Genomic DNA, 53956 nt, shown 5'->3' on the forward strand with positions numbered 1-53956 from the left:
CGTGCAGATTCCGCACCAGCTTGGGCTTGCTGGGCTGATTGTTGGGAAGCCGCGCCCAACTCATCCATTGTGATTGTCGTTTGATTTACAGAGCTCGATTGCTGTGCGGCTGTGCGTTCCTGCTGTTCTACTGTGGCCGCAATTTCTGTGGAAGAACTAACAATCATATTGACTGACTGATTCATGCTCTTTGCAATGCCTGAAGCAATCCCCAGAGCGATCGCAATTGCCGTAAGTGCAGCTACAGCAGTGCTTAAAATCACCACTGTAGTCAGGAACTGCAAAGCTTTAATTTGCTCTTTTTCTTGCTCAATTAAAATCCCTTCCTCGGTGCTTTGAAACTCCTTAGCTATAGCATCAACCTGACGAAGCTTTGGTACAATTTGTGTCTTCCATAAGTTAAGTCCCTCGTCTTGCTTACCTTGAGCAACCAAAGAAAAGGCTTGTTTATAGCCTTGGTCTATCTGATTTTTTAAGACCTTCATTTCCTCTAGCCGCTGGCGCTGTTGCGGGTTTTGTGCCCGATTAAGTAAATCCTGATAGGATTTGTCAAAGCTGTTTGCCTCTTCATTGTATTCAGTTAAGAAAGCACTATCTTTGGCCAAAAAATACCCACGAGCCGCTTTTTGCATACCTGCAAATCCTAGCTGTTGCTCTTTCAAATCTATAACAACAGCATGAGAATTATTTAGCACTTTTGCTTTTTCTTCGACTTCTTTAGCATTAAAGAAAACCAAAGTAGCTGCTCCAACTGAAAGCAAAATCGGTAGGGAATATCCCCACAGAATACGCTCTCTTAATTTGGTGCCTTTGAAGTTAATCATCTTAAATTTTTCCTATCTTTAAAAAACCCACAAATTAATCCCCTTCAAAGCAATGGGAAGTGCATATCCTAGTCGCATCCCGTTTCTCAGCTTTAAGTTGGCAAACATGGCAATGTCTCCTGTTGGGTTAGGTAGCGGAATTATCTCATTCTCAACCATTGACTCAGACTCATCAAGAAAAACCTGAAAAAACTTAATATCGAGCAAGCTATGCAGGTCAAAGCCTTGAGAATTAAGGGTTGTTTTACCTGCTTCGATTTTGGATAAATCCTGTTTATTCGATTGTAGCGAGAAATTCAGGAACCAAACCCAAACATCGTCAATCGATTTTAGATTTTCGATTTTCGATTTTCGATTGAGCCCACGGATAAATGCGGGGGCTCTTCTGATTTTCGATTTTGGATTGATTCCACGGATAAATCACGTGGCGGGTACCACCTTTGAAATTCGTGGTCAAATTCTCTCCCCCACTGTTTCTCTTTCCCAGTGTTCCTCTCTCCCACTATTGATTGGGGTTCAAGTCGATCGCATAAATGTTACAACCTAGTTAAGCAACACAATTTTGAGTTCATGGAAATAGTAGTGACGCTGGTGCTGGGTTCGGTGCTGTTTGTCTGGGGAATGCGCTTCGGGCGGGTGTTAGTTCGATCTGGAGTGACGGCTAACGATTTGTTTAAGGGCAGAAACTCGATCGCCCTGCTGTTTTTGGGTTTTTATATTGCCTTGCTGCTACTGGCTTTAAATATGCCTCAAATGCCTGTTTTGCCGATCGAGTGGCGTTTTCACGGGATGCGAGTTACTTGGACTTTGCTCAGAGTGATGCTGATGGGAGTCTGCGGTATTGGCTTTAGTATAAGTTGGTTGACAGCGCGATCGCAAGTAATCGCAGTAATCTTAATTGGTTGCTTGGGATTGGGAGGATTTACAGGCGCTGAAAACTATTTTATGGCGCCAATTTACGATGATTTAATAGATAATTTGCTGCCAAACGGTGTATTTCGGCAAACATCTAACAGCAGTTGCGCCCCCGCCGCCCTAGCAACAGTGTTAAGGCGTTGGGGAATCGATGCGACGGAATCGAATGTAGCGCGTTTTGCCGGCACGAGTCGCTTGGGAACTTCGATGCCGCAGTTAATTATAGCAGCAAGAGCTTTGGGCGTAAATGCGATCGAACTAACGCCAACTTGGGAGCAAATTCAGCAAATTAATCGCCCCGGAGTGCTAGCAGTTTGGCTATTTGACGGCCCTCGGAAGCTACCCCACGCGGTCGCTTTGCTGGGAATGAATGACAGTGTAGCTGCCATTGGAGACCCGGCGCGGGGCCGGATTTTCTATTTAGATAGAGCAACTTTTGCCCAGGTTTGGCGCGATCAATACGTGCCGATTTTCCGATCGGCGGATATCTTGTTAAGTGACAAACAAGCTATTGACTATTTGAGTAAATTAGGATATAATAGCGGCAATTTAAAAGCAGATATCGAGCGCTTTCAAACAGATAAAAAATTGCAAGTCAGCGGCAACTTAGACCGGATGACTGAGTTAATGTTGAGCGGCAGTTTTTTGCAAGAAGTCCCCAGATTGGATGGGAAATAGTTATTGAAAATCGTCAACCGCAGAGGCACTATTGACCGACAGAGAAGAGGAATCATGCGGTTTTTTTCAAACAATCTTTGAGTCATATTATTTCCGGTCTATTACCCATAATACGGTAGGGGCGGGTTCACGGAAAATATCTGCCAATAATTGACAATCTCAAAAACCCGCCCTTTTAATCGCTCGATCGGACATGATATCATCCGTTCCTAGCGCTGGCAAAGATTCGATCGCCCCAGCCGACGATCGACGATCGCACCTTCGTAGCGTGGCTGCATGAAATTACCGTAAACGTAGGCAGTTGCATCTAATTCCTGCTATATTTTTACGGTCGATCGCACCTTGGCTACGACTCACCGTTTTTGACAATTGGGAACAGTTGAATCGCCCATTTTAGGCTCAGACAGCTTGACTTCCCATCCCGGTAAATTCCACCAATTAACTCGCTGATTCGGCTGAATCCAAAAGTCTAGTTGTGTGATCTTGCCCTCCTCAAATCTGAGTGTAGGAAAGTTAGGATAACTGGTATCATCGGTTTCGCGATAAGTGCGTCCAAGGTAATTTAGGCACGTCGTTAATCCGTCAGTAATTCCCAATTCTTCCACTCCTTTTCCCTTCAATTTGGCATCATCGTAGCTGAAAGAACCGTTGAATGAATTGCCTGCTAACCCGCCTTTGGTAACAGTGATGGTGAAATCGTAGGTGACGGGAACTGCGTAGGCTTGGGTTGCAGTGACAACTGTGCTCAGAAGAGTCGTGGCGATCGCCACCGATAGTTTTGAAATTGCTCGCACACTCGCCTCCCGAAACAGAACCACACTATAAATTTCGCTTTCAATCATCGGGAAACTCCTTGATTACACTTCTCTAGTAAGTGATTTAGCGGATATGATATCATAAGTAATCAGTTAAATGCGATCGCAGCAGAGTGCCAAGCAAACAAAAATTACCGCCTAGGGTTCATAATGTATACTTTTTTTGCACTGAAAACCCAACAGAAAACCAACGTCTTTAATCGCCCAAAATTAACTGAGTAGATTTAACCACATTCATTCCCGCCGCCGCAAATTTTTGATAAGCTGCATCTGCTTGTTCCGTAAAATCAACAACACCCGGAACAACCACAGGCGAAGTGCAATCTTCCAGCAAATAAACCTTCTTTGCCAAATTCGGATCTCGCGCCAAAATTTCCGTTAACAAATCATCAATTGTCCAAGCAACGCAGTGACTTTTGGCTTGTCCGGCAATAATTACCGCATCAAAATCGAGTAATTTATCAATAAACTTAGCATTCTTTTCCGCAATCGGATTGCCGTCGAATCCATCTAACACTTCTGGCCGCAAAACCGAATAGTTTTCAGTCAGTGGATTCCCGCCTTTGATTTCAAAAAGTGCTTGGCTGTTGCGGGCTATAGTATGAAAAAATATTGCTTCTTCCACCGCAGAAACCAGCGCGTGTCCGATGCCACCCAGCATCGAGTGATAGGGCCAAATTGTCAGGGGATATTTCCCATCGGCGCTGAGTTTTTTGACGTAGTGGCAAGCCTGTTTTTCCAGTGCTGAAAAATTGCCCCCGCTGATGCTATCGGCGACGGCTGGATTGACTTTCCAAATGCCTTTTTGGACATCTTCGAGTGTAATAGAAGTTGCGGCGGGTAGGGGGTGTTCGCCAGCTTCGTTTATCCAAAAGATTGGATGAAAAATTTGCATGGCGGTGTGGGTGTCCATTGTCGGCGCTATGGTTGTAATTGCGTTTAAATTGCGGTAAATAAATTCGCACAGCCGCAGGTTATCATCAACTGCACCGCTACCGGAACGCCCGCCCACAAATAATTCAAATTCGGGCAGACAAAAGGTATTTTGGGCATCGATTATCATCAAACAAATGCGGTTTTTGTCGCTGGTTGCTGGTTGGATGTGGTGCTGCTTTGCCCAATTTTTCGCTTGGGCGGCGCGTTCTTGGTAGGGTACTCGCCAGACTTCGCCTAATTTTTCGGGGTCAAAATGTTCGGGGATTGGAAGTTGGGCTTTTGGTGTCATGACGCTCGCTTTTAGGGTAGTTTACAGTAATAATTTAAGTTTGCAGTATAATGCTGATAAATATTTGCGGGTTAATCATGACAAAAGCACGAATCCAAGATTATGCTAGGGTAAAATTTAAACGCATAGTGTTGTTTTTTTCGATCGCACTTTTGCTCGCTCTCTTAATTGTAGCAACTAGATCCGCCTACGTTCAAGATGTTTTGAGAACTCTGTTAATTCGGATCGAGGATTTAGGGTGGTGGGGGCCAGTGGCTTTTGTAGCTACTTATAACTTGGCTACTGTGCTGTTTGTACCGGGTTCGGTACTGACGCTGGGAGGGGGGGCGATTTTTGGTTTGTGGTGGGGTTCGGTTTACGTCTTTGCGGCGTCCACTTTAGGTGCTGTATTTGCTTTTGCGATCGGGCGCTATTTGTGCCGCGATCGCGTGGTAAAATATATGGAATCTCACCCCAAGTTTAAAGCTCTCGATCGCGCAGTTTCCCAACAAGGATTAAAAATAGTTTTTTTGACTCGTCTTTGTCCTTTATTTCCTTTCAATTTATTGAATTACGCTCTGGGAATCACTCAAGTTTCTTTGAAAGATTATGTGCTGGGTTCCTTTGGCATGATACCGGGTACAATTATGTACGTTTACTCCGGTTCTTTGGTGGGAGAGGTGGCTGCGATAGGCACGGCAACTGTGTATGCAAGTCCTCAAGATTCCGCAGTAAAATGGTTGATTAATATTATCAGCTTTCTTGCTACTGTCGCTGTTACTGTATTTATCACTCGCATAGCCAGCAAAGCTTTGGAAGAAAGTATTTAATTAGGATAATTTGCCAATGTCGCAGTCAAAAGTCGATCGCGTAACTGTCCCCCCGATGGACGAGCACAACCAGAAATTAGTCTCCTATTTGCATCCCCCCGATTGGGTAAATCCGCAGCCGGCTAGCAGTTATAATTTAGTAGTAATTGGCGCGGGGCCCGCTGGATTAATTGTTGCTGCAGGTGCCGCAGGTTTGGGCGCGAAAGTTGCTTTGATTGAAAAACATTTGATGGGCGGCGACTGTTTGAATGTCGGTTGTGTGCCGTCAAAAGCTTTAATTCGAGCGTCTCGCACTGTTGGCGATATCTGGGAAGCCAATAAATTTGGTGTTAATGTTTCTAACGGTGCAGAAGTGGATTTTGCCGCTGTGATGGAACGGCTGCGCCGCATCAGGGCGGGAATCAGCGATGTTGATTCTGTTGAACGCTACCAGCACAAATTAGGAGTTGATGTTTTTTTAGGTTCTGGTCGTTTTACTAGCAATTCTACCATAGAAGTTGCAGGTCAAACTCTCCGCTTTAAAAAAGCAGTAATTGCCACAGGTGCAAGGGCGCTACAACCACAAATTCCCGGTTTACAAGAAGCTGGATATTTGACAAATGAAACTGTCTTTAACCTCACACAAAGGCCTCAGCGTTTGGCCGTAATTGGGGCAGGGCCGATCGGCTGCGAATTGGCTCAAGCCTTTCGGCGGCTGGGTTCGGAAGTCGTGTTGCTGCACAAAAATGCTCAGATTTTAGACAAAGAAGATGCGGAGGCTGCTAAAATCGTGCAGCAGGCTTTTCTACGCGAAGAAATTCAACTAATACTAGAATCCACAATAGAGCGCGTTGAGAAAACAAATGCAGGCAAAGTAATTTATTATAAATGTCAAGGTAAGGAAGGATCGGTAACAGTAGATGAAATTATTGTGAGTACAGGGCGATCGCCCAACGTGGAAAGATTGAATCTGGAGGCTGTGGGTGTCGAATACGATACACAAACGGGCGTCTTTGTCAACGACAACTTACAAACTACTAATCCCCGCATTTATGCCGCTGGGGATATTTGCATGAAACATAAATTTACTCACGCTGCTGATTTTGCCGCGAGAATGGTAATCCAAAACACTCTATTTTTCGGACGCAAAAAGCTCAGCGCTTTGACGATACCTTGGTGTACTTACACAAACCCAGAAATTGCGCGCGTGGGATTGGGCGATCGCGAGGCTAAGGAAAAAGGCATTGATATCGATACATTTTTAATTCCTTTCAGTCAAGTCGATCGGGCAATTATTGACGGCGAAGAGGAAGGATTTGTGAAAATTCACGTCAAGAAAGGCAGCGATAAAATATTAGGTGCAACTATTGTAGCGCGACACGCTGGGGATATGATTAGCGAAATTACTTTGGCAATGGTTAACAATATTGGTTTAGGAAAAATTGCTAGCACAATTCACCCGTATCCGACACAAGCTGATGCAATTCGGAAAGCAGGAGATGCTTACAATCGCACTCGTTTGACGCCGTTTGTGAAAAACTTGTTTAACCGCTGGCTGGCTTGGACGCGATAAGTAAATAATTGTGGAACAGGCATCTTGCCTGTTCATTATCGGCTTTTATGGGCGGCGTCGAAGCCCACCACAAAATAAAATTCACTCTCTGTAGAACAGGCATCTTGCCTGTTCATAAAAAAGCTGCAGAATTAGGTGTGTTTTTATCCTTCTGTTTCTGTTTCTGTTTCCAATCCAACACCTTCATACAAAAGTGCGATCGGCAAATCAAACTCAATGCTTGATAAAGTTACAATCTCCCCAGCAGTGTAAGAATAGTAAAGCCACATTCTCCCCTCTCCCCGACAGTAACGCTCAACAAAAATCTTTTGTGAATCAATCAAGATATACTCTTGCAAAGTCGGAATTTTCAGGTAACAAGTAAATTTTTCATCCCTATCTTTAGCACTTGTACTGGGTGAAAGAACTTCGACAATAATTTTAGGATTCTGAATGAATGTGCGGGAATTGAGGTCTTGAGGGTCGCAACTGACTATCACATCAGGGTAGTAGTAACGGCTTTGAAAACTGACTTGCAATTTCACATCTGACACGTTCATCCGACAGCCTGTGGAACGCAGATGTGGGCGCAATGCAGTGTAAAAGTTAAGTGCAAGATCGTTATGAGGAATTGTACTGCCCGTCATGGCAAAAACTTCGCCATTGACATATTCGTGGCGAATCTCTTGTTGAGCTTCCCATTCGAGATATTCCTCAACGGTCATTTTTTGGGGCGCTTCGGGAATGGCTATCATAACAAAATTTTTTGCAATGTTACTTTGATTGTAGCATTAGGGATGGGACAATGGTTGGAAGTTGCGATCGCCCCCACCAACAAACCCTGCCTTAAAAATCCCCTTCATCTACTTGGAATACCGTCAATCCCAAGCTTCTCCACATATCAACAACTTGCTGGCGATCGTCCAACACAAACTTAACATTATATTTCCCTTCAATATGCCGCCGATAGAACTCCTCTTTAATAATCGAATCCTTCCTCATATCTCCGGTTTTCCGCATATAAAGACTGGCATAATTAACCTCGTACTGCTGCAACCATTTTTCAGTTTGAGGCTGACAGTCATCCGTTCGGCCCGACACTACAATAATATGGGCGCTAGACTGCCACTTGCGAACGGTATCTAAAACTGGCTGATTTGGCAAATCGCGATCGCACGTAGAAGCATCAAAAGGATTTCTGCCATTGAGAAGTGCCAGCGTACCGTCCATATCGACAATAATTGCATCCGGCAAATCCGGGTTATATTCCGGCGGCGCAACGGGAACACGCACGTACTTATTGTACATCTTCATAATCACATCTTTGCCAACAGAATTAAGCCTTTTTAAATCCCGTTTAATACATTCCTCAACCGGAACTTGCAGGAAAGAATCATTAACTTCGACAACAGCTTTACCTTTAACCAACTCCTTGATATGCTCGATGTGAGGGCCAAAATTAGTATCATCAACAATGACGTGCTTGCCACTTTCCAAAGCCATCAAAATAATCGTATCTCTCAACTTCACGATAAACTTTTCATTTGCAGGCGACCAATGAGAAGCGTGAGCCATTTCTCTGAGCAAATCTTTATTGCTACGCACCCACTTTGCAGGTTCAGACAGCAGTAATTCCCTAGCAAATTGAGATTTTCCCGAAGCAGGTAAACCGACCAGTACAATAACTCTTTTCATGGCAATTGGTAATTGGTAATTGGGCATAGGGCATTGGGCATTGGGCATAGGGCATAGGGCATTGGGCATTGGGCATTGGGTATTGTTTAAATACTTACCTCTTCATTCCATCCGTTACATCCGTTACATCCCGTACATTGCTCGTTGCCGAACTTCCCTCTTCCCTCTTCCTTCAACATCTGCCTCACGCTCGATCATTAATCCGTGTATCCGTGTCAAAATCCGTGTCGTGCCTTCCTTCTTCTACAAACCTAGATGGATGTAATCTAAACCCAACAACTCCTCTATTTTATGAATAGTAACATCCCGGAGAGCTTCTTTCACTCCCGCAACTCTTCGGGCCCGCAAAGAAAACAAAATCCCGGAATACGGCAAATGTTTCACAGCTAATGCAAAATCTTTCTGAACTTCGATATGTTCATGCTGTCGGTAAGCTTCCTCGATTTCTTCAACCAAAGATTGATATTTGTCCTTAACTTGTTGATACAACTCACTCCACTCAGGAAAATAAGCTAAAAACTCTTCTCCTTCATTAGTTAAAACAATTTCTATCAGGCGGCGGGTGGAAAACCCTTCGCGGAGATGGGAAATCGCGACATATTGCGGAGACTTAACTTTAACTCTGTTGAAGTTAGCATCGCAGATTATATACCCTTCCGAATCCATCGGATCTAAATGTTGAGCCGCTTCAATAACTTCTTTCCAGCTAGTTAAAGGATAGGATGCGACCAATTCCCATCCGTATTTATTTGCCCAAAGACTTGGGTCTGTTTCTAGCAGCGTTTGAGTGTTGCGAACCCCATGCAGCACGATTTGATTGTTTTGTTGCTGGACAACTATTCTATTGTAAGGCGTCATCAACTCAAAGATAAAACACTGGTCGGTTTCTTGGGGCAATTGATATGCCAATTCTTGCCAGACTTTCCAAAAAAGTTCGGCAAAGCTGAACCCAAAACCATTAACTTCGCCGGCGGCGTCGGGAGTGCCGCTAGATTGCACTCTCCATTCTCCCTTGTAAAAATACAGTACAGTCAGAGAACCGTCTAGTTTTTCATAAACTTTGGCATTTCTCCAATCAATTGCAGCAGCGTGAATTTCTCCGTAATTAAAAAATTTGTCGTAGGGATAAGAAACTATCTGCCAATCTTGAGATGAATCTAAAATAATGCCTCGGCACTGCTGCACTATTTTTTCGCCCAGGGGAGATTCTATCTGCGAGTATTTCAGACAGACTAAATCGGGATATTGGCGGTGGCGGGTAACTTTGATATGATAAGTTTCGGACAAAGTTTCCAATCCGTGCTGGCGCAAATACTCTTGCAGTTCCACGATCGACTCCTAAATTGCTCGCCTTCTCTATATTAGATATAACTTCCTATTCTGGCAACCTTGTCAAGATAGTTAAAAAACATTTTTCCCGGAAAAGCGAGTGTGAATTTTGTATTTTGAATTATGGTTGTGCATAAGTGAATGCGGTTCGCCGCCCAACTAAACCCTTGGAATATTAAGGAAAAAGACAGTGAAGAAGAAATTATTATTTTTGGCTACTTCTGCTGGTGTATTGACTGCTTTAGTGCCTCTCTCGGTTGTTTTGGGATCTTCGCAATTGTCGCTGCGACAATCGGGAACAACACAAATTGCTCAAGGAGGCACTGCGGTTCCGGTAAGTGAAATTTTGCCAAAGTTAAAAGGCAAAACGCAAGTGCCTATTTTTATTCCCAGCAGGATTCCGGTTTCGCAAAAAATGTACTATCCAACTACAGCAAAAGCTGACAGCTATACTATTTCAATGGAGTATACAGCAGATTGCCGAGGTGCAGGAGCTTGCAGTTTTGGGGAAATTCGAGGTCAGAAAGGCGGGGAGTTTACTACAAAACTAGAAGGGGTAACTAAGACATTAAAAAATGTTCAACTTGCGGGCGGAGTGAAAGGAGTTTTTCACAATGGTTGCGGGGCTTACTGCACAGCAACTCTTGAGTGGAAAACTCAGGGTTTTATGTATACCGTAGCCATTAAGAACGGACGGGAATCTGATTTAATTTTAATAGCAAATTCTGCTATTCAAGCTGGAAAGCGTTAAGTTTGGCAGTCTGGGAGGCACAACTTCTATATGTATGGTGGGTAAGCGCGCACTTTACCGTTATTGTATGATATATCTTAACTGGCACTCGCCCCTTACAAGATGCTATGGTTTTTTTGCGCTGACCTACTTAGGGGGAAATCAGGATGAGGAGAAGATGGCTATTTGCGGCGATTTTTGCTTGTGTGGTGACTGCTTTTACCATCGCACCTTTGACACCAAACTCAGCGTTAGCAAGGACTGAACTCCCGATTACAGAAATCCGCTGGTTTAATTATTCCCCTGAAGATAGCTGGCAACCGATACAATTTATTGTACCCGATCGCAACACTGCAAAATCTGCCGGCGGCCGCAAGTTGCGGTTGTACGATGTTCATATTGCCAAGATGTTTGAGATTTCTCATTTTCTGTGCGATCGCGATCGTGCTTCTGAGGGTTACACTTGGTCTTATCAAGCGGAAAATGGCAGTATTGAGATGGGACGCTTCAAAATTAGCTGTAATCTCGCCCGTTCCATAGCCACAGCTTACGGCTTAGGCAAACCCGAAATTACAGTGATTCGCCGCAACTTCAACCTGACAAACGGTCGCCCTTCTTTTGCGCTAGAAAAATACTCGATTCCCACTTTTAACATTGCTAAAAATAGAGTTGTGCAGTGGAGGAATTTTGTGCAAAAGTTGCCCCCCATCCCCGATAACTTAGGTGCAAACCAAGCTAACAGTCGTTTTCCTGCGAGTAACATTTCTAGACAAATCAAAGGCAAAACGCGAGTGCCTGTTTTTCTTCCGAGTAGACTTCCTTTATCAGACATTCAGCAACTTGATTTTGATGTGCAAGCAGGTTCCCACGGTTACATTGTGGGAATGTATTTAGGCAAAGGATGCCGCGCGGGAGCCTGTTATTTCGGCACAATCGAAGCTAAAAGAAATGAACCGTTTTCGCCTCCTTCGCGATTGCCGCAGGATACTTACAGAAGCGTTGAATTGGCGGGCGGATTCAGGGGGATTTATTTCAATAATTGCGGTGCTTACTGCACTGCTTTTGTTGAGTGGCAAAGGCTGGGGGTGCTGTACCGAGTCACAAGGAAAAACGCACGGCAGCAAGAAGTTGTCCAGATAGCAAATTCTGCACTTCAAGCAGGGCAACGTTAAATTTGGGTGGGAAATGGAAAAGGTCGATCGACCTTTTTCGCATTAAATATCCCGTTGCTGTACACTTAAAAAGTACCTAAAAAACTAATGAGATGCCTGCGATTAGCCTTGAAGAAGCCAAGCAGAGTCTGCAAGCTATCTTGGAAAAGGTGGCCAAAGGAGAAGAAGTGACGATCGTACAGGAAGGCCAAGTAGTAGCTCGCGTAGTCCCGCCGCTATCCAAGGAGCAGCGGTTAGCTAGGCGTAAAGCATTCCGAAACTCCATTAATGTCAAGGGCGAGCCGATGAGTGCAACAGTCATTAGGCTAAGGGAGGAAGCACGGTATTGATTTATATAGATATTATTAAAGTAAAATTCAGTTATTAATTGCCGTAGCTGATGGCTAAAAGTTCGATCGCCCTTTTGTCAAGGAAGCTGCACTTATGCCTCCACCAAAGGTGCATAGCAGGATTTCATATCCTCGCGGGAGATGATTTTAGTTGATGTTTCCGCAGGTTCTAATCCCTTGCGAGCGTTGAGCCAAGGTGTCTCTGATTGCGTCAATTCTGCAAGATGTTTAGCACTTAATTCTCCATAAGCATTCCAAACTTCTTCGAGAACCTCGATTTCATCTTCATCAAATTTTTCTTCAAAATTATCTGGAGCTGGAATATCGCTATATTTGTAAGCTGTGTACTCATGCCAAACATCGCGGACAACTGGGCCGGAAACCCAAGCTTCAATATCTTGATAAAATAGCGGCTGGCTTCTAAAGACTAAACTCCAAGCTTGTGCATAATACACGAGCTTTTGCAGTTTCAGCCCAGAAATGGTATCGCCTGCTTCTCTATCGACACGGCATAAAAAGTAACGAGCTACATCAAGAGCACTTTTCATAGTTTTAGGATTTGAGTAATTTGACAAATTCACTTTTGATGCTAAGCTATTTGGTTGCTTTAGAAGTACGATCGCAATTACGATCGCCCTTTTCCCCTCACAACTACATTTCTCTCCCCAAATCTCGCAACCTTTGAGCTAATCCTTTCTCGCTGCAGCTAAGCTAACTCCTCATGTCAACCAGGTTCATCCGGCTAGACCCTAGGTAAATCGTACACCGCCGGCAGCCTTTGCTTCGGAATGTCGATCGCCCCCGTGCCAGCCAAGCCCACTGCTGGATGGGAAACATCATCAAGAATCAGTGCTACTGGCCGTCATACGATTTTAGATTTTAGATTTTAGATTTTAGGTTGGCAAGCGCTTATTATGTAAGCGTTTCGAGCTTGCCTACCGTTGCGTCCTTTTTTCAAACAGGCGGTCAAAATCTGGTATTTCTATTTTATCGCCCGAATTATCCCAACCAGCAATTAAAGTCCCCACCTGCGGTACGCTAGATCAGGTGAATATATTGGCTGATTTCAAGCTATCCTCCGATCGATCTTATGTCCCCAACCACATCTGCCCCTTCCCGAACCGTTCGCATCGGTTCCCGCAAAAGCCAACTCGCTCTCGTGCAAACCCACTGGGTGCAAGAACAGCTACAGAAACACTTCCCGGAACACACTTTTGAAGTCCACACCATGTCCACCCAAGGGGACATAATTCTTGATGTCGCCCTCGCTAAAATTGGCGATAAAGGACTTTTCACCAAAGAATTAGAAACGGGAATGATTAACAATGAAACGGACTTTGCCGTTCATTCCCTCAAAGATTTGCCTACCAATTTGCCCGAAGGTTTAATTTTAGGATGCGTCACCGAACGGGAAAATCCCGCTGACGCCCTGGTAGTTCACTCCAAGCACAAAGACAAGCAACTCGACACCCTCCCAGAAGGTTCAGTAATCGGCACTTCTTCCCTGCGGCGGCTGGCTCAACTGCGGCACCATTTCCCTCATTTTGAATTTAAAGATATTCGCGGCAATCTCAATACTCGACTCGCTAAATTAGATGAGGGCGGTTATGACGCGATTATTTTAGCAGTTGCCGGATTGGAAAGATTGGGAATGGGCGATCGCATCCACCAAATTATCCCTGCTGATATCTCCCTTCACGCCGTCGGACAAGGTGCTTTGGGCATCGAATGCCGCGCCGGAGACACAGAAATCATGGCACTGATTAAAGCTCTCGAACACTCGGAAACCGCCCAAAGATGTTATGCTGAACGCGCATTCCTGCGGGAATTAGAAGGTGGCTGTCAAGTGCCGATCGGCGTCAATACCAAAATAGAAAACGGTCAATTAACCTTAACCGGAATGGTATCGAGTCTCGACGGCCAGCGATTCGTCAAAGATAGTGTTTCCGGGGCCGCCGAGACTGCTGAAATGATCGGAATTGACCTCGCTCACCGACTGCGCCAACAGGGTGCTAGTGCAATTTTGGAGGAAATATTTGTCGAAGTTCAACGTGGTTCCTAAAACCGCTCCGCATCTCTTTGTCAATGCTTTTAGATGCGATATATCGCCTTTTGTACAATAATAAAAATAACAGGCGTTTCGCGGCAAAACAGATAGAGTAGCAGTCTGATTGTAGATTTTTGATGGGATTTTAGGTAGGACTTGCGCGATAGATTTCAAAAATACCTGACTAATTTAGGACGCTCCGCACGGGTGTTAAGCAACCCGGTTTCTGATGTAAGTCTCGCTGTATAGCCCAAGATTTATGGTAAAAACCGGTTTTTTTCGTAAGTCCTATAATTCTTAACCTACCCATCCACAATCTACAATCAAACATCCAAAATTAATCAGCAATTTATTTCAGGTAAAAGCCAAATATGAGCGCTAGAGAAATTCAATTAAAGCTGGAATTGAAAAAGGTTCAGCAACTTTATAGCAAAATGCAGGCCGACCAACAAGCTTTGCAGAAGCAATTGAAAGAGTTCAAAACTCAAGCAGGAAATTTTTCGGATGTAGTCGAGCAAGTCTTGCCATCCGTAGTGTCAATTTACGTCATGGATTGGGATACAGAAGAAGAGATTTCTTCAGGGAGCGGGTTCTTTGTATCGCCGGACATAATTGTCACGAACTATCACGTTGTAGAAGATATTGCCGATCAAGATTACTTCTATGAAGAAGATGAACTCGAACAGGTTTTAGTCGAAACTCACGACGGAAAATTGAGATTGGCAGAGGTGGTGTTTACTGGGAATGCTGAAGAAGATTTAGCATTACTCTTAATTAGCGACTTTACCTTCGACCCGAACACAGGGGAACAAGTGGAATCTCCCCAAGAATATCCTCCCCTAGAGTTGTCTTTTGATGTGAAAGTGGGAGATAGAGTAATTGCTGTGGGCAATCCTTTAGGGCAGTTTGCTTCAACTGTAACTCAAGGTATTGTGAGTGCAATTCGCGAACCCGAAGAATATGAAGAAAGCGATGACGACGAAGATGATGTGGGTGAGGTGAAGGTGTTGCAAACTGATGCGGCGATTAATCCTGGAAATTCCGGCGGGCCACTGATTAATATGGCAGGTCAAGTGGTAGGGGTGAATACGTGGGGATGGGAAGATGCTGATAATATTAATTTGGCGATCGCCTCTGAAGCTTTGGATGATTTTCTAGCGGGATTTGAGGAGACTTTTGAGGACAATTCTCAGAATTAGTCGGGAGTTATCCGTAATATGTGATTCGGGCGATCGCACTTTTTCTGAGAGGGGATGGAAAAGGCGATCGCTATTTCCTTAACTCAATTGGCGTAAGTCCCACGCTGTAATTGTACTCAATTGGGCGTTGGGATATAAGCCAAGCAAGGTATATGAAAAAGAGCGACAATTTACTGTTTCTCTAGCACAAAAACTTGTAAGATATAAGTGGTTGCGACCCACCCACTCGACTGCAAACAACAGGTCACAGTAGCAGTAGTATGCTTACCAAGGATAACTGCGAGAGAAAGGGGGAAAAAACAGACCGCTGGTTGGCAAGGTAATGCCCTACCGTAAAATATAAACCATGTTTGTTGTACGAAAACAGTTTTTGGTCTTGGGAAACAGGACTTCTGCGTGGGTTCCCTACGAAGGGATAAAGGCTGCAAAGCTAGAGATGCAGTGTCAGACTCGGATCGTCTTCAGTGACGAATCTCAGTAATGAGATACCTAACAGAGCAACGGCAGATGATACACGAAGCCTACACGCTGACCGAAGGTCAGTGCTAGGTATTTCACTCTAGACTAACAATCTCAAGGAACACAAAAAAATAATGCGTATTTTATTTGTATCCGCCGAAGCATCACCCCTCGCCAAAGTGGGCGGTATGGGCGATGTCGTCGGCGCTTTGCCGAAATTTCTGCGGCGCATGGGCCACGATGTCCGCATCTTCATGCCCTACTACGGTTTCGTCCCCGACAAAATGGACGTTCCCAAAAAACCTGTTTGGGATGGGTCTGCCATGTTCCAAAGCTTCTCGGTGTTTGAAACTGTTTTGCCGGGAACCGATGTACCTTTATACTTATTGCAACATCCATCTTTCTTACCGCGCCGCGTTTACGGCGGTGTAGATGAAGATTGGAGGTTCACTTTCTTTGCCAATGCTGCGGCTGAATTTGCCTGGAATCATTGGAAGCCCCAAATTATCCACTGTCACGACTGGCATACGGGGATGATACCTGTTTGGATGAGCCAAGACCCCGATATCAGCACGGTTTTTACTATTCACAATTTAGCTTATCAAGGGCCGTGGCGCTGGCGTTTGGAGCAGATGACTTGGTGTCCTTGGTATATGCAAGGTCACAATACAATGGCTGCCGCAGTACAGTTTGCCGATCGAGTAAATACAGTTTCACCGACTTACGCCGAGCAAATCAAAACCCCAGCTTATGGGGAAACTTTGGAAGGTTTGCTGTCTTATCTCGGCGGTAAAGTATCGGGCATTTTGAACGGAATTGATACAGAATCTTACAACCCAGCAACTGACAAGTACCTCCATCAACAATTTAGTGTTGATACTATTGAAAAGCGCCCCGCTAATAAAATTGCGCTGCAAGAAGAAGTCGGCTTGGAAGTAAATAAAAATGCCTTTTTGATCGGCATGGTGACAAGGCTGGTAGAACAGAAGGGATTGGATTTGATAATTCAAATGCTCGATCTGTTCATGGCCTATACCGACGCTCAATTTATTGTACTCGGAACGGGCGATCGCTACTACGAAACCCAACTCTGGCAAATGACAGCCCGCTATCCCGGTAGGATGTCCACCCAACTACTTTACAACGAAGCCCTCTCCCGGCGTGTTTACGCAGGCTGCGACAGCTTCCTGATGCCCAGCCGTTTCGAGCCCTGTGGCATCAGCCAAATGCTCGCCCTCCGCTACGGGTGCGTGCCAATGGTTCGTCGCACCGGCGGTTTAGTCGATACCGTTTCCCACAACAACCCGATCGACAATACCGGAACCGGTTACTGTTTCGATCGCTACGAACCCCTGGACTTGTTCACCTGCATGATCAGAACTTGGGAAGGTTTCCGCTACAAAGATAAGTGGAGAGAACTGCAACAGCGCGGCATGAGAGAAGATTTTAGCTGGGATATTTCGGCACGGAAATACGTCCACTTGTACAGCGATATTTTGGGACTGCCGCCGGAAGGAATCGCACCGGAACCAGAGCCAGAATTGAGCGTTGGCAAGGCTTAATTTTAGTAAGGTGCGTCAGTCGGCGTTTGATTCAACTGAATCGAAGGGCGATCGGCTGACGCAACCTACAGCTTAGTAAGGTGCATCAGTCAATCGATTTTAGATTTTAGATTTTAGATTGAAGCATTGACCCCACGGATGAGTTCGGGGGCTTGTATCCTATAGATGCTTTCAGTCAGTTTTTGATTCAATTTAATCGATCAACTGACTACTGACTACTGACTACTGACTACTGACAAATTAATCAACAAATAAATCGAGAGGTAAATGACCGTAAGTGCCAGTAACTCCATCTTCTGAGGCCGATTGGCACGACACCAAAACGCCCCGGTAAGTTCCGGGATAGCCGTCAACATAATACGACCCCTTCAAAGTATTGAACTTAATATAAACCGAACCAGCAAAGGTCGAGACAGCATTGGGATCTAAAACAGCTTGATATCCCAAAGCTTTTAAATAAGCTTCTAAAGCTAAAAACCCCTCATCCGTCGAAGAAGCGCACACTCCCAACATTTGATAATCCGACAAACTTGCTACCAGCAAAATCGCTTGACGGAGTGCCTGTTTTTCCAGCGGCGATGCTACAGATTGCATATCCAGACAAGTGAAATCTTTGAGGATTTGCTGTGCTTCTTCAACAGTTAGGGTAGTCGGGTTTTGAGTAGACATGAATTGCTCTGATATTTCCCAAAATTACGATCGACCATCGGGCACTCGTCAACGAATTTCTGTCCTTGCAACCCTCGATCGACGGCGGTAACACTTGCACAAGTCTTGATTATAGCCCATTGTGGACTCTGGCAATCAATTCGGGCGATCGTCTTCAATGGCTTAGCCAACGCCCGAATCGCACAAAAAAGCTAGTAGTTTTTACCGATGTTTTCAACTTTAGATCAGTCCGCGTTTTTTCAGCTTTGCTAGCGCATCTTCTGCCGCATTTTTCTCCGCATCTTGTTTGCGACGGCCCCGGCCAACACCGTACATTTTATCCCTGACATACACTTGAGCAGTGAACTCTTTGGCATGATCTGGGCCTTCCTCGTCAATTATTGAATATTCCGGGTTTTGACCGAATTTTGCCAGAGCCCACTCCTGAAATCGATTTTTAGAGTCTACAAGGTTTTTTTGCTCAGTATCGGACTGAGGATAAACCATGCTATCAGCAACTGGAATAAACAGCTTTTTAACAAAGGTGCGGACAGATGTCATGGTTGAGTCGAGATAGTACGCGCCAATAATCGCTTCAAAAGTATCGCAAAGCAAAGAGGGATTTTGGCGACCTTTATCTCTTTCTGCCCCTTTTCCCAGGCGCATTAACTTGCCTATACCTAGTTGCTCAGCAAACTTTGCTAGCTGATCCTGATCGACTAATCCAGAGCGCAAGCGAGTTAATTGAGCTTCGCTAAAATCTTCATAGCGCTTGTACAAGATTTCGCCGACTAGATAACCTAACAGGGCGTCGCCGAGGAATTCTAGTCGCTCGTTGTGTTCGCCTGCTTCGGGGTGTTCGTTAACGTAGGAACGGTGAGTGAGTGCGCGAATGAGGAGTGATTCATTTTTAAATTTTGGAATTTTGTACATTTTTATGTCTTGACTTGCTGGGAAATTAATAGCATCGAAAACGTCTCTATATTAACCGGACTTTTCTCAGTGCGTCTTCAGCCGCACGTTTTTCAGCTTCTTTTTTACTGCGACCACTTCCTTGACCGTACACCTTACTATTTACGCGCACTTCAACAGTAAATTCTTTAGCGTGATCTGGCCCTGCCTCGTTGATTGTGATGTATTGAGGGGTAATTGGCCCGATATTCTGCTGTACCCATTCCTGAAACCGATTTTTTGGGTCTACAGGAATGTTAGAGTCTGGTTCTGGCCCAGAAGAAATAATTTCTTCCACTACTAGGGTAAATAGCGGTTCTACAAAATCGCGGACTGCCTCAATGCCAGAATCGAGAAAATACGCGCCGATAATTGCTTCAAAAGTGTTGCTGAGCAACGACTCTTTAGCAGTACCTCCACTTGTTGCTTCACCCCTGCCTAGCAGCATCCACTGGCCGATATCCAAGGCGGCAGCAAACTTTGCCAATTGCTTGTCTTCCACCAACAAGGAACGCAGGCGAGTTAGATCGCCTTCATTTTTATTTGAGTAATGGCGGTAGAGATATTGGCCACTTAGAAAAGTCAGCAAGGCATCGCCTAGAAATTCTAATAGCTCGTTGTCTTTGCTGACTGCTTTAGGATTTTCGTAAAGGTAAGAGCGGTGAGTGAGTGCCTGATTTAGCAGATCGGCTTCCTGAAAAGGTAGCCGTTTTAGTAAATCGCTCAATCTTTCTCTAATGCGGTCTTCTTCAGCAGAAAAATGGCGATTTTCTTGACGAGTTTGTTCTTGAGAGAGGAGTCGCAGGACTTCTTGCTGTTGTTTTTCTACTTCTTTAATATCGGCTTGTGGTGCGGAGACAGCTTTTAGTAGTCGGGCAATACTATCCAGGGCGCGATAGGTGTTAGCGGTGGAAAATGGGACTTGGTGTGCCCAATCGTTGCGGACTTGGATAAGTTCAGTTACCAGGCCGTTTCCTGTAGAATTTAGCTTTTCGTTGAAAACTTTATCCCACTGCTTTGACATGACTAACAGCAGCATCGCAACATCTTCACTCAGAATACTGTCTGCTGATTTTTGTTTCAATGGTTTATGCTTAGGTAAGCAGGACTTAGCCTCTTTTTCCCAGCTATTGCTGTAAACTCCCTGCATTTCCTGTTTAAGATAAGGATACAATCCCTGACATAAGAGGTTTAAAGCTCTGTCAACTCGTTCGCGATTGCTAATAGCCATATGTTGTTTTTACTTGCCTTTCTTATTGCTACATTCAGAGTTGTGAGTTTTTCGTAAAAGCTGATTTTTTCAATAAACCGGCTTATATTTAATTAGTTTATAATCTTTTGCCGATCGCCCTGAACGATCGACTGCTGCGGAGGAAGTCTGCCAAGTGCGAGCGTTTCTTCATTCTGCACGATCGTCGCATCAATTCTCAGCTATAGTCTATTAGGGGAAATTTTACACCAAATGGGATGATACCATAATCCTAAAACAGTGTAATTTTTACCCTATGTTGCGAACTTGCAGAACGTCGCGACGCGACAAATGGTTTAGCTGGCTGAGTGAGTCAATGGAAGCTTGGGATTTTTGCCGTCGGTGGTTCCACGCCACACAAGAAGAAGAAAAAGCCAGAGGCTACAAAGCGCGTTGCAACCTGCTTCTGGTAAAGGTTTTAGGCGTTAATATTGATGCCGTCAAGCGGTGGGGGCCGAGTTTTGAAAAAATGCCTGACCACCACAAGCGTACCTTGTCATACGCTGACACGCTGCGAGAGATGATAGAGGTTGCTGGCAAAAATGAAGATTTTTTGGAGGAGGTACTAGAACGAATCAAAAACAAATCTAAGAAAATAGGGGAATATTTACACTGAATTGGGGTGTCAAGCGGGCTGGGTGTTGTATTTTTTGGATGTAGCACTCAACTAGCAAAAGCCTTTAATCACTGTGACACAGAGTTTTTTATCGAATTCCAGCAGCGACGCCATTCAACTTCCCGCGTCCCTGCTAACTCCCGACGCAGCAAATCCTGAGAAAGAACCCCTCAAACATCTGCTGATAGGTTCTCCCCAAGCTGTCAGGAGTACAATTTACCTACTCCACGCGCGCGGGTACGCTGAGGTTGGTGTCTGGAGTCCCCTGCTACCAACTGCTAAAAGTGGTGAGGTGATGAGTATTTTTGTGAAATACCTTCGCATCTAATAGATTCAGATTGCATGGTGCCCCGGAATTATGCTGTGTGCGAAACAATTAGGGTTTGCTCTTCCGGGGCACCCCAGGCGGAGTGTCACTAGATTTTTGCTATTTTATATTAACTAAAAATTATTTTTCTGACATCCTTCGACCCACGCGCCCTGACCTCAGAAACCGGGTTTCTACGAGATTTTGCGAGGAGTCACGAAAAATACAAGAAGAAACCGGGTTTCTCGCCTCCGATGCGATCGCCCCTCTCCCTGCGGGCCCATCCCGCTTATCTCCGGCATTTGAACAGTAATTGTAAAAATATGTTGCAAACTTGGTACTGCTGTGTTAAGTTTGGTTACATAAGGTTGAAATTAAACGAGGTTTCTGGTCATGGAAAACAAAGACGCAAAGTTGGGCTTCACTGAGTTCGCTGAAACCTGGAACGGCCGCTTGGCAATGTTGGGCTTCGTTATCGGCCTAGCTACCGAATTCCTCACCGGTCAAGGCATTCTCTCTCAAATCGGTTTGATGTAATCAGCTTAACTGCATACAATAGCTGAAATTCAGTCGGGCGATCGACCCCATCACAAGTACACTCATCCCCCCGCTAAGAAGTCCCCTTCACTTCACACGGAAAGGGATGAGTGCATTTTTTATCAAAAAATCCCACAGAGGGCACAAACAAAAATCTTTTCAGTCTTAATATTTATCGCGAGACTAACTCCAGGAAACTAAGCCATTTCTACAGAATCAAAAATCCTCAATTTAGGAGTAAAAGTCGCAACCTTCACCAAACCGTCGCGTTTGTGATTCCCCACGCTGTTACGTGAAATCATCTCCGACAGATCCGGCATTTCCTGCCAGCACTGCGAGCAGAACCAATAAAGGCGATTGTGGCGAGCGTGGCGGAGCAATTTAGAGGAGCAACAAGGGCAACTATTCATGATATTTTAAACCTTTTTTGAAGATATGGAGCGATAACCCAATCATTAGAGAGATTCACGACTGCCTGCACATCTCAATTCCAGCAGGCACCAAAATAAAAAATCTCTTTCACTCACAGCTTTGAGCGTCGCGCAAGTAGCACTTTTGGAGGCCCAAGAGTAACATCACAATCAAAAGCTGAACGCTCCAAGGTGCCCAAGAGAAACCCCAAATAAAACAACCCAGCCCTGCCCAAGCCACAAGAACAAAAATATCTTGAGAGGTTTGCCAGTAAACCCAGACTGCTGCCAGAGAAACTATTAGTAGCAAAATGTAAGCTGAGGGCATAATCGTCATCTCCCAATGTGTCTGTCAACAGTCAGGAGCGATCCCTGACGTTCTGCTTAAACATAAAACTAAAACCTGAAGAACTTATGAAGACGAGTGAGTTGTTACAAAAAGTAAAATAATCCTGCCAGCTTATATTTGCCCGATAAATCAGTAGGAATACTGAGCTCATGGCTGAGCCCGAATCCGGTTAAATGAACGCACTAGAAATAGGGACTTAGGCATCATCTATTTGTGTCAATTTCACCTCAAAGATCGGCAGGGTTGAAACGCCTAAACGCCTGCCGGACTGCGGTTTTTAGTCTTAAGCTGACAGGACGAAAGGCACGGCGCCTAAGCCCCTACATATATCCTGTCCGATCGACCGGATTTTATCTAAGGAACCAGACCACAGAAACCAAGTTTTTTTAACTCTCTTTGCCTGCAAAACTACTGCTTAAAAAGCTGCACAATTCAAGGGGGGCGATCGATCTATTCTTGCTCCCAGCCCAAAGCTTCAGCGACCTGAGCCGCCAAAAACATCGGTTCAAAAGGCTTAGCAATCACGCTCACCACCCCCAAATCCGCGAACATCCGCCTGTCCCCAGCCAGAGCCTTAGCCGTTAATAAAATTACCGGAATGTGCTGCGTAGCCTTATTAGCTTGTAACTGTAGAAAAGTAGTAGGCCCGTCTTGGTCAGGCATCATCACGTCCAATAGAATAGCATCAGGCTGTTCGGCAAGAGCCTTAGCAACCCCCTCGCGGCCCGAACTCGCTGTCAGGACTTCCCAGCCCCCCACCAGTTCAAGACTGACTTGAGCTACTTCCCGAATATCTTCCGCATCGTCAATAACCAAGATGCGCTTGGCAGTCAAAATTAACATTTTTTTAGAAATGAGAACTGATCACAGATTAGAGGCGAAATGTGAATATTTTGTAAAGCAAATTATTTTAGCCGATCGGACTTTACAGTAAATTTTCAAAACTGTATAGCAGATGTTGAAGAAAGAAGGAACAAGGAAGACCGAAGCTGCAATCGAGCGGCAGGATTTCAACTAAGAACATCCTAACCGTCTGGCGCGGTTGCTGTAAAATATCCCACCCAAAAAAGCCGCTTTTCCACCTCAAATCGCGATTTTTGCCCGCAGTCCCCAAACTGCAGACAAGGCTGAGATTGTTTGTCGATGACTCGATCGAACAATCTGCACAAAATTAGTAACGTTGGGTACACCTGGGTAGAAATTAACTTTCATTTGCCAGCCCCTCCCTGAGAAGTGGCAGACTTAAGAAAAAAGTGCTCCCCTCCCCCACAACGCTCTCCACCCACATCCGTCCCCCGTGCTGCTGCACGATACTGCGACAAATAGCCAGCCCCAAACCAGTACCTCCCTTCTGGCGAGAATCAGAAGCATCAACTTGTTGAAAGCGTTCAAAGACCATCTCCAGTTTGTCTGACGGAATACCCCGCCCTTGGTCTGTCACAGCAATCACGATGTACCACGAGCTCGGGACTGGCAAGTGCGGAGGCGCGGCTGCAGGCTCAGGAGACAACAAAGACGGAGACGACATCGACTTGGGCGCTGCTTTTTCTGCCAAATCCGGATTGTGGGTCAACTCCCCGCTCAGCCAAACCGTAGCGCCGGAGGGAGAAAATTTAATAGCATTACTGAGTAAATTTGTCAAGGCTTGAATTAGCCGATCGGGAACAGCTTGCAATTGCGCCCCCACAGGCTTCACCGACAGAGTAACTCCCGCCTGCTGAGCCATTCCCTGCATCTCGTCAGCCGCCTGCAACATCAGGTCAGCCACATTGCAAGTTTGTTTGATGGCAGTGCTGTAACTCGACTCCATCCGCTCTAAATCTAGGATGTCGTTGACCAAGCGCACCAAACGGTCAGTGTTAGTGACAGCAATCTCCAGCATCCGCTTAGCTTTCTGGGGGTAAGCGTCCAGCAGGCCGCTGTTGAGGAGGCCGAGGGCGCCGTGAATTGAGGTCATGGGCGTCCGCAGTTCGTGGCTGACAACAGAGATGAATTCATCTTTCATGCGCTCGACGGCAAGCTGCTCCGTGATATCTTTAAAAGTCACCACAGCTCCAATAATTTCGCCTTGTTCTCGCATCGGAGCGACAACGTACTCAACCGGAAAACTGCTGCCGTCTCGCCGCCAAAAAATCTCATCGGTGACGCGCCGCGCCTCTCCGTCTTCCAAGGTGGCTAAAATTTGAGAACTTACCCGCTTCGGCAGCAGTTTGCCCGCCTGCGGTGCGGCGCAGTGTGGGACAAGTTCAGAGCCTGAATTGATGTCTGTTGCAGGTGACAGTTGCTTGATCGCCCTTGAGCATTCTTGCTGTGCACGGTGTAAGCTTTCATAGAGCGGTCGATCGATCAATTGCTTCGATTCGCACCCAGCCATTCTCACCGCCGCAGGATTGACAAAAGTTACTTTTCCCTGTTTGTTCAACCCGCAAATTCCTTCTCCTGCGGAGAACAAAATCATTTCTGTTTGGTGGCGGAGTTGTTCAAAGGCTTTTTCCACTCGCTTGCTGTCGCTGATGTCGCGAGAGATTGTCGAAACGCCCGTTACCGCTCCAGTCGCGTCTTTAATCGGAGAAATCGTCAGGGACACATCTATCTGTTGGCCATCTTTCCGCAAGTGCACGGTTTCGTAATGGTCGATGGTGGCTCCAGCCCTAATATTTTCCAATATTTGAGGCATTTCCTTGGGGCGTTCGGGTATGGCTAAAATCTCGATCGACTGCCCCTTGATTTCCGCCGCACAGTAGCCGTAAATCTTCTCTGCTCCTGCGTTCCAGCTCTGAATTGTCCCGGTGAGGGTTTTGCCGACGATGCCGTCGTCGGAAGACTCGACAATCGACGCCAAGCGCACGAGTTCGTCTCTAGTTTGCTTGTATTCCGTGATGTCGCGGCCCAAAATCACGATACTTTTGCGTCTGCCGTCGGGGTGAAATACGGGTACTTTAATCACGTCGTAGATTTTCACAGTACCGTCCGATCGGGGAATCATTTCTTCCCCCCTAGAAAGCTTACCTTTTGCCCACGCTTCTTGATCGCTGACCTCGCACGCCTGTAGCGCCTCGCGGTAAAAAATGCTGAGTTCTCCTAGCTGAAAATCTTTGAGGCCGCGGTAGTCTATTTTTTCTAGCTCGAACACTTCCAATATCGCTTGATTTGCCTCCTGCCACCTGCCCTCGCCATCTTTGAAGCAGACAATATCTGGCATGGCATTCATCAGCGAGTCGAGATAGGAGTTTTCTCGCGCTGCAGCTTCTACCTCGGCCCGCTTGGCGATTTCCCGTTGCAGGTTTTCGTTTGCCGTTTGCAGCGAGTCCTTTAACAAACTTTCTGTAAAAGTCTGTTCTTTAATTATTTCCTGAAGTCTGTGGAGTTCTAGCGACTGCCGCCTGCGCGCCAACAAATTCTCTACCCGCAAGTGCAGTTGGGCGGGTTCGGCGGGAGTTACTATCCAATCGTCTATTCTGCCTTCGAGTTGTTTTGCCTGCTGCGAAAATGGCTGCTCAAAAAGAGCAGACGTTTGGGATTTACTAACAAGCAAAAACGGTAAAAATATCGGCTCGGCGGCAGCTTTTAATGATTCTACCAGCGGCCCGATGCGATCGAAATTTGCCTCGTCGAGAATGCACAAGTCAAAAGCGATTTGGGGAAAGGGAAATTCGGAGTTGGGATCTAAAGCGCGATCGAGTACGATCACCTCATGCTCCGTGTTGAGGTGGGCGATCGGCAAATTAAGTTGTTGGTGGCGATCGACCAATAGTAAAATGCGGCTCATTAGTGTGTTAATTTCCCCATGACTAATGATATGATGTCCGGTAAATTAACCATTCTATGTTTTGTAGTGAGGACTTAAGTCCTCTTTTTGAGGAGGGATGAAGCCCTCACTACAAACAAATTTTATAGCCCTCGATCGACCGGACGCGATCGAAATGATCGAGGCATTAGGTAGCCAGAGTTGAAGCCCCAATTTAATAAATTTTGATAATTATTTAATTGTTTGTTCCTTCAAACAATGACTAATGACTAATGACTAATGACTAATGACTAATGACTGTTGACTGTTGACTAATTCTGTTGGCGGGGGCGGGTTTATATTTATTTGGGTTAGCAGTTCTATGAAAGCTGGTGAAACCCGCCCCTAAAGCCTAATGACTAATGACTAATGACTAATGACTAATGACTAATGACTAATGACTAATGACTAATGACTAATGACTAATGACTTTTTACGGCATTCCGATCGGAATAAAAGCATCTTCCGGCATACAGGTAGAGTAACGCTGCCCTTCCGATAAAACTGCAATCAGCCTCATCTGCCAGTCGGGCATAATCTGCAAATCCGCCCAGGGCACTGCTACCTCCAAACATTTATCCACTCCCACTTGGGCGCGGCTAATGCGGGGCTGCCACCGATCGCCCTCTTCTGCTTCCTGAAACCAAATCGATTTCGTCAGCAAATTAATCTCTAACTGATGGTGGTACCGATAGTTTAGCGGTGCTTCGTCAGGCAAACCCGACAGCGGAATCAGACTGTTGTGCATCGTGCGATCGGGATAAAACCAGAACAAATTTAACTGCTGCGGGCAATCAATTCCCGGCCGCACCCCTACCTTGAAGTCGGCACGAATGTAAAAATTCAAGTGGTCAACCCCGTACCAAAGGCGCTGAATTGCCGAACTCCGGTGCATCGTACCCCTTGCTCCCCCAACTTCAATGCGACCGGCTTTGTCCCAATCCTGTTCGTTACCGATACCGTCAATCACCGGGTGAATAAAGCTCAGCGGCAGGTGGTCGCCTTGAACCTCGTGCACCTCTACTTGCCGCCGCACTTCCGGGGGTACGGGCTCGCCGAGAGCTTCGTAAATTCCCGCTACGTGTTCCCGAAATAGCTGGTCGAACATGGCATCTTGGTTCGACGTGTGGCCTTCGCCAAACCACCAGAACCAGTCGGAACCTTCGGCCGCATAAAGCGCTTCCCAAGCTTCAGGGTTGCTTTCTTCTGTGGCCTCTGGATGGTTTGCCAGCATTTGTCTGGCGGGCCCTAACAAGTCCCAAGCGCGATTTTTCGCGGGATCGCCGATCCAAGTTGTGAGGGAACCGTCCACCCACGAACCGGTGTGCAGTTGGGCTGCGGGAATTGTTTCGGTTGCTGGGAATTTGTCGAGAAATTCTGAGACTGTGACTAATTTGATATCAGGATTATCGCTGAGAGTTTGATAGAGGGATTCTAAGAACGGTTTGCCGTCTTGGGGATAGAATTCCCAGCAATTTTCGCCGTCTAGGGCGATCGTCACTAACCAGGGATTTTCTAAAGCTGTTTGGCCGTCGGACTGTCGGTTTTTGAGAGTTCTGCCGATCGCTTCTAAGTGTCCCACTAAATCTGATGCTGCTTTTTCCGGTTCCATCGAACCGTAGGTAAACCCGATCAAGTCGGATAATCTGTGGTCTCTAAATACTATGGCTAAATCGCCGTCAGGAGTTTCTAAACGGTAAGGGCGATATAACAATTCTGGTTCGTAGACATTCCCTGTCGCGTCGCGGTTGAAAAAGTGTTTAATTGTCCACCCCAAAACTGCTTCGTCCGAGACTATCCATTTAAAGCCTTGTTTGGCAATGTAGGGCAAAATTTCCGGGCTGACTGCTTGTTCCGACGGCCACAAACCGCGCGGTTGGCAATCAAACCGGTCTTGATACATTTCCCAGGATTTTCTCAGGTGTCGGGGAATATCTTCTTCCCACTGAAACCGGTGTTGTGGCAGCGTCATGTTTGGAATGGCTATGCGGCCGCCATTCGTGTCGGCAAGCAGCGGTAAAATCGGGTGCGTGTAGGGGGTTGTGGAGACTTCCAACTGTCCCTCAGCTTGCATTTTACGGTGCTGGGGAATGATGCGAGCGAGGATTTCTTTTTGTTTTGAGTAGATATTTTTTCTGTCTACCAAACTAAAATTTTGTCCTTGTTTCAGCCACCCTGCAATATCGGGGTCGTCCCAAAACAGCGGGTCAATCCAAGCTAAATTGTGCCACGCCAGCAAGTCGCTAAAATCCTGCAATTTCCAGTTTGCCAAACACCACTGAATGCCTTTTTCCTGCCGCTGAGTGTAGAGTTGAGCGTAGCGGGGGTGTGGCTGAATCAGAGTGTGGTAATTGGCGTCAAAGAAGTGTTCTAAAATGAACTCTTGTTCTTCGATGTTTAAAGTTTCTGTTGGCTTCAGAGTTACCGCCAAGTAAGGGTCTAATGCTCGGTCTGCTATGCAGTCTTCTATCTGCAAAATCAAGGAGGGAACCAGGTTTACGGTTTGATGCAGTTTAGGATATTTTGCCAGAAGGAGCACTAAATCCAAGTAGTCTTTGACTCCGTGCAAGCGCACCCAAGGCAGTCGGTACTGGGCTGCTGCTGTGCTAGCTGATACTCTGGATTTGTAGAGCGGTTGGTGTTGGTGCCAAATGAAGGCTACATAAAGGGGGTGAGACATTGAATTTAGTAATTGGTAATTGGTAATTGAATTTGGTAATTGGTAATTGGTAATTGGTAATTAAATTTGGTAATTGGTAATTGGCAATTAAATTTGGTAATTGGCAACAGTCAACAGTCAACAGTCAACAGTCAACAGTCAACAGTCAACTGCCAACTGCCAATTGCCAACTGACTAATTACATTACCTGTTCGACTTCGGCAATTTCTGGGATGGCCTCGCGCAGGCGACGTTCAATGCCCATTCTCAGAGTCATTGTGGAACTCGGGCAAGAGCCACAAGCTCCTTGCAGTCTCAGGTGTACCACTGGGCCGTCAATTTCTACGAGTTCGACGTTGCCACCGTCGGATATCAGGTAGGGACGCATTTCATCGAGAACTGTTTCGACGTTATCTCTGGTTAGTGCTAGTGTCATATTTCGCCTCTGTGATGATTTCTTGTAGTTGATGAAAGTTCGATTTGACTCAAGGGCAGCATTCTCAACCGCGCCAGATTTAAGAAACCGGGTTTCTTGACAAAAGACTTGCACGCTCAGGTGAGCTGGCTACAGGAAACCCGGTTTCTGTCACGCTGATGCTCGATTTCAATTCGCTCTCTGGTTCGATCGTAGCGTTACTTGCCGCCAAATCAAGTTGATTCTGATACGTTATCCAAAAAAACCCGTTTTATTTAAGAAATCGGGTTTTTGAGGCCGCTACACTACTGCTGGTTCTAGCAGTTTGACGTTGGAGTAGTTGAACTCGGTTGTTGTCAGTTGACCTTTTTCTTTGGCTCGAACTACTTGCTTGGTCATGACATAATAGTCGCCTATCTTGTCAAAGGTATCTTCAAATTCGAGTTCTTTGATGATTTCGTCTGTTTGGGGGTTGCGGAAAACAGCATCGTAGTGGGTTGCCAAAGAACCTTCGGGTGTCTCTAAGCTTTTGTGCGTGTCAATTACGAAAGCCATACGACCCATCACCCGGCTGACTTGACAAATTGAGAGACCTCGGATTTTATAGTTAGACCCCATTGAGTCGCCTTGCACCAAGATGTCCACAGCGTCTGTGCTGTCCTTCTCGCCGAGGGTGAAGCTATTTTTGCCGTGAGATTTTTCAAATGTCGAGCGCTTGCGGTGGGTGACAATATCGCGCATTTGGGTGTAGACGCTTTGCTGCACTTCCTCGTCTTCAATGCCCGTGACTTCCACGCTCATGTCGGGTTTGATCCAAACATGACCCGTATATACTTCGTCGCCCTGTTTGAGTTCAATATCGGCACTGTAACCGGGAAAATTGGCGTCCCAGGTATAGCGGTGTTCGTAAGCAGCGCGAAACAAATCGCGAGCGTTGGCTTGCTCTGTCATAAATCCCTCTTTCTCTTGACACCCATCTAGTTTAGCTTAATCGCGAGAAGCCCCACATTCACTGGGTAGGGGAGTTACCCGCACTCCTAGCGAGCACTTCTTGGGGGTGCGGCTGGGCTGGCAATTAGGGCGCAACAAGAATTTACTTTCTCTATCGGTTGCTATGATTTGAAGATAAAGTCCCAAAATGCCTGGTTATTGAGAGGGCGATGGGTCGATCGCCAGACACCAGTCTTAGTTATGGGTTATGTTGAAAAAACTTGTGTCCGCTTTTTAGGGGTTGCACCCGCAGGTAACTATTAGATTCCCCCCTTAATAAAATGCTAGAAACTGTCTACAAACACTTAGAAACATTGCAGGAACAAGCTAGGGAATTGCCACACCCGCAACAGGCAATTTTCACAAAAATTTTGGAGGATTTATCAAATTCTTTGCAGGAAATAGCAGCAAGCCACCTGTTTGAAAGCGCGACATATAACGCGGCAAAGCTGGTTGAAATTGAAAAAAGTAATCGCCTCTTGGAACGCACTGTAGCCCAGCAAGTAGGGCAAATCAGACAGCTACGGGAGCAGTTGGAAAAACAAATCAGCCAGCATCGCAGGGACAATCAAGCATTAACTAAAAGTGAAGCCAAACTGCAAGCTATGCTGCGTAATTCTCCCGATCTAATTAGCATTGTCGGCTCCGACGGGCGAGTTCGATACCACAGCGGAGCTCTACAGCGGCTTTTGGGTTACAACCCAGAAGAAAGAATTGGGAAATTTCACGGCGAGTTAATCCATCCAGACGATTTGCTGGCTTGGCAGACGTATTTTGGTAAGTTGTTAGAATCTCCCGGAATTGGGGGGGCAATCGAATATCGGAAACGCCACGCTGACGGTTCTTGGATCTACATGGAGTCGATAGGTAACAGTTTGCTTTACGATTCTAGCGTGCAGGGGATTATAATTAATTCGCGGGAAATAGGGGAACGAAAGCAAGCCGAAATCGCAGTCCGAGAGTCGGAACTCCACTACAGAGTTATGTCGCAAATTACTTCGGATTTTGCCTATTCTTTTAAGGGACTGCCCGACGGCAAGTTCGCCTGCGAGTGGGCGACAGAAGCTTTTGAGCGCTGCACCGGGATCGTTCCTGAAGAATTAGAATCGTTTGGTTGGTGGAACTCCGAACTCGTTCATCCCGACGACAGGGAAATGTTAATTAACCAATTAGAAGGCTGTACTTTCAGTCGCACTGGAGCTAATGAGTATCGCATTATTAATCAAAAAGGCGAGGTGCGCTGGGTGCGGGACTACTGGCAAGTGGTGTGGGACAAAACTGCTGAACGGGTTGTCCGTTTGTGGGGCGCTTGTCAGGAAATTACCGATCGCAAGCAAGTAGAATTGAAACTGCAACTCGTTAACCAAGTTTTGCAAGCCCAGATAGCATCGGCGCCGCTGGCGATTAACTGTACCAGCAATGACGGCAATACCGTTGTTTGGAACCGCGCCGCCGAACAACTTTTTGGCTGGACTGCGGCTGAGGTTTTAGGGAAACCTTTACCGAATATTCCTGAAGGCCAAAAGCAAGATTTTTACGCGCTGCTAAAGTCTGCGTCTAATGGCAAACCGCAAAACGGTTTGGAAATATCTTTGTTGAAAAAAGACGGTAGTTCGATCGATGTTTGGCTGTTTGCCGCACCCGTGCGAGATGCGGGGGGCCAGACTGTCGGCAGTATCAACATATTTTCTAATCTTTCAGAACGCAAGCGCATAGAGGAAGAGCGCCAAAAACTAGCAGCGATGAAAGATATGGAGGAACCTTTTTGGGCGCGCTATGTCAGCCCTCCAAAAACTCCGAAAAAAAAGGGCGGTGGGTAATTGTATCAAGCACAAGTTAAGAGCATTAAAAGTGCGAAAGTGTAATCTTATGCTGGCAATATCCTTTCCGGTCAAATAACCTCTTTGATGGGAGTCGTTTGAGCGAACATAATATGATAAATACACCGGGCTACTACGTGTGGTAGTTGCTAGGCTGTACTGTGTAAAACTATAATTTCCTAAAAAAAATTGATGAACTAGCTACCGAAGTTAGTGAGGGAATCTATCGATAAAGTGTCAGCTTTTTCAGGGGTAAAACTTGTGGGTACGATAAATATTATACTTGTTAAATACGCCACTAGAAGGTTTACTGAGGTTCCGATTTTTCCTGGTTCCTGAAAGTGGCTAACTCTGCGTGAGTTTGGCAAGCTTCACTTAACTCAATGTAATCTAAGATATTAGAAATTACCTTAGAAAGGTGAATAGCCGAACGGTGAGCTTCTTGGATAAAATCTCTCTCCTCTATCGGATCGTCAGCTTGATCGTCTATGGTTAGTTGTAGATAACCGATGATGTGATTTAGGGGAGTGCGGAGCTCGTGGGACGCCTTCAACAAAAATTGCTTTTTGAGCTGGGATAGTCCTTGTACTCGCTTGCTGCGCTCTTGGTAGAGGGTGGCGAGGGCGATCGCACTTCCTACTTGATCGGCAAGTTCTTGTGCGAAATCGATCTGGGATTGAGTCCAAGGTCGATCGGTCTTACCCTTCCGCGACGATCGGCCCTTGCACTGATGCAAGCTAATTATGCCGTTAGCTTGCTCTTGATAAGCGGTAGCCACCACTAGCAGCGACTGTGGCCCAAAAGGGTCATTGGCTGCAAAGGACTCTACTACCACCGGTTCGAGGGTGGCTAGAGCTTGAATGAAATGAGGTGCTGCTGTGAGCGAGATTTCCATTCCCAGCATGGGTAAAAATGGTTCTTGGCAGTATTCAGCAGCTACTTTGACTTGCAGGCTAGAACTTTCATAGGGACAAATGATGCAGCGGCTGACGCCTAGTGTTTCTCCCAGACTGTTAACTGTTTGCTGCCAGATGCTATCGAGATCCAAGGTTCGACGAATCTTTCTGCCAATTTGGAGTAAAAGTTTTTGCGATTGAGCTGATATTTGCTGATTCATAGCAACCCTTTTTCTAATAGACTGGCAAAAGTTTACCATTCTGCCAACTGAGCAGGAATTTACTGAATTTGCCAGCCTGCCGCTGCCCGACTTAGGGATTACGTAATTCTACTTAAATCTTCCCACACCCCGTCAAACATTACTAAGTAGTTTCGGTGTCTTTACAAGATCTTTATGATTTTCACAGAGAACTGAGAGCGTCCAGTATGCTTAATAATCCTTTACAGTAGGGGGTTGGGAAGCTTAATCAGTCGTATAAGCTGGCATTAAGTTTTTGTAAAGCTGGCGGTGTGCGCGGGTTTACTCGGAGGTGTGAGAGCCCAGCGGACAAATAAAGATGAGCTTTGTTATCCGTACCCCGGATTTGATTTATGCGAATTCTGGGTGGGGATTGGAAGTGGCGGGGGCGATCGATCTCAGTTGCAAGCCCCCAAGGAGGGAGATTGGCGATGGATAAAAGTTAAAATTGATACAGGGGCGATCGAACTGTGTTTGTAGGATAATTACCAATTATCGATGACTTTTATTCACGCAACGGAACTCACGGATACAGGAATATAGTAATTTTTAAGTGAGTAAGGTACAGTTGGGTAATTGGTAATTGGTAATATCAATTCCGGCTGCGCCGGAATGATATCAAATCCGCGCTTCATCGTGGGGCGTAAAGTGGAATTAAGCGGCCAAGAAATAATTCGCGCAATTTTCATTTTTTTACTCACAGTCAACAGTCAACAGTCAACAGTCAACAATGATAAGGAGTGCAACCGGAATCGATATGATTAATTTTTAAATAGTGGTTCTTGATAAAGCGGCACAGTAAAAGTAACCGTCGAGCCGAGTCCTTCCCCCATACTGTAAAAATTTACTGTACCCCCCATTGCTTCTACGAGTTTTTGAGAAATAGCCAATCCCAAACCGGTGCCGCCGTATTGCCTGGTACGATCGCCGTCCACCTGAAAAAAGGACTCAAATAATTTATCTTGCTTGTCGAGAGAAACGCCAATGCCAGTATCAGCGACTCGAATTTTTACCATTCCGGGGAACTGCTGGTTGTGAACAGTCACCTTTTTCTTAATAACCTCGGCACTGATGCGAATTCCCCCTTCCCCGGTAAATTTAATGGCATTGCCCGTGAGGTTCAAGATTACTTGAAGCAGACGTTGGTAGTTGCCATACAAAATAATCTCGTCCTCCACAGGGGGTTTTTGGATTTGAAATTGCAATCGCTTTTGCTCGACTTGAACCCGTGTAAAATCCTCAACTTGTTGCAACAGTTCACCGAGTTTGACGGGAGCGAGGTCTAACTCCATTTTGCCAGCTTCGATTTTAGCGACATCCAAAATATCGTTAATCACATTGAACAAATGTACTGCTGAGCGGTAAGCTTCTTCGATAAATTGGTGCGCTTCTTCGGGGTCATCTGCCATGCCGTCCATAAGCAGTTTTAGGAAGCCGAGGATGCCGTTGAGGGGGGTGCGGAGTTCATGAGAAGTATTAGCAAGAAATTGACTTTTAAGTTGGGAAAGAGCCACGGCTTCGGCGCGAGCCTGTTCTAATTCTTGGTAAAGTGTAGCGTGGGCGATCGCACTGCCGACTTGAGCGACTAACTCGCGGGCGAATTCGAGTTCGACAGGACTCCATTTCGGGGAACTGCCGCAGCGGTGCAAACATATCAGTGCATTGGGTTGGTCTTCATAGGAGGTAGCTGCTACGAGCACGGAATGGCGGTGGAAGGGATCGGCGGCGGGGGAGGCGTAATCGACTGCTACTGGTTTTAAGGTGGCTAAAGTTTGAATCCACCCTGGCTGTTCGGCTGCGCGCAGTTCTAATCCCAGCATAGAAGAGTAAGCTTCTTGGCGGTACTCAGCTACTACTTTAAAAGTTTTCGATTGGAGATTTTCGATTTGAGCAGGGGAAAGCGGGAGCGAGGGGTCGCTAGCTATTGACTGGTGTAATTCGGCGGCTGCCGTCGAATTTTGCTGATTTTCAGAGGCAAGGAAGGGGGAGGTTTCCAGATTTTCGCTGTCTTTTTTGTAGGAACAGATGATGCAGCGACTCGCGTTCAAAACTTGACCCAAGCTGTTAACAGTTTGTTGCCAAATTGTGTCTAAATCGAGGGTTTTGTGCAGGTTTTGAGCGATTTGGGAGATGATTTTACGGTCGATTTCCGAGTAGGGAGGGAGCGATCGACCGGGGATACGGCTCGCTGGAAGCGACATTTGTTGGCGGGCGTCCCAGGGGGATGGCAAAGCTCGATAGAGCATAAATTCTGGGGATTCGGGCCGTCTGTCTGTGGGTTTGTCAGACAGCAGCCTTCCCATAACTAAGACTTTTGTAGCTTTGCCGTTTGAGTCGATCGCCGGAGTGAGTGTCAAATCGAAGAGAAAATATTGTCCGCCGTGGCAAAATGGATAGCTGAACCGTTGCGGTACGAGGGTTTCGAGCGCCCGCCGCAGGATATCGAGATAAGGCGCAGGGGCAATGGGTTGCAGGGTTTCGCTGAGGGGGCGATCGACAATTTGTTCTGCTGTAAGGTTGTACTGCTCGGCTTTTTGCCAGTAAAAAGATAGATATCGACCAGAGGCGTCTTGGGTAAATACTAATTCTGCCCCTAACTCTTGAAAAAAAACTGTAGAGGCGAGGCTCGATCGCCGAAAATCTGTGTTAGAGTCCATCAGAGTAGGGGATGAAAGTAGTTCGTATTTTGGAGTCTTGAGTTTTTAATAAAGATTTCAAGACTCCCCATTGTTGGGGCTTCTACTGTTGATTTGTGAGTTATTAATCAATTAAAAAGCTGTTGGCTTTTTAATTTAAACATTAATCGCTCCCAACTCACACTTTGCAAAAAATTTTGGCTTCTACTATTGACTTTTGAGTGATTAATGAACTCAGAAAATATTAATTTTTTAATTCTGAGTTCAACTCAAAACTCCAAACTATTCGTTCTCAGCCGTTTTGGGTAATTTAAAGATAAAAATTAAGATTGAGAAATTAGGAATCTGCACCGATTAACTATCAACTGTGAAAATTACGCCAAAATATGAGGCGGCGAACAACTCAAGTCGGGAAATGGCTCACGCATTTTTTCCCTCACCTAGAATAGTTCCGAGGTTGTGATTGAGCCGAGTTCACTCGCCCACCACCTGTAGCTTTAGCCACGAAATCTGCAGGAGATCGCCCGTGCGATCTAAATTTCACACCCCGCAGATTTGCGCGCGCCGTCTGGGGCGAGAGCACCTCAGTCGTTCCATTCACCACGCGGCGGGACTGGGGGGTTGCGGCGTAAACTCAGAGCCAGCTCGTCTTCCCGGCGCTCGCCTCGGAGCCACTGCTTGATTGCTGTTTCAATGACTTTGCTGGGGTCATTCGTCAAGTGCTTAATTTGGTCTAGCAGTTCAGGATCGATATGGATGGACAGTTCGACTTTTTCTGACGAACTGTGGGATGGTATTCTTGATTCGCTCATAGTTTAAAAATCCTAGTTTTAATTCTTAAGTTTCAATTCTTTTGATGACAACCGACTGAACTAGATATTGGCAGTCCCTGATTTGCACCCAACCTTTCCTCAACCGCTTAACCGCTTTCTGTACAATGAGAGAGAGAAAAGTTTTTTCCTTTTGGGTGTCCGGGCTCGATCGGACACTTGAAAGGCTAATAACTGATACTCTTGAGGTTTGCCTCAGTTGTGGTTTCATCTCAATCCCCAGTAAGAGGTTGAAGTAAGCACTCTACTCTTGCTTGTGTAATCATACAACAAAAAGTATCCTTTGCCGATTAGCTCTTCGATAAAAAACATGACTAACGTCCCTGTATCTCGCATTCGCAATTTTTCGATTATTGCTCACATCGACCACGGAAAATCCACCTTGGCCGATCGCCTGTTGCAGGCGACTGGGACTGTGCAGGCACGGGAGATGAAGGAGCAGTTTTTAGACAATATGGATCTCGAACGCGAACGCGGCATTACAATCAAGCTGCAAGCGGCTCGGATGAATTATACTGCCAAGGACGGTCAGGAGTACGTGCTGAATCTGATCGACACTCCCGGACACGTGGACTTTTCTTACGAGGTGTCGCGATCGCTCGCTGCTTGCGAAGGGGCGCTGCTGGTGGTAGACGCATCTCAAGGCGTGGAAGCACAAACCCTGGCAAATGTCTACCTTGCCTTGGGAAACAATCTGGAAATTATTCCAGTTTTAAATAAAATTGACCTGCCGGGGGCAGAACCGGAACGGGTAAAAGGGGAAATTGAAGAAATTATCGGTCTGGACTGTAGCGGGGCGATTGAGGCTTCTGCTAAGGAAGGAATTGGTATAGATGAGATTTTGGAGTCGATCGTCGAATTGGTGCCGCCGCCGCAGGATACTGTTGATAAACCGCTGCGGGCGCTAATTTTTGACAGTTATTACGACCCTTATCGCGGGGTAATTGTGTATTTCCGGGTGATGGACGGAAGTGTCAAAAAGGGCGATCGAGTTTTGTTGATGGTTTCGGGTAAGGAATATGTCATCGATGAATTGGGCATCCTTTCACCGACTCAAGTTCCAGTAGACGAACTGCACGCGGGGGAAGTTGGTTATCTGGGCGCAGCAATTAAAGCCGTAGCTGATGCTCGCGTCGGCGATACGATTACTTTGGTCAAAAAGCCGGCACCGGAGCCTTGGCCGGGTTATACAGAAGCAAAGCCGATGGTTTTTTGCGGCTTGTTCCCGATCGATGCTGACCAATTTCCAGATTTGCGGGAAGCTTTAGAAAAACTCGAGCTCAACGATGCCGCGCTTTCTTACGAACCAGAAACTTCGAGTGCGATGGGATTTGGTTTCCGCTGCGGTTTCTTGGGTTTGCTGCACATGGAAATTGTGCAAGAAAGACTGGAGAGAGAATACAATTTGGATTTGATTGTTACGGCTCCTTCTGTGGTTTATCAAATCACAACAATTAAAGGAGAAGTATTAACAATTGACAATCCCAGCCACTTGCCCGATCCTCAGTATCGCGAGAAAATTGAGGAACCTTATGTGCGGGTAGAAATGCTGTCGCCGGAAACTTATGTGGGCGCGCTGATGGAACTGTCTCAAAGTCGGCGGGGCATTTTTATGGATATGAAGTATCTGAGTCAAGGCCGAACAACGCTGGTTTACGAGTTGCCTTTGGCGGAGGTGGTGACTGACTTTTTCGATCAGATGAAATCGCGATCGCGCGGCTATGCGAGCATGGAGTATCACCTCATCGGTTATCGCGAAAATCCGTTGGTGAAAATGGACATTTTAATTAATGGCGATCCGGTTGATGCTTTGGCGATGATCGTACACCGCGATAAGGCTTACAATGTGGGCCGCGGCTTGACGGAAAAACTGAAGGAGTTGATTCCCCGCCATCAATTTAAGGTTCCGATTCAAGCAACAATTGGTGCGAAGGTGATTGCTTCGGAGCACATTCCGGCTTTGCGGAAGGATGTGTTGGCGAAGTGTTACGGCGGTGATATTTCGCGGAAGAAGAAGTTGCTGCAAAAGCAGGCGAAGGGTAAGAAGCGGATGAAGTCTGTGGGTACTGTGGATGTGCCGCAGGAGGCTTTTATGGCTGTGCTGAAGCTCGATCGGGATTCGTAATCTGTGTGGCTTTTTGTCAGGAACAGGCAAGATGCCTGTTCCACAAAGAGTCAGTTTTTTGTAGTTGTTTGCAGTCATCTAGAACAGGCAAAATGCCTGTTCCACAAAGAGTCTGTTTTCTTGTGGGATGGGCATCTTGCCCGTCCCTGTGGGGGCCCAGAAACCGGGTTTTTTACGACATACTTGGTTACACACGGTAAATTCGGTAAAAAACCCGGTTTCTTTCTCGGAGTGCGTCCAGGACTGTTTAAATCCAGATAAATATAAAGAGTTAGGGAAGTTAGATTAAGAGCGATTCCCGACGGGATAACTACGCTTCACGCACTTTTGAAGATTAAGGGCGATCGCACTGTGGCATAATAAAGTTTAGTTTTCAGAGCCAGAATTTATCAAATAGAATTAGGAACAATATGACAGCGCAGCCACTCAGTAAATTCATCGCGGGCCACCGCGCTTGATGCGACTTGTAATATAATTTGTTCTTGCTCTTCCACAGGTGCAGAAATCTCCAAGCCATTCAAAACTAGAAAGACTTCCATTGCTGCGTGACCGATGCGTTTGTTACCATCTAAGAAAGGATGATTTTTAATCAAAGCAAATCCAAGGGCTGAAGCTTTGTCGACGATAGTTGGGTAAAGTTCCTCCCCGCCAAACGTCATGCGCGGCTGAGCTAAAGCTGACTCTAAGGCTCCTAAATTAGCGATGCCAAATGCTCCGCCCGACTGCTCAATAATGCGCCGATAAATTTCTAAGACTTCAGTTAAAGTTAGATAGCGCATTACGCGAGCTTTTGGTAAAGTTCAGCATTCTTTTTGAGGACGTATTCCATAGCATTCTGGAACGATGTTTCTGGTGGTGCGAGCAAGTTTTCAGCACCGGCAAGCAGTAATGCTTCTAGGGAAACGCCGAGGATCTTGGCGGTTTCTTGGAGCTTGTGCAGGCGATCGTCTGGAATTGTGATGGTAATGGTTTGCATTCTGTTTGTGGCTGTGACGATACTCTGAGTGTAGCACGTCAACTGTCTGAGCAGGAGTTAGGGTTTTTAAAAGAGCGATCGTACTTTTGGAGCAAAAGGGCGATCGCTCATCCTGAGAGCGGCTTGCATCTTATTTGATAGGTTTAATTTCGGCTATTGGCCGATCGTCTTGCAAGAGTACCAAGATATTCCCATCTTGAATGAGTTTAAGAAAGCTCGACAGATCCCTCTGAATTTCATCAATATTAATGTCGATCGCAGTTGCGCCGGAAATCACTGACTCAGCATGGGAAGATAAAGGAGGGGATTCATTAGCGGCTATTTCGCGCAGCAAATGCGTACATAAATCCCGATTTTGAGAATCAGTAGAATGTAACATCTCGCCATATAAACTCCGGGCTAAATCCTGATTGAGAATTCCATAAAGTAGAATCATTGTCCATTCTTTAGCATTAACAATTATCCGGTCTATGGTATCAATAAACGCCTGCAACTGGTCTTTGAGCTCAAAAGACTCCAGAAAATGAATCAGACCATACATGACTTCATGTTGTTCGCATCTGTCATCTAAAACCAGATAGAGTTCTGGCAAATATTGGCTGTTAAGATGTAGGGCAAGTTCGGCTAAAGCGTATTCAAAACTCATTACTTCTTCATCAGAGCGCATGAATTTATTAGCATTTAATGTTTCTATTAATTGAGTAACGTTCATCTTATTTCTCCCACTTTATCAAAAGTACCCGACTATGCCAGTTTGTTTTGTTTGATGACTTGTTGTAAATTCCGCCTAATTTGTGGTGTATACAGCCGATCTTGGCGATAAATCGATCGCACATCCCACACGGCACGAGCTAGAGTTTGCCGGGGTGATAGACTAAAGTCTGGTCTTTGTCCGTAGGATTGTGTACGCCGATGACGACCACCCCTTCCCGGATATGGTTGTTCCATCAAGATAGCAATACCCTTGTTTCTAGTGTAACCAGAGATTCCTATTTGTTTCATATAAGCATCGGATGGAATATGATGGGGTGTAAGGTTATCCCCTGTACGGCGGATTTTGTTCAAGTCGCCAAATTGTCCGACTGTGGTTTCACCTGGAAGTAATCTAGGTATGTTATTTGCCACTTTGGTTTTTGAGGATGCCTTTTATTTGATAGTGCAAAAGGGTTCGCTATTGTAATTAAATCATGGAAGATTACTTTTGGTGAATGGGAGGCGATCGCACTTTTGGACATTAAGGGCGATTCCCTACGGGATAGCTGCGCTTCACGCCCTTGACCAAAGGAATTGGTTGAGCTAAACTAAAATTTAGTTTAAATTGCTTATAGTAGATGCACATAATCAGCTACCGACGGGTGCGTGAATACAGCGAAACTCATGCTGATTGCGGGGAAGCTTTGGATAACTGGTTTAAAATTTCTAGCAAGGCTAAATGGTCTAACTTAATTGAGGTACAATCTGTTTTTCCGAAAGCCGAAGCTGTTGGGGGGTTTACAGTTTTTAATATCAAAGGTAACAACTATCGATTAATAGTTAGTATTGATTATGAAATCAAATTAATTTATATCAAATATATTCTCACCCATGCTGAGTATGATAAGGAGAAATGGAAAAATGACCCTTACTTTTAATCCAGATAAATACAAAGAGTTATTGTCTCAGTACCAGCCGAAAATAATTAGAAATGAAGCGGATAATGAGAAAGCTCTCGCTATTGTGGAAGAGTTGATGCACCAGCGCGATCGCACTCCTGAAGAAAATGAGTTATATGAATTGCTGATTGTATTGATTGAAAAATTTGAGCAGGAATATTACGCACCAGGAACCACAGCAACGCCTCATTCAATACTGCTGTTTTTGATGGAACAAAGAGAGTTACAACCTGCTGACTTGGTGGGAGTTATTGGCTCTGAAAAAAGAGTGTATGAAGTGGTTAATGGCGATCGAGATATTGGTAAAGAGTTGGCATTGATTCTGGGGAGTTTTTTTCATGTAGAGCCGAGTTTGTTTTGTAATTAAGGGAAGTGAAATCATTTCGATTTAATTCAGAATTGTATGTGATGAAGTTCTGTAGGGGCGGGTTCACCAACAATATCTAACAAGTACCAACAATCTGAATAAACCCGCCCTCACCCAACAGTAAATCGCAATCTACCTCTTTGTCGATCGCTCTTTTGGAGATTAAGGGCGATCGCACTTAATTACGAGATAGCCGAAGCAGGAGCAATTTCGCGGAGTGGCATCAGGAATTCTTGCTTTTCTTCGAGGGTGATATAGCCACCATTTAGAGCCATTTCCATAAGTTGTTCGACAAATTCCTTTGACTCTGTTATGACTTGAGTTTTATTCAGTTCAAAATGTTGATTTCTGGATTTTAGGGTAAACTGGTTTGGAGATAAATATCCAAATTTTTTTAAATTACAGCTAATTCGATCCTTGGCTAAGGGCTGTAATTCCAGAGTGATGCAAACACTTTCAACAAATTCTATGTTGATGGGTTTTCCTTGGGATAACTCACTGAGTTTTTTGGGGAGTTCATCTTCTAGCAGCATACAGATATCGGGGTCTAAAAAAACGTTTAGTTTTTCTTCACCGATTTCTATTGATACTGGGCGATCGCATTCAAAGCAAAATAGTTTCAGACCTAGTTCAAAATGCGAAAGTTCTCCTAATGTGTCATCTGGTGCGTCAGCATATTTTTCGCCATGAGGTTCTTCTAGGTGAATTGTAAAATTGCTATAGTTATTCATCATCATCGCTCCTATCTAATGAGGACAGCGTAGCATCATTGAGAACAGGATAAGCAGATTTGAATGTTCCATCTGGTTTCCTTTTAATAAAAGCATGGGTAACATTTTCAATTATTGTTCCATCTGGATAGTGAACTTTCCCAATAGAACGCTTGAAATTTATAATGTAACGACCGGGATATTTCGGTGTGACTTGTTCAGCTTTTACTCAGTCTTGAGCATTTAGCCACTGGCCTTGAGGCTGATTTTTGGATGCCGCCCTGCCTCTAAAATTAAGGGGTTTCAGTTTTGGGCCATGATGGCGATCGATATGGTCGTAAGCTTTGATGGATTTTGGATTATGCCACTGAGGTTCTACTCCACTGCCTCTCCAGTCACAACCACTTCCTACTTCAATCGTTTGGTCTATTATATCCTGTTCTATAACTTCTGGAGTGTCTTCAGAAGTATCTGTCCCATTATTCAAAATAATTGGTTTAGTCCTAGATGGTATTTGATCGATGATTATACCATTAACTAATTTTAGGAGGGCGATCGCACTTTTGGACGTGAAGGGCGATCGCTTTTCAATTTAAGGGGATAGGTGAAGGGGCAACCCACACTCATAAAGGTGAATCAAAACACCCATTCATGGTCTGGATCATTAAGTGCAGCTTTTACTGATGCTAAGTTTGCAAGGTCTTGGAAAGGACTCGACTTAGCTATTTCTGTAATTGAATGTAAAGCTAATGCTAACTGTTCATTATTGCCACTAGCTATTGCCGAATCCACTACGCTAAAAAGATCGCGAAAATTTTCTGCACGCTCATCAAATGAGCGATCGAGGTAGTCCATCATCCAATCGCTCTGGGCTTTAATCTGAGCGATGGTTGTTTTTTCCCAGGCATCAATTTGACGCCGTTTAGTCTGCTCCTGCTCTGCCACCATCTTGTACTCAGTGTAAGCTGAGACAAGTTCCTGTAAGCATTCAGCAGGACTGGTGATTTTTGAGATGCCTCGCGAAACTTCTTTTGCTATCATGTCAACTTGCCTCAAATAGTACCGTATTTAGCTTGGATTTTAGCAGTCGCAGGGTTGAGGTTTCCTTCGCTATCTAAGACAGGGGTCTTCATAATTTCTGCAAGCGATTTTACCAGAAGCGCTACCTGTTGCAACTTACGCACATCTGCATTTTTATTTCGCTCGAATGCCTGGGATTCAAGTTCGTTAAGTCCGAGAACAGCACGAGAGTTCAAGTTATTCACCACATAGTTAAGTTCATCAATCCGTCGCTGGACTCTTTCCAAAAAGTCTTTAGCAGCATCAATTTTAGCGATTTCTGTATTGACCTTGGCTTCATATTCTCGTGCTTTTGTCAAAGCTTTTTCACCTTCACCAGCAAGCATGAAGCCACCAATTGCCAAGGCTGGACCAACCATAATACCTCCCAGTACAACTGTACCAACTGCCATGCCACCGCCACCAGCAGCCAGAGAACCACCTCCCAGCCATGCAAGAGTCGCATTCCAAGCTGCTGCACCGCTGAGCCCAGCGATCGCAGTGCCGGTACTTGCTGTCCCAAACAGTCCGATCAAGCCAACTGCACCTTGACCTGCCGCTACTGCTGCCCCAGCAGCTTTAAAACCACCTTTGACAAATTGTTCTGCTTCTAAAGCCGCAGCTTTGTACTCATTAATCTGCTGAATAGAAATGCCTTCTAATCCCTCCAAAAACTGCTTGTCGCTTAGAGAACCACGCTGACCAATACGCTCAAGAAAATTGACAAATCTCCCAATAGTATGAATTTTGATATCTAGTTGCAGTTGACCGTACTCTTCTGCAAGTTCTTGAGTGCATTCCCATTCGTTTTTCAAACGATTGCAAGCACGTTTATGGCGTTCTTGAGCGCTCTCGCCAATTTTTTTTGCATCGTTCATGTCCGAAACACCTGCAATACCAGCTCCTATGCCAAGAGCGGAAGCCGCTATAGCAGCAGCACCTAAGATAATCGGTATTATGAAAATCATAAAATTCTTCTCAAAACTAATGATTCAGGAATGCTCAATGAGTATAGTCATTAAAGACTTCAAGCTAGCTGCCTCGTCATTTTGACTCATTGCAGCTAGATCGGCTCTTCCACTTATCATAAGTTAACCAATCTTAGCTTTTGTCTAGCACTCATCAGGAATTATGTTAGGATTCCATTAGGAATTTTCTACCCCTCAACCTATGGCACCCACAAACGAGCAGTTCACCCAAGCCGCCCACCAGTGGGACTTGGAAACCCTCTACACAGACTTGGCCTCGGCTAAGGGAAAACGACTCACCCCCGTTGAGAAGCTACACTTGCGGGGGTTACTTTGTGGTTACAGTCCTGGTGAAATGGCCGAAAAGCTGGGGAAGGATGCTAAAGGCGTTGAAAGTGACCTCTGCGCTAGTATCTATAAGTATGTTAAAGGTCTGATCGGCAAATGTAATGAAAAGATAGGTAACTGGAGAAATATTGCTGAATGGCTTGAGGATGCTGGATATAAAACTAAGCCACCTGCTAAATTCCCTATTCAAGACGGTTTATCTGAAAATAGTAAAGTTAACATAACTAATATAATTTGTGATAATAATCAAATAACAATTGATGTTTTCCTACAAATAACTGTACCGCTACCTTCAGAACTCTCAATACAAAATCTAGACATCAACGATAACAACTCTAACTAAAATTTGGCCGCTATTCAACAGATTGGTAGCGTGAAGCGACTAAAATCAGGAAGCGCGATCGCACCTTTACCCGATCGCGCGGGGCGATCGCACACCGCATTTCTCAAAAAAGGGCGATCGCACTTCTATTGTGCTAGGATTATATGAGAGCGTCAGTGACTAAAAACAATAGCAAGAATTACCATTCAAATTCGCGACGAACTAGCGATTGCGATCGATAAATAGTAGTAGGTATTGCTAGTGCAACGTAACGCATCAGTCATAGATTAGAATAGAATAGAGACAAACGTGCAATCCCCCCGAACTGCAATAAAACAATAGCCAGCCGATCTTTACCTATGAGTATCACCCTCACCCCCGAACAAGAACAACTCATCCAAGCCCAACTCGCTAGCGGGCGCTATACCAACGTTACCGAAATCATTACTGACGCGCTACGGCTGCTGGAAAAACGCGATCGATACAATCGCTGGGTAGAAGAAGTTTGCGCCAAAATCGACATCGCCGCCACACAACTCGATCGCGGTGAAGGAGTGGATGGTGAAACGGCGATCGCTCAAATTAGAGCCAAATTTCACAAAGCTCGATCGGTATAATCCTTGATGAGCAAATATATCATCTCACCTGAAGCGATTCGCGACCTTGACGAAATCGCAGACTATTTCGTCGCACGCAACGTTGAAGCAGGCGAACGATTCATCGATGAATTCACTAAAAAATGCCGCTACTTGACACAATTTCCTCTGATGGGACGCAGTTATAGTCAACTTCGCCCCTACTTGCGCGGTATTCCTGTGCAAAACTACATTATCTTTTACCGCATCGCGAACGATGGAATTGAAATTATGAGAATTATCACAGGCGATCGGGATTTAGAAGCTTTTTTTGAAGAGAATGGAGCATAGGTTAGGAATCAAATGACTGAAGAAGAACTCCTTAAGTTATATGAAAAAATTGATGCAGGTGTGAAAGTAGCAATTGCCGAAGCATATGAAAAACACTGCAGACTAGGACAATCAATTAGTATCTGGCGTGATGGTAAAATCGTGACTATAACTGCTGCTGAGATTCCACCGCTATGCAATAACGACACTATATAATTATAATTCCCGTCGTCTATTGTGCTACCATTCAATGAGAGCGTCAGTGAGTAAAAAAATGGCAACAATTACCCTTCAAATTCCCGACGAACTAGCACGGCGGCTAGATACTCTCAAAGATGAGTTACCACAGATTTTGATGCTGGGATTGAGGGAAGTCGAAGCCAATCCTTCAAGCGGATTTTCGGGACTCACGCAGATATTAGAATTTATAGCAAGTTTACCATCGCCACAAGAAATATTAGCCCTGCGTTTATCCGACTCTCTTCAAGCGGAAATCGATACTTTATTAGAGAAAAACCGCACGGAAGGACTCACACCGATCGAGCAGCGCCTGTGGCAGCAATACGAATTTGTCGAACATTTAGTACGCATTGCCAAAGCGCAAGCCCTGCTGAAATTGAGCGAGGCAGCATAAGTAAAACCTACGTTTCAGCTAGTCTGCGACGAATGGTATGCGATCGCGCCAACGGATACTGTGAATATTGTTTAATCCCAGAAACACTCGCCCTCTCGTCTCATCAAATAGACCATATCATTGCCGAAAAACATAGCGGCGAAACAGTAGAAAATAATCTGGCTTTGTCTTGCTCAATTTGTAACAAAAATAAAGGCAGCGACATTGCCTCGATCGATCCAGAAACAGATGAAGTGGTTCGAGTTTACAACCCTCGAAAAGATAGCTGGGAAGACCATCTTCAACTTCAAACTGAAAGTGGTACAATCGAACCTCTAACTGCGATCGGTCGAGTCACTGTGCGTTTATTGCAGGTTAATCGTGCAGAATATCTGGCCGAACGTAAGCTATCGATCAAAATTCGATCGTTAACAAAACCCGATTAATCGATCGTGCTCAAGCCACACCATAACCTGTATACGGATGCTTATAGGTCGGCTGTAATCCCAACACAATATCCTCTTTAGATTTTGGCGATCGATTATGACCATCAAAGAACAACTTCTCCAAACCATTGAAACACTCCCTGATGACTTGCTAGCACAAACCCTGCAATTCGTCCAAACCCTTCAGCATCCCATTCACAAAACTCCAGGAATTTGTGGCGGTGCAGCGCGAATTCGCCATACCCGCATTCCCGTCTGGACGATTATCGCCTACCAACAACAGGGCGCAACTGAATCCGAACTTCTCTATAATTATCCAGGACTCACCCTTCAAGATTTGCAAGCGGTTGCGAACTATTACGAACACAACCGAGAAGAAATCGAGCAGTGGCTTGCTGAAAATGAGTAACTAAAAATGCTAAAGTTTTACTCAAACGAAAACTTCCCGATCGCAATGGTTGATTTACTGCGATCGCGTGGCTATGATGTTTTGACATCCTCGGGCGCCGGACAAGCCAATCAAAAAATTCCCGATGATGAAGTCTTGATGTACGCGACAAATGCAGGGCGAGTAGTCATTACAGAAAATCGTCAAGATTTCATCAATCTCCATTCTACAACCTCAAATCATGCAGGAATTGTAATTTGTAAAGCCGATCGAGACTATGCAGGCAAAGTGCAGGTACTTCATGAGTTTTTCACCCAAGATATACAGCCGATGGATAATCGTCTGCTTCGGGTGATGAAACAGAATCTTAAAGGTAGTCAACAGACATTTATACTTCAGGAATACCCAAAGTCTTATTCAGAATAATTGTGACTTTAACTGCTGCTGAGATTCCACCGCGATCGCCTAACGATACTATATATTTCTAATTCTCGTCGTCGCAGTTGGTTCATCGGGACTAAGGCCAAATAAACCGGGTTTCTCTGAAAAATATTTACTTTCTCAACTATATCTACGAAAAAAACCCAGTTTCTCGCCTCGACGCGCGTCAGCCCTGTTTATATAAACTGGATTAACATATTTTCCAACAAGCCCGTGAAGCGCAGCTATCCCCTAGGACATCCCCCAACATCACACCGAAGTCATCAAATAACCAATAACCACTAACAAATAACATAACTAATGTCAAGAGTGTTTTTTCGGAAATATTAAAGCTTAAATAAAAATTGCTACCCACATTTGCGAATTATAGCACTTTGTTCAAAGTATTTGAAAATGCTAAGTTAATTAAAGATTTTATAAAAGTGACGCATAAGTCTTTCCATTGTCGATCGCAATTTTGTTATTCTATTAGTAAGTTTCATTCGAGCGACTGAATTTTTGTACCACAGTCCTACCCCTAAACAGAACGGCAGTTTCCACAATGAGAATTTTAGTCACAGGCGGTGCGGGTTTCCTCGGTTCCCACCTAATCGATCGCTTAATGGCCCAAGGACAGGAGGTAGTCTGCCTCGATAACTTTTACACCGGGACTAAACGCAATATCCTCAAATGGCTGGACAACCCGTATTTTGAGCTGATCCGCCACGACATCACGGAACCGATTCGGTTAGAGGTAGATCAGATTTACCATCTGGCTTGTCCCGCTTCCCCAATACACTATCAGTACAACCCTGTCAAGACAATTAAAACCAACGTCATCGGCACGATGAATATGTTGGGATTGGCCAAACGGGTAAAAGCAAGATTCTTTCTCGCTTCCACTTCGGAAGTGTACGGAGATCCTGACGTACATCCACAAACAGAAGATTATCGCGGCAACGTTAATTGTATCGGAATTCGGAGCTGTTATGATGAAGGCAAGCGAGTAGCTGAAACCCTATCTTTTGATTACCACCGTCAAAATGGGGTAGACATTCGAGTTGTGCGAATTTTCAATACCTATGGCCCGCGGATGTTGGAAAATGACGGCAGAGTAGTGAGCAATTTTATTGCTCAAGCTTTGCGGAATCAACCGCTGACAGTATACGGCGACGGTTCCCAAACGCGGAGTTTTTGCTACGTTTCTGATTTGGTGGAAGGATTTATTCGTTTGATGAATAGCGACAAAATCGGGCCGATGAATTTGGGGAATCCCGGCGAATACACTATATTGGAACTGGCACAAAAAATTCAAAACACGATTAATCCAGGGGCAGAAATTATCTTTAAACCGCTGCCGGAAGACGATCCAAAACAGCGACAACCGGATATTACTCGTGCTAAAACTTGGTTGGGGTGGGAGCCAACTGTGCCGCTGGATCAAGGTTTAGAGTTGACTATAAAGGATTTTCGCGATCGCATCGAGGGAAACCAAAAGTAGAGACTGGGAGAGGGGTAGGGGCAAACCCCCCGTGGTGGGCCCAGAGATTGGTAGGGGCAAACCCCCCGTGGTTGCCCTCTAGGGGTAGGCACGGGGGCGCTACCCCTACAAGATATTTTTCCTTCTTCCTTCTTCGTTCTCCCTTCTTCGTTCTTCCTTCGTTTTCATCTGATTTATTTACTAACTTTGAGGAGATTTCTATGCACGTTTGCGTTATCGGTACAGGATATGTTGGCTTAGTCACCGGCACTTGTTTGGCCCACATCGGCCACCACGTGATTTGCGTAGACAACAACGAAGAAAAAGTTAAATTGATGAAGTCTGGACAGTCGCCTATTTTTGAACCCGGACTGTCTGAATTAATGTCCTCTGCATCTGCGTCGGGCAATCTAGAATTTACTTCGGATTTAGCTGCAGGAGTGTCTCACGGGGATATTTTGTTTATTGCCGTGGGGACGCCTCCTTTGCCTACTGGGGAAAGCGATACTCGCTACGTGGAAGCGGTTGCTCGTGGAATTGGAGCTCACCTCGACGGCGATTACAAAGTAATCGTAAACAAATCTACAGTGCCCATCGGTTCCGGGGACTGGGTGCGAAGAATTGTACTAGACGGTTTAGCAGAACGTCAAAAACCTCACAGCGGTGATGAGGTTACTGGTGAGGAAGTAGCAGCAAAAAAAGGTGTTCAATTTGATGTGGTTAGCAACCCGGAGTTTTTGCGGGAGGGCTGTGCTGTTTTCGATACTTTTAATCCCGATCGCATTGTTCTCGGCAGCAACTCTCGGCGGGCTATGGATCTGATGCTACAGTTATACAAGCCGATTGTCGATCGCAAGTTTGCAGAAAATCAGTCTTTGCCGGAGGTTCCTGTGGTGATGACTGATATCAGTTCAGCGGAGATGATTAAGTACGCAGCTAATGCTTTTTTGGCTACGAAGATTAGCTTTATTAATGAAGTTGCTAATATTTGCGATCGCGTCGGTGCAGATGTTACTCAAGTGTCCCGAGGTATCGGTTTAGATTCACGGATTGGCAACAAGTTTCTGCAAGCTGGCATTGGTTGGGGCGGTTCTTGTTTCCCCAAAGATGTCTCGGCTTTAGTTCACACTGCTGACGATTACGGTTACGAGGCGCATTTGCTGAAAGCGGCAGTGGAAGTTAACCAACGCCAGCGTTTCATTGCTATTGAAAAGTTGCAGCACGTTTTGAAGATTCTCAAAGGTAAAACTATCGGACTTTTGGGTTTGACTTTCAAGCCGGATACTGACGATTTGCGGGATGCTCCAGCGCTGAATTTAATCGAGAGTTTGAATCGGTTGGGAGCGAAAGTTAAAGCTTACGATCCGATTGTTTCTCAAACTGGGATGCGTCACGGTTTGTCGGGAGTTTTGGTAGAAACTGACCCGGAAAGGTTGGCAGACGGTTGCGATGCTTTGGTGTTGGTGACTGACTGGGAACAGTTCCGCAATTTAGATTACGAGAAAATGGCGAAGTTGATGGATCATGCGGTGATGATTGATGGCCGCAATTTCTTAGACAAGAAGGCTTTAGAAGCGGCTGGTTTCCAATATGTGGGGATTGGAAGGTAAAGAAGAGTTTTGAGTAGAATCTCTCTTTCGTAGGGTGCGCCGAAGCGCACCTTACATTTATCTTGCTGGTGACCAACAATCGCGGGTTTACTTGCCCCGACTGCTTTAAAAATTTTCCATCAATGTTTTTTCTTGAGCGTAAACATCTCGTAGCTGTTGCAGCGCTGAGGCAGAAATTACCGATTTAACTGTAGCGACTAATTTACCCCACTCAAGTAAGCTGTCAACTGAAACAGCCGCTTTGAAGTTATACGTATAGAATTTAGTCCAAAATTCTGGTGCTTGTGTCCGTTTCCAGCGTTTGTACCATCCCACAAAATCTTGAGCACAGGGCGGTTTTACTTCTAAGATTGGGGGGAAATCGGCGTAGCTGACAAATCGACTCAGGCCTTTGGCATGAACGTACACCACGTTGTGGCAGCATTCGATCCGGTATATCTGTTCGGGTGATATGTTGAACAGGAGTGCTACTGTTTCTTCGGTGACAAATCTCGATCGCGGATTGACGATCGACGATTTGTGAATAATTTTTGATGCGCCGATCGTTGACGATCTTAACTGGTTTTCTGATATCATTGTACTTGCATCTGGTGGTAGTAGCTAAATCTATCTCTGCTAAGTGCGATCGACAGAAATAATCTGTCGGGATTAATTTTAACTGGCGATCGTCTTTAGTTTCGTTGACTCCGCCGCAAAACGGAGACAAGCCCCGACTTCTGCCATGAGAGGCGCAAAATTTTCGACCAACGTTCAAGCTCCCAGATTCATCTTTAGAGTCAATCTAAAATCTAAAATCTAAAATCTAAAATCGAATGACCGGGGCGATCGCTTTTTGATATATTATACTAAATCCAAAATTTTGTAAATAGTGAAGATGAGCAAAGGCTTAGTCAGATTGCGGGTTCGAGAGTTGGCTGCCGAGAAGGGATGGACGCTCAAAGAGGTTGCGGAGCGATCGGGCGTGGGCTACAGTACCATTAGCAATTATGCCCGTTCTCAGGGTATGGCAATGGTTGACTTTGCAGCAGTCCACAAGCTGGCTCGAACTTTTGATGTGATGATTGAGGATTTCGTGGTAATCCTCGAAAAATAGTTGAACGTTTTGCCTAAATTCAATGTTTGAGCGATCGACTTTTGATCGGACGATCGAAGTTTTGATGTGATGATTTCAGCAATTGTCGATCGCCCGCAAGCAAACTCGATCGCCTATTATTGAAATAACCCGCTTGGAGCCTGAAATTAGGAGAACCGTCAAATGCTAGATGCTGGGCTATTATTGGGATATCTTCTCAAGGTCGCTTTCGATGGGATAGTCGGCACTCAAGCCAATCAAGCAGTCAAGCACCTCTGTTTGAAGGGGATAAAAAGCTTCTCACAAAACGGTAAAATTGTCAATTACGATTTAGAAAAAGCGCTGAAACGTTCTTTCCTGAAAGCTCAGCAACAAATCGCCTCAGAATGTTATGAAGAATTGGTTGAGCCGTCTCGCAGGGCTTCTAAAGCATTCCTCATTTACTTGCCTCAAGACCGTCCTTATTTAGAATGGCTAGATAAGAAGATTAAGCAGTTAAAAACAGAATTAAAGCAGGTTAAAAAAGAAACAGCCCCTTCTGGTATTCCAATAGAAGGTTTAGATGAGATAGAATTGCTGCTAACTTCCAGAAGCGAGTTCAGCCAAAATCGCTTTCAACAAGCTGAAAATAAACTGCTGGAAGTTGCTCTCAAAGATTGTGATGTCACACTTTATCAAGCTAAATTAACCGAAAATTTGTTTAGCTTAGTATCTGCATACTTTGCCGAGGAAATCAAGGACAATGAAAAAGTTTTCCATATTTTTACAGCGCAAAGTTTGACGCGGAATGATACCCAAACCGCCGAAAGTCACGCTTTGATTGAACAGCTAAAGGCTTTGCTTGAGGAGATAGTTGAAAAGAGCCGGATTGTTTACGTGCCGATTGACTGGCGGGATATTTGCCAGCAGATATTAGAGGAGAAAGAACAGCAGCGGCTTACTAGCAATCAGCTAACTTTTGGCAACCATCAAATAGATGATGTTTATGTGCCGCTGGGATTGGTGGAACGGCAGAAAGTGACTCAGCGACGCGAGGATGTTGCGGCTGAGGAAGGTTCGGATTTGTACCGGGAAAAGGAAGTTACCCAAAAATTTGAACACAGCGAGTTTCTTGAGCAAGTTATCCAGCAAGGAAGTAGCCCTGAAAGCAATGGCAAGCGGTTAGGAATTATTGGGGAACCGGCGGCGGGGAAAACAACGCTGTTGCGGCAGATTGCGAATTGGGTAGCGGCGGGCATTTCCGAGGCGATTGTAATTTGGGTATCCTTGGCGGATTTGCAGGGGAAGGAATTAGAGCCGTATTTATTTGATAATTGGCTGCTGGCGGCTATTAAGAGAATTGGGAAGGCTGAGGCGACTGCGGAAATTAAGGATGATTTTTTAGCACAGTTTAATGCTGAGCGCGTGTGGTTGGTGTTGGATGGGGCGGATGAGATGGCTGTCGGAGATGGGAATTCTTTGGCGGAAATTCAGCGGCAAATTAGAACCGGCGGCTGTATTCAAAAGGCGCGAATTGTGCTAAGTTGTCGGCAGAATGTTTGGGATGCGATCGGCTCTGCGTTGGATACATTTGATACTTATCGCACTCTGGAGTTTTCCTATCCCGAACAGGTGGAAATGTTTATTGATAAATGGTTTGGAACTCCCCCTAACCCCCGGTTTGGAACCCCCCCTAACCCCCCCTTGGTAAGGGGGGGGACAAGAGAAGATGGGGAAACTATCGATCGGTTTTTAACCCCCCCTAACCCCCCCTTGGTAAGGCTATGCCTTACTCACATCTTTCTTAACAAAATCAGGCTTGACATTCGGGGGGGAACGGGTAGAAACTAATTGCCAG

At 45.4% G+C, this 53956-nt stretch carries 58 protein-coding genes; 28 read left to right on the plus strand and 30 right to left on the minus strand.

Translation table 11 applies throughout. The features are described from left to right. Window positions 1-824: CHASE3 domain-containing protein (locus QUB06_RS21875; RefSeq protein ID WP_333437049.1), on the minus strand; the 824-nt coding region annotated here is incomplete at its 3' end. An 18-nt stretch (window positions 825-842) separates the two neighbouring features. Further along, entirely contained in the window at window positions 843-983 is a 141-nt protein-coding gene (locus QUB06_RS21880; RefSeq protein ID WP_333437050.1) for a hypothetical protein, read from the minus strand. Between the two features lie 411 nt (window positions 984-1394). On the opposite strand from QUB06_RS21880, the gene QUB06_RS21885 reads away from it, so the two are divergent. Next, the gene (locus QUB06_RS21885) at window positions 1395-2417 is read left to right on the plus strand and encodes a cysteine peptidase family C39 domain-containing protein (protein ID WP_333437051.1); all 1023 of its coding nucleotides are present in this window, start codon (window positions 1395-1397) and stop codon (window positions 2415-2417) included. Between the two features lie 353 nt (window positions 2418-2770). On the opposite strand, the gene QUB06_RS21890 is transcribed toward QUB06_RS21885, so the two are convergent. Beyond that, window positions 2771-3259 (minus strand): hypothetical protein, encoded by a 489-nt coding sequence (locus QUB06_RS21890; RefSeq protein ID WP_333437052.1) that lies wholly within the window; start codon window positions 3257-3259, stop codon window positions 2771-2773. 169 nt (window positions 3260-3428) lie between these two features. Further along, window positions 3429-4457, minus strand: a complete 1029-nt coding sequence (locus QUB06_RS21895; RefSeq protein WP_333437053.1) for an isochorismatase — start codon at window positions 4455-4457, stop codon at window positions 3429-3431. 77 nt (window positions 4458-4534) lie between these two features. Between QUB06_RS21895 and QUB06_RS21900 the strand changes: the two genes are divergently transcribed. Together QUB06_RS21900 and QUB06_RS21905 are read left to right on the plus strand one after the other, a co-directional pair. Continuing rightward, window positions 4535-5266 carry a TVP38/TMEM64 family protein gene (locus QUB06_RS21900; protein ID WP_333437054.1) on the plus strand — a complete coding sequence of 244 codons (732 nt, stop codon included), beginning with the start codon at window positions 4535-4537 and terminating at the stop codon, window positions 5264-5266. A gap of 16 nt (window positions 5267-5282) precedes the next feature. Continuing rightward, complete coding sequence (locus tag QUB06_RS21905) at window positions 5283-6818, plus strand: mercuric reductase (RefSeq protein ID WP_333437055.1); 1536 nt, start codon at window positions 5283-5285, stop codon at window positions 6816-6818. 143 nt (window positions 6819-6961) lie between these two features. On the opposite strand, the gene QUB06_RS21910 is transcribed toward QUB06_RS21905, so the two are convergent. From QUB06_RS21910 to QUB06_RS21920, 3 genes are all read right to left on the minus strand, one after another. Further along, on the minus strand, window positions 6962-7552 hold the full coding sequence (locus QUB06_RS21910) for a Uma2 family endonuclease (protein WP_333437056.1): 591 nt from the start codon (window positions 7550-7552) through the stop codon (window positions 6962-6964). Window positions 7553-7643: 91 nt separating this feature from the next. Then, on the minus strand, window positions 7644-8492 hold the full coding sequence (locus tag QUB06_RS21915; protein WP_333437057.1) for a phosphatase domain-containing protein: 849 nt from the start codon (window positions 8490-8492) through the stop codon (window positions 7644-7646). Between the two features lie 243 nt (window positions 8493-8735). Then, window positions 8736-9821 carry a T4 RnlA family RNA ligase gene (locus QUB06_RS21920; protein WP_333437058.1) on the minus strand — a complete coding sequence of 362 codons (1086 nt, stop codon included), beginning with the start codon at window positions 9819-9821 and terminating at the stop codon, window positions 8736-8738. A 190-nt stretch (window positions 9822-10011) separates the two neighbouring features. Here QUB06_RS21920 and QUB06_RS21925 point away from each other — a divergent pair, with 190 nt between their 5' ends. The 3 genes from QUB06_RS21925 (at window position 10012) to QUB06_RS21935 (ending at window position 12052) form a co-directional block, all read left to right on the plus strand. Then, on the plus strand, window positions 10012-10572 hold the full coding sequence (locus QUB06_RS21925) for a hypothetical protein (RefSeq protein WP_333437059.1): 561 nt from the start codon (window positions 10012-10014) through the stop codon (window positions 10570-10572). A 146-nt stretch (window positions 10573-10718) separates the two neighbouring features. Further along, window positions 10719-11723, plus strand: a complete 1005-nt coding sequence (locus QUB06_RS21930) for a hypothetical protein (protein ID WP_333437060.1) — start codon at window positions 10719-10721, stop codon at window positions 11721-11723. Window positions 11724-11815: 92 nt separating this feature from the next. Further along, complete coding sequence (locus QUB06_RS21935) at window positions 11816-12052, plus strand: type II toxin-antitoxin system prevent-host-death family antitoxin (RefSeq protein ID WP_333437061.1); 237 nt, start codon at window positions 11816-11818, stop codon at window positions 12050-12052. A 92-nt stretch (window positions 12053-12144) separates the two neighbouring features. Here QUB06_RS21935 and QUB06_RS21940 read toward each other — a convergent pair whose 3' ends face one another. Next, the gene (locus QUB06_RS21940) at window positions 12145-12600 is read right to left on the minus strand and encodes a type II toxin-antitoxin system antitoxin SocA domain-containing protein (RefSeq protein WP_333437062.1); all 456 of its coding nucleotides are present in this window, start codon (window positions 12598-12600) and stop codon (window positions 12145-12147) included. Window positions 12601-13142: 542 nt separating this feature from the next. On the opposite strand from QUB06_RS21940, the gene hemC reads away from it, so the two are divergent. From hemC to glgA, 3 genes are all read left to right on the plus strand, one after another. Beyond that, the gene (gene hemC / locus QUB06_RS21945) at window positions 13143-14114 is read left to right on the plus strand and encodes a hydroxymethylbilane synthase (RefSeq protein ID WP_333437063.1); all 972 of its coding nucleotides are present in this window, start codon (window positions 13143-13145) and stop codon (window positions 14112-14114) included. A gap of 356 nt (window positions 14115-14470) precedes the next feature. Further along, complete coding sequence (locus QUB06_RS21950) at window positions 14471-15298, plus strand: S1C family serine protease (protein WP_333437064.1); 828 nt, start codon at window positions 14471-14473, stop codon at window positions 15296-15298. Between the two features lie 593 nt (window positions 15299-15891). Further along, a complete protein-coding gene (gene glgA, locus QUB06_RS21955) occupies window positions 15892-17319 on the plus strand; it encodes a glycogen synthase GlgA (protein WP_333437065.1) in 1428 nt (475 codons plus the stop codon). Window positions 17320-17559: 240 nt separating this feature from the next. On the opposite strand, the gene QUB06_RS21960 is transcribed toward glgA, so the two are convergent. From QUB06_RS21960 to rnc (QUB06_RS21970), 3 genes are all read right to left on the minus strand, one after another. Further along, entirely contained in the window at window positions 17560-17988 is a 429-nt protein-coding gene (locus QUB06_RS21960) for a DUF1824 family protein (RefSeq protein WP_333437066.1), read from the minus strand. Between the two features lie 219 nt (window positions 17989-18207). Then, on the minus strand, window positions 18208-18900 hold the full coding sequence (gene rnc / locus QUB06_RS21965; RefSeq protein ID WP_333437067.1) for a ribonuclease III: 693 nt from the start codon (window positions 18898-18900) through the stop codon (window positions 18208-18210). Between the two features lie 46 nt (window positions 18901-18946). Continuing rightward, a complete protein-coding gene (gene rnc / locus QUB06_RS21970; RefSeq protein ID WP_333437068.1) occupies window positions 18947-20149 on the minus strand; it encodes a ribonuclease III in 1203 nt (400 codons plus the stop codon). Between the two features lie 274 nt (window positions 20150-20423). Here rnc (QUB06_RS21970) and QUB06_RS21975 point away from each other — a divergent pair, with 274 nt between their 5' ends. The 3 genes from QUB06_RS21975 (at window position 20424) to QUB06_RS21985 (ending at window position 21627) form a co-directional block, all read left to right on the plus strand. Then, window positions 20424-20783, plus strand: coding sequence for a hypothetical protein (locus QUB06_RS21975; RefSeq protein WP_333172864.1), 360 nt, complete (start codon window positions 20424-20426; stop codon window positions 20781-20783). A 73-nt stretch (window positions 20784-20856) separates the two neighbouring features. Continuing rightward, window positions 20857-21111 carry a hypothetical protein gene (locus QUB06_RS21980; protein WP_015176458.1) on the plus strand — a complete coding sequence of 85 codons (255 nt, stop codon included), beginning with the start codon at window positions 20857-20859 and terminating at the stop codon, window positions 21109-21111. Window positions 21112-21483: 372 nt separating this feature from the next. Continuing rightward, window positions 21484-21627, plus strand: a complete 144-nt coding sequence (locus tag QUB06_RS21985; protein WP_006632525.1) for a chlorophyll a/b-binding protein — start codon at window positions 21484-21486, stop codon at window positions 21625-21627. 197 nt (window positions 21628-21824) lie between these two features. Here QUB06_RS21985 and QUB06_RS21990 read toward each other — a convergent pair whose 3' ends face one another. The 7 genes from QUB06_RS21990 to QUB06_RS22020 form a co-directional block, all read right to left on the minus strand. After that, window positions 21825-22037, minus strand: coding sequence for a hypothetical protein (locus QUB06_RS21990; protein ID WP_333437069.1), 213 nt, complete (start codon window positions 22035-22037; stop codon window positions 21825-21827). A 109-nt stretch (window positions 22038-22146) separates the two neighbouring features. Further along, window positions 22147-22365, minus strand: a complete 219-nt coding sequence (locus tag QUB06_RS21995; RefSeq protein ID WP_333313180.1) for a hypothetical protein — start codon at window positions 22363-22365, stop codon at window positions 22147-22149. Window positions 22366-22836: 471 nt separating this feature from the next. Next, on the minus strand, window positions 22837-23229 hold the full coding sequence (locus QUB06_RS22000) for a response regulator (protein WP_190655560.1): 393 nt from the start codon (window positions 23227-23229) through the stop codon (window positions 22837-22839). 358 nt (window positions 23230-23587) lie between these two features. Then, window positions 23588-26155 (minus strand): PAS domain S-box protein, encoded by a 2568-nt coding sequence (locus QUB06_RS22005; protein WP_333437070.1) that lies wholly within the window; start codon window positions 26153-26155, stop codon window positions 23588-23590. A 451-nt stretch (window positions 26156-26606) separates the two neighbouring features. Next, window positions 26607-28853 carry a glycoside hydrolase gene (locus QUB06_RS22010; RefSeq protein WP_333437071.1) on the minus strand — a complete coding sequence of 749 codons (2247 nt, stop codon included), beginning with the start codon at window positions 28851-28853 and terminating at the stop codon, window positions 26607-26609. Window positions 28854-29031: 178 nt separating this feature from the next. Then, entirely contained in the window at window positions 29032-29268 is a 237-nt protein-coding gene (locus tag QUB06_RS22015) for a NifU family protein (RefSeq protein WP_006632519.1), read from the minus strand. Between the two features lie 279 nt (window positions 29269-29547). Beyond that, window positions 29548-30198 (minus strand): DUF3386 domain-containing protein, encoded by a 651-nt coding sequence (locus QUB06_RS22020; protein ID WP_333280585.1) that lies wholly within the window; start codon window positions 30196-30198, stop codon window positions 29548-29550. 320 nt (window positions 30199-30518) lie between these two features. Between QUB06_RS22020 and QUB06_RS22025 the strand changes: the two genes are divergently transcribed. Then, on the plus strand, window positions 30519-32057 hold the full coding sequence (locus tag QUB06_RS22025; protein ID WP_333437072.1) for a PAS domain S-box protein: 1539 nt from the start codon (window positions 30519-30521) through the stop codon (window positions 32055-32057). Window positions 32058-32364: 307 nt separating this feature from the next. On the opposite strand, the gene QUB06_RS22030 is transcribed toward QUB06_RS22025, so the two are convergent. The 3 genes from QUB06_RS22030 to QUB06_RS22040 all read right to left on the minus strand — a co-directional run bounded on the left by QUB06_RS22030 (window position 32365) and on the right by QUB06_RS22040 (window position 36640). Further along, window positions 32365-33174 carry a GAF domain-containing protein gene (locus QUB06_RS22030; protein WP_333437073.1) on the minus strand — a complete coding sequence of 270 codons (810 nt, stop codon included), beginning with the start codon at window positions 33172-33174 and terminating at the stop codon, window positions 32365-32367. 779 nt (window positions 33175-33953) lie between these two features. Further along, on the minus strand, window positions 33954-35849 hold the full coding sequence (locus tag QUB06_RS22035) for an ATP-binding protein (RefSeq protein WP_333437074.1): 1896 nt from the start codon (window positions 35847-35849) through the stop codon (window positions 33954-33956). A gap of 563 nt (window positions 35850-36412) precedes the next feature. After that, the gene (locus tag QUB06_RS22040) at window positions 36413-36640 is read right to left on the minus strand and encodes a hypothetical protein (protein ID WP_333051858.1); all 228 of its coding nucleotides are present in this window, start codon (window positions 36638-36640) and stop codon (window positions 36413-36415) included. 328 nt (window positions 36641-36968) lie between these two features. Between QUB06_RS22040 and lepA the strand changes: the two genes are divergently transcribed. Next, window positions 36969-38783, plus strand: a complete 1815-nt coding sequence (gene lepA, locus QUB06_RS22045; protein ID WP_333207713.1) for a translation elongation factor 4 — start codon at window positions 36969-36971, stop codon at window positions 38781-38783. A gap of 389 nt (window positions 38784-39172) precedes the next feature. Here lepA and QUB06_RS22050 read toward each other — a convergent pair whose 3' ends face one another. From QUB06_RS22050 to QUB06_RS22065, 4 genes are all read right to left on the minus strand, one after another. Next, window positions 39173-39562, minus strand: a complete 390-nt coding sequence (locus QUB06_RS22050; RefSeq protein ID WP_333437075.1) for a type II toxin-antitoxin system death-on-curing family toxin — start codon at window positions 39560-39562, stop codon at window positions 39173-39175. After that, window positions 39562-39759 (minus strand): DNA-binding protein, encoded by a 198-nt coding sequence (locus tag QUB06_RS22055; protein WP_333437076.1) that lies wholly within the window; start codon window positions 39757-39759, stop codon window positions 39562-39564. Before QUB06_RS22055 ends, QUB06_RS22050 begins: the two co-directional genes overlap by 1 nt. A 130-nt stretch (window positions 39760-39889) precedes the next feature. Beyond that, window positions 39890-40471: an Imm30 family immunity protein gene (locus QUB06_RS22060; RefSeq protein ID WP_333437077.1), complete on the minus strand. Its 582-nt coding sequence runs from the start codon at window positions 40469-40471 to the stop codon at window positions 39890-39892. A gap of 32 nt (window positions 40472-40503) precedes the next feature. Then, window positions 40504-40884 (minus strand): hypothetical protein, encoded by a 381-nt coding sequence (locus tag QUB06_RS22065; RefSeq protein ID WP_333437078.1) that lies wholly within the window; start codon window positions 40882-40884, stop codon window positions 40504-40506. 206 nt (window positions 40885-41090) lie between these two features. On the opposite strand from QUB06_RS22065, the gene QUB06_RS22070 reads away from it, so the two are divergent. Together QUB06_RS22070 and QUB06_RS22075 are read left to right on the plus strand one after the other, a co-directional pair. Next, on the plus strand, window positions 41091-41390 hold the full coding sequence (locus QUB06_RS22070) for a type II toxin-antitoxin system HigB family toxin (protein ID WP_333437079.1): 300 nt from the start codon (window positions 41091-41093) through the stop codon (window positions 41388-41390). Next, window positions 41374-41778 carry a transcriptional regulator gene (locus QUB06_RS22075; protein ID WP_333437080.1) on the plus strand — a complete coding sequence of 135 codons (405 nt, stop codon included), beginning with the start codon at window positions 41374-41376 and terminating at the stop codon, window positions 41776-41778. The genes QUB06_RS22070 and QUB06_RS22075 overlap by 17 nt, the downstream gene beginning before the upstream one ends. Before the next feature lie 182 nt (window positions 41779-41960). On the opposite strand, the gene QUB06_RS22080 is transcribed toward QUB06_RS22075, so the two are convergent. From QUB06_RS22080 to QUB06_RS22095, 4 genes are all read right to left on the minus strand, one after another. Further along, window positions 41961-42515, minus strand: coding sequence for a hypothetical protein (locus QUB06_RS22080; RefSeq protein WP_333437081.1), 555 nt, complete (start codon window positions 42513-42515; stop codon window positions 41961-41963). A gap of 202 nt (window positions 42516-42717) precedes the next feature. Continuing rightward, on the minus strand, window positions 42718-42975 hold the full coding sequence (locus tag QUB06_RS22085; RefSeq protein WP_333437082.1) for a hypothetical protein: 258 nt from the start codon (window positions 42973-42975) through the stop codon (window positions 42718-42720). A 149-nt stretch (window positions 42976-43124) separates the two neighbouring features. Continuing rightward, window positions 43125-43529: a hypothetical protein gene (locus QUB06_RS22090; protein ID WP_333437083.1), complete on the minus strand. Its 405-nt coding sequence runs from the start codon at window positions 43527-43529 to the stop codon at window positions 43125-43127. A gap of 11 nt (window positions 43530-43540) precedes the next feature. Next, a complete protein-coding gene (locus tag QUB06_RS22095; RefSeq protein WP_333437084.1) occupies window positions 43541-44515 on the minus strand; it encodes a hypothetical protein in 975 nt (324 codons plus the stop codon). Window positions 44516-44717: 202 nt separating this feature from the next. Here QUB06_RS22095 and QUB06_RS22100 point away from each other — a divergent pair, with 202 nt between their 5' ends. The 10 genes from QUB06_RS22100 to QUB06_RS22145 all read left to right on the plus strand — a co-directional run bounded on the left by QUB06_RS22100 (window position 44718) and on the right by QUB06_RS22145 (window position 51047). After that, complete coding sequence (locus QUB06_RS22100; protein ID WP_333437085.1) at window positions 44718-45206, plus strand: helix-turn-helix domain-containing protein; 489 nt, start codon at window positions 44718-44720, stop codon at window positions 45204-45206. Window positions 45207-45544: 338 nt separating this feature from the next. Further along, complete coding sequence (locus tag QUB06_RS22105; RefSeq protein ID WP_333437086.1) at window positions 45545-45802, plus strand: type II toxin-antitoxin system ParD family antitoxin; 258 nt, start codon at window positions 45545-45547, stop codon at window positions 45800-45802. Between the two features lie 6 nt (window positions 45803-45808). Further along, complete coding sequence (locus QUB06_RS22110) at window positions 45809-46111, plus strand: type II toxin-antitoxin system RelE/ParE family toxin (RefSeq protein ID WP_333437087.1); 303 nt, start codon at window positions 45809-45811, stop codon at window positions 46109-46111. A gap of 12 nt (window positions 46112-46123) precedes the next feature. Beyond that, window positions 46124-46306: a hypothetical protein gene (locus QUB06_RS22115; protein WP_333437088.1), complete on the plus strand. Its 183-nt coding sequence runs from the start codon at window positions 46124-46126 to the stop codon at window positions 46304-46306. A gap of 58 nt (window positions 46307-46364) precedes the next feature. Next, window positions 46365-46724: a hypothetical protein gene (locus tag QUB06_RS22120; protein ID WP_333437089.1), complete on the plus strand. Its 360-nt coding sequence runs from the start codon at window positions 46365-46367 to the stop codon at window positions 46722-46724. A gap of 32 nt (window positions 46725-46756) precedes the next feature. Then, the gene (locus tag QUB06_RS22125; RefSeq protein ID WP_333437090.1) at window positions 46757-47149 is read left to right on the plus strand and encodes an HNH endonuclease signature motif containing protein; all 393 of its coding nucleotides are present in this window, start codon (window positions 46757-46759) and stop codon (window positions 47147-47149) included. 97 nt (window positions 47150-47246) lie between these two features. Continuing rightward, on the plus strand, window positions 47247-47558 hold the full coding sequence (locus QUB06_RS22130; RefSeq protein ID WP_333437092.1) for a DUF433 domain-containing protein: 312 nt from the start codon (window positions 47247-47249) through the stop codon (window positions 47556-47558). A 6-nt stretch (window positions 47559-47564) separates the two neighbouring features. Continuing rightward, complete coding sequence (locus QUB06_RS22135) at window positions 47565-47963, plus strand: DUF5615 family PIN-like protein (protein ID WP_333437093.1); 399 nt, start codon at window positions 47565-47567, stop codon at window positions 47961-47963. A gap of 556 nt (window positions 47964-48519) precedes the next feature. Next, entirely contained in the window at window positions 48520-49458 is a 939-nt protein-coding gene (locus tag QUB06_RS22140) for a UDP-glucuronic acid decarboxylase family protein (protein WP_333437094.1), read from the plus strand. 200 nt (window positions 49459-49658) lie between these two features. Further along, on the plus strand, window positions 49659-51047 hold the full coding sequence (locus tag QUB06_RS22145) for a UDP-glucose/GDP-mannose dehydrogenase family protein (protein ID WP_333437095.1): 1389 nt from the start codon (window positions 49659-49661) through the stop codon (window positions 51045-51047). Window positions 51048-51152: 105 nt separating this feature from the next. On the opposite strand, the gene QUB06_RS22150 is transcribed toward QUB06_RS22145, so the two are convergent. Continuing rightward, on the minus strand, window positions 51153-51623 hold the full coding sequence (locus QUB06_RS22150; protein ID WP_333437096.1) for a hypothetical protein: 471 nt from the start codon (window positions 51621-51623) through the stop codon (window positions 51153-51155). A gap of 298 nt (window positions 51624-51921) precedes the next feature. Here QUB06_RS22150 and QUB06_RS22155 point away from each other — a divergent pair, with 298 nt between their 5' ends. Both QUB06_RS22155 and QUB06_RS22160 read left to right on the plus strand, forming a co-directional pair. Continuing rightward, on the plus strand, window positions 51922-52140 hold the full coding sequence (locus tag QUB06_RS22155; protein ID WP_006632503.1) for a helix-turn-helix domain-containing protein: 219 nt from the start codon (window positions 51922-51924) through the stop codon (window positions 52138-52140). Between the two features lie 162 nt (window positions 52141-52302). After that, window positions 52303-53949 (plus strand): NACHT domain-containing protein, encoded by a 1647-nt coding sequence (locus QUB06_RS22160; protein WP_333437098.1) that lies wholly within the window; start codon window positions 52303-52305, stop codon window positions 53947-53949. The last annotated feature ends 7 nt before the right edge of the window (window positions 53950-53956 follow it).

Origin of the sequence: Microcoleus sp. D2_18a_D3 (assembly GCF_036702455.1) — a bacterium.
Taxonomy (GTDB): domain Bacteria; phylum Cyanobacteriota; class Cyanobacteriia; order Cyanobacteriales; family Microcoleaceae; genus Microcoleus.

Coding starts and splice junctions, on each gene's coding strand:
- QUB06_RS21880 (WP_333437050.1), bottom strand. CDS start 983: ATGGTTGAGAATGAGATAATTCCGCTACCTAACCCAACAGGAGACATT.
- QUB06_RS21885 (WP_333437051.1), top strand. CDS start 1,395: ATGGAAATAGTAGTGACGCTGGTGCTGGGTTCGGTGCTGTTTGTCTGG.
- QUB06_RS21890 (WP_333437052.1), bottom strand. CDS start 3,259: ATGATTGAAAGCGAAATTTATAGTGTGGTTCTGTTTCGGGAGGCGAGT.
- QUB06_RS21895 (WP_333437053.1), bottom strand. CDS start 4,457: ATGACACCAAAAGCCCAACTTCCAATCCCCGAACATTTTGACCCCGAA.
- QUB06_RS21900 (WP_333437054.1), top strand. CDS start 4,535: ATGACAAAAGCACGAATCCAAGATTATGCTAGGGTAAAATTTAAACGC.
- QUB06_RS21905 (WP_333437055.1), top strand. CDS start 5,283: ATGTCGCAGTCAAAAGTCGATCGCGTAACTGTCCCCCCGATGGACGAG.
- QUB06_RS21910 (WP_333437056.1), bottom strand. CDS start 7,552: ATGATAGCCATTCCCGAAGCGCCCCAAAAAATGACCGTTGAGGAATAT.
- QUB06_RS21915 (WP_333437057.1), bottom strand. CDS start 8,492: ATGAAAAGAGTTATTGTACTGGTCGGTTTACCTGCTTCGGGAAAATCT.
- QUB06_RS21930 (WP_333437060.1), top strand. CDS start 10,719: ATGAGGAGAAGATGGCTATTTGCGGCGATTTTTGCTTGTGTGGTGACT.
- QUB06_RS21935 (WP_333437061.1), top strand. CDS start 11,816: ATGCCTGCGATTAGCCTTGAAGAAGCCAAGCAGAGTCTGCAAGCTATC.
- QUB06_RS21940 (WP_333437062.1), bottom strand. CDS start 12,600: ATGAAAAGTGCTCTTGATGTAGCTCGTTACTTTTTATGCCGTGTCGAT.
- hemC (WP_333437063.1), top strand. CDS start 13,143: ATGTCCCCAACCACATCTGCCCCTTCCCGAACCGTTCGCATCGGTTCC.
- QUB06_RS21950 (WP_333437064.1), top strand. CDS start 14,471: ATGAGCGCTAGAGAAATTCAATTAAAGCTGGAATTGAAAAAGGTTCAG.
- glgA (WP_333437065.1), top strand. CDS start 15,892: ATGCGTATTTTATTTGTATCCGCCGAAGCATCACCCCTCGCCAAAGTG.
- QUB06_RS21960 (WP_333437066.1), bottom strand. CDS start 17,988: ATGTCTACTCAAAACCCGACTACCCTAACTGTTGAAGAAGCACAGCAA.
- rnc (WP_333437067.1), bottom strand. CDS start 18,900: ATGTACAAAATTCCAAAATTTAAAAATGAATCACTCCTCATTCGCGCA.
- rnc (WP_333437068.1), bottom strand. CDS start 20,149: ATGGCTATTAGCAATCGCGAACGAGTTGACAGAGCTTTAAACCTCTTA.
- QUB06_RS21975 (WP_333172864.1), top strand. CDS start 20,424: ATGTTGCGAACTTGCAGAACGTCGCGACGCGACAAATGGTTTAGCTGG.
- QUB06_RS21985 (WP_006632525.1), top strand. CDS start 21,484: ATGGAAAACAAAGACGCAAAGTTGGGCTTCACTGAGTTCGCTGAAACC.
- QUB06_RS21990 (WP_333437069.1), bottom strand. CDS start 22,037: ATGAATAGTTGCCCTTGTTGCTCCTCTAAATTGCTCCGCCACGCTCGC.
- QUB06_RS21995 (WP_333313180.1), bottom strand. CDS start 22,365: ATGCCCTCAGCTTACATTTTGCTACTAATAGTTTCTCTGGCAGCAGTC.
- QUB06_RS22000 (WP_190655560.1), bottom strand. CDS start 23,229: ATGTTAATTTTGACTGCCAAGCGCATCTTGGTTATTGACGATGCGGAA.
- QUB06_RS22005 (WP_333437070.1), bottom strand. CDS start 26,155: ATGAGCCGCATTTTACTATTGGTCGATCGCCACCAACAACTTAATTTG.
- QUB06_RS22010 (WP_333437071.1), bottom strand. CDS start 28,853: ATGTCTCACCCCCTTTATGTAGCCTTCATTTGGCACCAACACCAACCG.
- QUB06_RS22015 (WP_006632519.1), bottom strand. CDS start 29,268: ATGACACTAGCACTAACCAGAGATAACGTCGAAACAGTTCTCGATGAA.
- QUB06_RS22020 (WP_333280585.1), bottom strand. CDS start 30,198: ATGACAGAGCAAGCCAACGCTCGCGATTTGTTTCGCGCTGCTTACGAA.
- QUB06_RS22025 (WP_333437072.1), top strand. CDS start 30,519: ATGCTAGAAACTGTCTACAAACACTTAGAAACATTGCAGGAACAAGCT.
- QUB06_RS22030 (WP_333437073.1), bottom strand. CDS start 33,174: ATGAATCAGCAAATATCAGCTCAATCGCAAAAACTTTTACTCCAAATT.
- QUB06_RS22035 (WP_333437074.1), bottom strand. CDS start 35,849: ATGGACTCTAACACAGATTTTCGGCGATCGAGCCTCGCCTCTACAGTT.
- QUB06_RS22040 (WP_333051858.1), bottom strand. CDS start 36,640: ATGAGCGAATCAAGAATACCATCCCACAGTTCGTCAGAAAAAGTCGAA.
- lepA (WP_333207713.1), top strand. CDS start 36,969: ATGACTAACGTCCCTGTATCTCGCATTCGCAATTTTTCGATTATTGCT.
- QUB06_RS22050 (WP_333437075.1), bottom strand. CDS start 39,562: ATGCGCTATCTAACTTTAACTGAAGTCTTAGAAATTTATCGGCGCATT.
- QUB06_RS22055 (WP_333437076.1), bottom strand. CDS start 39,759: ATGCAAACCATTACCATCACAATTCCAGACGATCGCCTGCACAAGCTC.
- QUB06_RS22060 (WP_333437077.1), bottom strand. CDS start 40,471: ATGAACGTTACTCAATTAATAGAAACATTAAATGCTAATAAATTCATG.
- QUB06_RS22070 (WP_333437079.1), top strand. CDS start 41,091: ATGCACATAATCAGCTACCGACGGGTGCGTGAATACAGCGAAACTCAT.
- QUB06_RS22075 (WP_333437080.1), top strand. CDS start 41,374: ATGACCCTTACTTTTAATCCAGATAAATACAAAGAGTTATTGTCTCAG.
- QUB06_RS22080 (WP_333437081.1), bottom strand. CDS start 42,515: ATGATGATGAATAACTATAGCAATTTTACAATTCACCTAGAAGAACCT.
- QUB06_RS22090 (WP_333437083.1), bottom strand. CDS start 43,529: ATGATAGCAAAAGAAGTTTCGCGAGGCATCTCAAAAATCACCAGTCCT.
- QUB06_RS22095 (WP_333437084.1), bottom strand. CDS start 44,515: ATGATTTTCATAATACCGATTATCTTAGGTGCTGCTGCTATAGCGGCT.
- QUB06_RS22100 (WP_333437085.1), top strand. CDS start 44,718: ATGGCACCCACAAACGAGCAGTTCACCCAAGCCGCCCACCAGTGGGAC.
- QUB06_RS22105 (WP_333437086.1), top strand. CDS start 45,545: ATGAGTATCACCCTCACCCCCGAACAAGAACAACTCATCCAAGCCCAA.
- QUB06_RS22110 (WP_333437087.1), top strand. CDS start 45,809: ATGAGCAAATATATCATCTCACCTGAAGCGATTCGCGACCTTGACGAA.
- QUB06_RS22115 (WP_333437088.1), top strand. CDS start 46,124: ATGACTGAAGAAGAACTCCTTAAGTTATATGAAAAAATTGATGCAGGT.
- QUB06_RS22120 (WP_333437089.1), top strand. CDS start 46,365: ATGGCAACAATTACCCTTCAAATTCCCGACGAACTAGCACGGCGGCTA.
- QUB06_RS22125 (WP_333437090.1), top strand. CDS start 46,757: ATGGTATGCGATCGCGCCAACGGATACTGTGAATATTGTTTAATCCCA.
- QUB06_RS22130 (WP_333437092.1), top strand. CDS start 47,247: ATGACCATCAAAGAACAACTTCTCCAAACCATTGAAACACTCCCTGAT.
- QUB06_RS22135 (WP_333437093.1), top strand. CDS start 47,565: ATGCTAAAGTTTTACTCAAACGAAAACTTCCCGATCGCAATGGTTGAT.
- QUB06_RS22140 (WP_333437094.1), top strand. CDS start 48,520: ATGAGAATTTTAGTCACAGGCGGTGCGGGTTTCCTCGGTTCCCACCTA.
- QUB06_RS22145 (WP_333437095.1), top strand. CDS start 49,659: ATGCACGTTTGCGTTATCGGTACAGGATATGTTGGCTTAGTCACCGGC.
- QUB06_RS22150 (WP_333437096.1), bottom strand. CDS start 51,623: ATGATATCAGAAAACCAGTTAAGATCGTCAACGATCGGCGCATCAAAA.
- QUB06_RS22155 (WP_006632503.1), top strand. CDS start 51,922: ATGAGCAAAGGCTTAGTCAGATTGCGGGTTCGAGAGTTGGCTGCCGAG.
- QUB06_RS22160 (WP_333437098.1), top strand. CDS start 52,303: ATGCTAGATGCTGGGCTATTATTGGGATATCTTCTCAAGGTCGCTTTC.